The organism is Streptosporangium sp. NPDC005286, from assembly GCF_040607515.1.
Lineage (GTDB): Bacteria > Actinomycetota > Actinomycetes > Streptosporangiales > Streptosporangiaceae > Streptosporangium.
The window spans coordinates 1-51,564 of sequence record NZ_JBEXGU010000055.1; the positions used below are offsets into that span (position 1 = coordinate 1).

Below are 51,564 nucleotides of genomic sequence, written 5' to 3' on the forward strand. Positions count from 1 at the left end.
CGGGCGATGCCCGCGGGAGCCGTTGGAGGTGTTCCGTCTCAGGCCCTGACGGGCCCGCGCCAGGTCCGGGTCAGGGGCAGACCTGGAGCAGTCCGGATCAGACCGAGATCCGGCCGGCGCCGGCGCCGCCGGTCACGATCGACTTGACGCTGGAGGCGGTGTCGAGCGAGTAGGAGTAGGGGATGGAGGCGACGCTGCCGCCCGCGTCCCCGGCACCGGAGTTGACGAAGTGGTTGTTGCGGGCGACCAGGTTGGCGGCGGGAGAGGAGCCCTCGCCGCGGTGGTAGGGGTCGGGGGTGTTCTCGAAGTAGTTGCCCTCGACCAGGACGCCGGCGTTCTTCGTGGACGCCACGCCGTACCCGCCGCCGCTGCCGACGTTGCCGTAGTAGTTGTTGTAGACGTGCACCGGGTTGCCGAAGCGGACCCGCGGGTGGCGCTGGTTGGTGCCGTCGAACCAGTTGTGGTGATAGGTGACGCGCAGCTTGCCGGTGTCCTCACTGGCGTTGCCGTCGTCATGGCCGAGCAGCATGGTCTTGTCGTGGCTGGAGACCCGGTTCCAGGAGATCGTGACGTAGTCGCTGGCGCGCTTGACGTCCACGGCTCCGTCGTAGCCGTTGCTGAAGGAGTTGTGGTCGATCCAGACCCGGGTGGAGTACTGGACCTGGATGCCGTCGTCGTTCCAGTTGCGGAAGGTCAGGTTGCGGACGATGACGTTGGACGCCTCGGAGATGTTGAAACCGCAGCCGGAGATGACGGCGCCGGAGTTGCCGAGGATCGTCTTGTTGGAGGTGACCTTGAGCATCCCGGAGCAGGAGATCGTGCCCGACACCCGGATGACCGCCGCGCCGCTCGCCGAGAGCGCGCTGGTCAGCGCGGAGGCGCTGCTGACCGTGGTCGCCGGGGTGTTGCCGCCGCCGGTGGTGCCGCCGCCCTGGGTCGCCCAGCCGACCAGGCCGGTCTGGCCGCTCGGCGGAGGCGTGGTGGGAGTGGAGGTGGGGGTGACGGTCGGCGTCGGGTTCGAGCCGCCCGCGGGGACGAGCCGCCACTGCTTGGTCGCCACCGAGTCGCAGGAGTTCTGCTGTACGAGGGCGCCGGAGGAGGTGGAGTTGTCGGCGGTGTTGAGGCACTTGCCGCCGCCTGCGTTGACCACCCGGTAGTTCGACCCCGACTCGGTCAGGTTCCAGGTCTGGGAGGACGCGCCCGAACAGCTCTCCTGCTGGACGGCCTTGCCGGCGGAGGTGCTGGCGTCCTTGACGCCCGCGCACTTGCCGCTGTGCGTGGCCTTGAGCTGGGTGCTGCCTCCGGACACGGCCCAGGTCTGCCCGGCGCCGCCGCAGCCGCTCTGGGTGAGCTGGACGCCGTCGGACGAGCTGCCGCCCGGAACGGTCAGGCAGAGGCCACTGCCGTCGTTCACCAGTGTGTAGTTTCCCGCGGCGGGAGCGGCGGCCGCGGCGGCGGAGACGCCCGCCACCGTTCCCGACAGGGCGAGGGCCGTGGCGGCGATGACCGCACCGGCCGTTTTCCTGTTGAATCTGTACAGCACAGTTGAGCTCCTTGCTGGTCCGGCAGGCCGGTGCGGCCTGCGTTTCGGAGTCCCCCCAGCGAGCACTCGCCGTTCACATATGCGATCCGCGGACATGTGAGCGAACAATCCACAAGCTAGGTAAGCGCTTTCCCGCTGTCAACCCGCCGGTGAAACTTTCATGACTGCTGCTGTTGCCGTGCCGTTCGTCATCACGTTCCGTGACCGGCGGCGGCGTGCCGGGCGGAGGAGATGACGGCGTCCGAATCGGGAGTCGAAGAGACTTGGAACGGAATCCGGCGCTAGCGCGGTTCCCGCTGGTCGTGTAGCCGCTTGTGTCGGGGCCCTTGAAGTCCGGCACGCCGTTCTCGCGGACACCGAGCCGGGCCGACCGGGATCCTCGCCACAGAAGACGGCCTGGCCCGTGGGCGCGGAACCGCTCCGGGGTGTCGGCCGGTGGGCTTCAGAGCCTCCTGTCCGAGGAGTCGGCATCCCCGACGGCTTCAGGGTGCACAGGGCCTCAGGATTGTCCGCATGTCGCGGGGCAGAACCTGACCTCCGGGTAGCGCGATGACGGCTTGTCCAGGAGGGGCTGCCGCCGCGACCTCAGGTGCTGGTCGAGGAAGGCCGCCACGTACGTGCGGGTGAGCTCGGCGGCGCGCGCCGCAGGCAGGACGCCGGCGGTGGGCGTGATGCCGAGGGCGCCGGCCATCAGCGGGGCGTCGGTGAAGGACTGGTGTTCCGAGCCCGTCAGCACGAGCCAGCGCTTCCACCCGGTCAGCAGCTTCCAGTCGCGCTCCCACGAAGTGTCGCGACCGCCGGGGACGTGCTGCGGCGAACCCAGGAACATGAACGGCCGGGAGAACCCGCTCTTGGGGATGCGGGCGTAGGTGGTGCCGTCCATGTCGATCCCGGCCCGCACCCGGGAGTCCTTCAGCATGGCCGCCATGGCGCCGGCCCCGCCCATCGACTGGCCTGCCATCGCGATTTTGGAGCGGTCGATCAGGCTGGCGCCGTCCCACTTCGATGGGAGCTGGTCGAGGACGAAGGAGACGTCGGCCGCCCGGCCCTGGACCACCCCGGTGCCGAAGCCCGGGTCCGTGTCGCTGTCGCAGGCGAGGCATTCGGCGACCCGCCCGCCGGGGAAGGTGGTGGCGTAGTTCTCGTAGGTGTGGTCGATGCCGGCCACGACGTACCCTCGGCTGGCCAGGTCCTCGGCCAGGGACGTGAGAGTGATCATCGGATTGGTGAAGCCGGGGGAGATCACCACCAGCGGCAGGTTCCGGCCCGCGGGTTCGGCGTCTTTGATGGCGTTGGTTCGCGTCTTGCTGAGCGTGTCGTTCGGCACGCCCCCGATCCCCAAGCGCCTCAGGGTGAGCTCCGACTCCTTCGGCGTCATGTACGGCGCCCGCTGCCCGTCTCGCTGCTCGGTCGGATACCACAAGGTGACCTTGAGCTCCCTGGCGTCGACGTCGAGGTTCCAGGGATCGGGGCGGGAGGCGTCTTTCAGATACAGGGCGGTGGTGCCGACCAGATGGGCGCCTGTGGGGGCGGGCAGGGTGGCGGGGCCGGTCGGCGTGGCCGACGGGGCAGCGGACCGGGGCGGCGTGGGCGCGGAGCAGGCGGACGTGGCCAGGACGACCAGTCCCGCGGCGACTGCCAGGATCTGTCTCATCGAGAGGTCCCTTCACTTGTTCAGCAAGGTCAGGGCCTTGGCCAGCGCGGGGTCGCGTCCAGCGGCCGCGTCCTTCGGGGTCAGGGGCACGTGGTGGTCGGGCGGCACGCCGATCCGGTCGATCACCTCGCGGTTGGGCCCGAGGTGGTGCCTGGCGGGGAAGCTCAGGCTGGTGTTGTTGCCGAGCAGGTACGGCTGCGCCGGGCCGGAGATGACGCCGGCGGTTCTGGTGCCGACCAGCCGGCCGAGGCGCAGGTCCTTGACCGCGGAGCTGAAGTGCTCACACGCCGAGGCGCAACTGCGGTCGGTGAGCACCATCAGCGGCAGGTTGAGCAGCTCGACGGTGTTGTCGGTCCACAAGGTCTCGCACTTGGCGTCCACGGTGCACAGGTAGGCGGTGGCCTTTCCATGGGTGAACGCGCTCACCAGCCGGGTCGCCTCCGTGGGGCTGCCGCCGCCGTTGCCGCGCAGGTCCAGCACGACGCCGGTGAGCGTCCGGCCGGTGCGCAGCCTGGAGATCGCCTTGAAGACCCTGTTCGCGGAGTCGGGAGCGAACCCGCGCAACCGTACATAGGCGATGCTGTCGTCCAGCAGCTTCGACTGCACCACTTGCAGGGCGGCCAGATCTCGCTGATAGAGGCCGGGCTTGAGCGTCATGCTCCAGTGGCGGCCGGTGCTCTGTCGTAGCAGCCGCAGCCGCACCGGGCGCGCGTCGGGGTACTCGGGGTAGAGGACGGCGATCGCGGGGGTGGCCTTGCCGTCGACGAAGGGCGCCGATCCGTTGATCGATTCGATGACGTCGCCCGGGCGCAGTCCGGCGGCCCGCGCCGCGCCGCCCTGCACGGTGGTGACGAACAGCGGAGGGAGGGCGACGCCGGGGTTGCCGCCCACCTGCGGACCGTTGACGTTCGCCTGGAAACCCAGGCCGTAGCCGTCACCGTCGTAGTAGTCCGGCGGCCGTTTGACGTCGTGTGCCCAGCGGGCGTGGTTGTCGCCGAGGGCGGCCACGATGGCCTCAAGGGTGCCGACGGCCAGCTTGTCGCGCAGGTCGGGAACCCGATCGGTGATCTTGCGGTAGACGGCTTCGAAAGCGGTCCAGTCGGCTTTCCGGTCACCCGTCAGCGCCGGCATGCCCGCCTCGGGCAGGTCGCGCCCGTTGCGGTTGAGCTCCTGCGCCAGGGCGACGAATCCGGCGGTCAGCAACGAGCGGGCGTCCAGCGTGGCGCCGCTGTAGTAGTTGCCGAGGATGCAGAAGTACGCCTGCTCGATGACGTCGATCGTGGTGGCCGTCTCCGCCCCTGGAGCTCCCCGGGGTGCTGCGCAGACCGTACCGGCTGCCGTGCTCGCCTCGCTGCGCGGCGGCGCCGGCGCCGTGCAGGCCGCTGCGAGGAGGAGTGCGAGCCCGGCTGCCGCGGTCCTGATGACGGTCATGACAGGCGCCTGCGGATCCACCAGAAGCAGAACCAGGTGAGGCCGAGGGTGAGCAGGGCGTAGATTCCGGTCTCGGTCCACTGGAAGGGCCAGAAGCGCTCAAGGGGCTGGTAGGTCGCCTGCTGCCGGTAGCCGAGCCGGTTGATCTCGACTATGCAGCCGTCCCCGCCGCCCGCCGACGGTGCGCAGGGGCCCGACGTGGTGGAGACCGGGACGGCGCCTTCGCCGCCGGTGCCGAGCGTACGTCCGGACGGATCGACCAGGCTGGCGGACAGGACCCAGGCGCCCGCGTGGCCGGGAACGGCCGACCTCAGTTGAATATCCACATATCCGCCTCGGTCCCGATTTATACCGATGCCGTCCACGTTCGTCTTGCCGAGCTCGAAGGTCGAGGTGATCGGGGGCATCAGGTGGGGCCGGACCAGCAGCGGCATGGCGAGTTGGAACGCGGCGAAGACGGCCAGAGTGAGGGCCATGGCGGGCAGCGTGCGGCGCACCAGCATGCCCACGGTCACGCCAAGGACGAAGGTGAAGGCCGCATACCCCATCGGGGCGATGCCGCGCGCGCCGAACACCAGGGGAGCCATCAGGGCCAGGTTCTCAGCGGCTGATTTGTCCAGAGGGTCGGACCACCAGGTCACCATGAGGCCGCACAGGCCGGCGACGGCCACGGCGGTCAAGCCCATGAGCCCGAGCTTGACCGCCAGCCAGCGGCTGCGGGTGATGCTCTGGTTCCACACCATCAGGTGCGTGCCCGCCTCCAGCTCGCGGGTGATCAACGGTGCTCCCCAGAAGAGCCCGGCGAGGGCGGGCAGGAGCAGCACGACGAGAGTCAGGGCCATGAACGAGGTCTCATGCCCGCCGAAGAAGTGGTCGTAGAAGCGGTCGCAGGTGTTGTCCTGGGTGCAGGCCGCGATCCCGGCGGAGTAGTCGGAGACCAAGCCGGGGCCGGTCAGGGCCAGGGCGGTGGCGAGGATGACGAGCAGGGCGGCCATCGTCGCGGCCGAGCCGCGGAACTGGCGCCAGGTCAGCCAGATCATCGCTGCACCTCCAGGGCGACTCGCCGGTCCGTGGTGCGCTTGTCCATGTAGGCCAGGACGAGGTCTTCTAGGCTGAGCCGGCTGACCGTCCAGGCGGGATCGTGGATCGGGGCGTCGGTACGGACCACGAACGTGCTCTGCCGCTCGGTGTGACGCGCGGAGATCACGTGCTGGTCGGCGGGCAGCCGGTCAGGGGCGCGGCGCGGGCCGGTGAGCCGGTGATGCGTGGCCAGCAGCTTGTCGACCTCCCCGGCCATCTGCACGCGCGAGTCGACGAGCACGATCAGGAAGTCGCAGACCCGTTCCAGGTCGGAGACCAGGTGGGAGGAGAGCACCACGCTGAACTCATGCTCGACGGTGGCCTCCATCAGCCCCTGCAGGAACTCGCGGCGGGCCAGCGGGTCGAGCGAGGCCACGGGCTCATCCAGGATCAGCAGCTCGGGCCGCTTGGCCAGACCCAGGGTGAGGGCGAGCTGAGCACGCTGGCCGCCCGACAGCTTGCCTACCCGCTGGGCGGGATCGAGACCGAGTTGCGCGATCCGGTCCCGCGCCATAATGGCATCCCAGCGGGGGTTGAGCCGCGCTCCCAGCCGCAGGTGATCGGCGACGGTCAGCCCGGCGTAGACGGGGGTGTCCTGGGCGACGAACCCGACCCTGGCCAACTGCGCCGGGCCACTGGCGGGACGGCCGCCGAGCACGGTGATGCCGCCCGCCGTCGGTTCGAGCTGGCCGCTGGCCAGCTTCAGCAGCGTGGTCTTGCCGGCTCCGTTGGGGCCCACCAACCCGATGACGTGGCCCGCCGGGATGTCGATGGTGCACTCGCGCAGCGCCCAGCGCCTGCCGTATTTCCTGCCCAGTCCCTGGGCCTGTAGGACAGCGTTCACGCTATGTCCTCCTGAGCGGTGGTCCGAAAGGTGGTCATAAAGAGGGCCTCGATGCTTTCCTCGTCGAGGCCGGCCCGGCGGGCCTTGGCCAGCCAGCGCTGCAGTTCCAGGCGCAGCGGGCCGTGCGCGGCCAGCGAGGTGTCGGCGAGCGTCGCCGTCACGAACGTCCCCACCCCTGGCCGGGCGGCGACCAGGCCCTCGTGCTCGAGTTCCCGGTAGGCCTTGAGCACGGTGTTGGCGTTGATCGCCAGTTGCGCCACGGCCTCCTTGACGGTCGGCAGCCGGTCGCCTTCGCGCAGCAGGCCCAGCCGTAGCGCATGCCGTACTTGCTGGACCAGCTGCAGGTACGGCGAAACACCCGACCTGCCGTCCAGATGGAACTCGATCACTGGCTGCTCCATTTATCTAGCTTCCTAGGACTTTAGACTTCTACATGTTAAAGGATCATAAGGATCGTTGTCCCGGTATCGCCCGGCAGCCGAAGCGGCCCATCGCTCCTCGGCTTGACCGCAGCCCTACGCCGGGGGCAGATCTTTCCCCTGCCTCGCCGAACGACCGCTGCGGCAAATGCCGGATTCACTGCGGCAAGCTCATGATCGCGGCCGTGCTGACCTGTACCGCCTTCCTCGGTGGCCGAGGTCGAGGTGTACGCGCTTACCGCGGCAGAGCAGAAGGCTGGAAATGATGAGCGCGGGCACCGCCGACGTGATCCCCCTCGGCCAGGATCGCTCCGAGGCGTACGACGACGCGGTCGAGGCCTATCCGCGCTCAGCCGGGATCGGCGAGGCACCCAAGCGGATCTATCGCATCTCCTTGACGACGTGGGCCTGGCTCGCCTGCGCGGCGGCCGGCGACGTGGCCGGCCGCCGCGAGGCGGGATGCTTCTCTGGCCGCGGCGTCGTCACCGGTCATCGCGGGGGCGGGGGCCTAGTCGACCTCGGCGCTCCCGTTGACGCGGAGCTTGCGGCGGGCACGCTCGTAGAAGCTCGTGGTGCCGAGCCGGACCACCCACGCGGCGGCGCGCATCGCGGTGACGGTGAGCTCGTCCCCCGGCGACAGGTGCGCACCCACCGCGCCGTCCACCTCCAGGGCCAGCCGGCCGCTCGCCGGCAGCAGGCCGAGCACGACCCGCTCGTCCGCCGACAGCACGAGGGCCCGGTTGAACGACGAGTGCGCCGCGGCCGGGACCACGAGGAAGCCCTCGACCGTCGGCGACACGATGGGGCCGCCCGCGGAGAAGCTGTAGGCGGTCGACCCGGTGGGGGTCGCGACGATCACCGCGTCGGCCGCGTAACGCACGAAGGGATGCCCCTCCACGGTGATCGACATCGCGGACAGCCCGTGGCCCGGTATCCGCACCAGGGCGATGTCGTTGAACGCGGTCACCGAGGTGCCGTCGGGCAGGGTGGCCCGCACCGCCATCCGGGGTTCGACCGTGTAGGCGTTGTCGTCGATGGCCGACAGCGCGAAGGGCAGCTCGTCGACGTCGATCTCGGCGAGGAACCCCAGCTTGCCGAGGTTGACGCCGAGGATCGGAGTCCGCCGCCCCGAGATGAGCCGCATGGTGCGCAGCATCGTGCCGTCGCCGCCGAGGCTGACGAGCAGGTCGGCGCGGTCGACCAGGGTGGCGCCGTCGACGGACACCGCGCTGCAGTCGATGCGCCCGACCTCGTCGGGCAGCCCGAGCACCGTGACGCTGCGGGCGCGGGCCCACTCCACGATCGTGTCGATGGCCACCTTCGAATCGCGCTGCGGGTGCAGAACCAGTCCCACGGTCTTGACCATCCCCATGGCTCACACTGTACGGCGATTCGCCGTCGGTCCCGCGCGGTGAAACCCCGGCGCGCTGCCACCCGCCCGCGGCCCGGTGCTCGCCGGGGCCCGGCGGGAACGGGGGGTGTTCCAAACTGAACACACAGTGAAATGCCAGGAAAGATGGGTAGCCTGCCTGGGCATGAAGTGGCAGCGTAAGGCCAACGACGCCCTTGTCAGGCTTACCGGATTCCAGCTTAACCGGGTAGGAAAAGTCGGCTCGTCGGCGGATGCGGGGGCCCCGGCCGCGGAGGAGCCGTTCGGTCCGCCCGCCGACCCGAAAGTCGACCGGCTGCTGGTGGCGCCGGTCTTCGTCCTCTCGCCGGTGAGGTCCGGCTCCACGCTCCTGCGGGCGATGCTCAACGCCCACTCCATGCTGCACGCCCCGCACGAGCCGCACGTGCGGAGGCTGAGGGTGGAGTTCGGCACCTCGCTGGCGGAGCGGGCGATGAAGGCGCTCGGCCACAACCGGGCCGACCTGGAACACCTGCTGTGGGATCGGGTGCTCCACCGCGAGCTGGTCAGGAGCGGCAAGACGTTCTTCGTGGACAAGACACCGGCCAATGCCTTCGCCTACCGGCGCGTCGCCGCGTGCTGGCCGGACGCCAGATTCGTCTTCCTGCTGCGCCACCCGGCGTCCATCGCCAGGTCGTGGTACGAGGCGGGGGCGGGCAGGCGGACGCCGGAGGAGGCGGCACTCGACGCCCTGCGTTACATGAAGGCGGTGCAGCGGGCACGGGGGGCACTCAGCGGGTGCACCGTGCGTTACGAGGACCTGACCGCCGACCCCGAGGCCGAGGCGCGCCGCGTCTGCGACTTTCTGGGAGTTCCCTGGGAGCCGGAGATGCTGGCCTACGGCGAGCAGACCGTGCTGGAGAAGGGGCTCGGCGACTGGAAGGACAAGATCCGGTCGGGACGGGTGCAGCCCGGGCGCGACCTGCCGGGTCCGGAGGAGATACCCGACCCGCTCCGGCCGATGTGCGAGAGCTGGGGATATCTGCCGCCTGCCACGGAGCCCACATGACGGCGCCGGAGACCACGAGGATCCGCTACCTGCTGCTGCACGCGTACGGCATGGGCGGGACGATCCGCACGGTGATCAACCAGGCGAACGCGATGGTCGCGGCCGGCCATGAGGTCGAGATCGTCAGCGTGGTACGGCGGAAGGAGAGACCCCAGTTCGAGATCGACCCGCGCATCCGTCTCCTGACGCTGTCGGACCAGCGTGAGGGCAGGCCCGTCGACTCCATGGGGCGGCGGGTGTGGCGGTGGATCCGAGGCAGGATCGTGCCCGCCGGCGAGTTCGCGGCCTCCTACTTCACCGAACGCGTGGAGCGGGCCGTCATCGACTACGTCTCCGCGCTCACCGACGGCGTCCTGGTGACCACCCGCCCCGCCCTGAACCTCATCTCGGCCCGCCGTGCTCCCGCGAGCGTCGTCAAGGTCGGGCAGGAGCACATGAACCTGGCCACCCACTCCGAGGCGGTCCGCTCGGAGATCGGCCGCCATTACGGCAGGCTGGACGCGGTGGTCGTGCTCACCGAGACCGACAGGAGGGAGTACCAGGCGCTCCTGCCCGCCACGCGCGTCGAGCGCGTCCCCAACGCGGTCGGCTCCGTGCGCCGGACACCCTCCAGGAAAGACGACAGGCTCGTGATCGCGGCCGGGCGGCTGGTCGGGCAGAAGGGCTTCGATCTGCTGATTCCCGCGTTCCGGCAGGTTGTGGACCGTCACCCGGACTGGCGGCTGCGCATCTACGGCACCGGCAAGAAGAAGGGGCAGTTGCGCGCGCTCCTGAAGGAGTACCGGCTGGGGGACAACGTCACCCTGATGGGACGGACCGATCGTCTCGACGAGGAACTGGCCAGGGCCTCCTTCTACGTCCTCAGCTCGCGGTTCGAGGGGTTGCCGATGGTGATGATCGAGGCGATGACCCACGGGCTGCCCGTGGTGGCCTTCGACTGCCCGACCGGCCCGGCCGACGTGCTCACCCCCGAGGTCGACGGGCTGCTCGTCCCTCCCCGCGACATCGACGCGTTGGCGGCGGCGATGGTCCGGCTCATCGAGGACAGGGAGCTGCGGCGGCGGATGGGAGCGGCCGCGGCCGTCGCCGCGCACGACTACACCCCCGAAGCGGTCATACCGCTCTGGGAGAAACTGTTCGCCGAACTGCTGGACCGAGGACCGAAACAGTCAGGCTGACCTGATCCGCTGGCTTCCCTCGCTTCTCGTGAATTTAGCGAAAAATCCATTCTTTAGTGCCTGCCGGCGCCCTGCTGCGAGGGTGCCTGCGGGATGAAGGCGACCTCCGTGCCGCGGACCCTGCCGATCGTGGGTGCTTCCTGGCCTTTTCCCTGTTCTGTCGGTGAATGACGGGTGCATGGCTGAGATGAGAAATATCAGCCGACCTGGCGGGCAGGGGGAATCGAGGCGGATCCGCAGCCTGCCGGGACTCCGGTACGGGCCTGGGTGGCGTCGAGAATAAGACATTCAATATTTTTCGGGCATTTGACGATGGAGTCTTTGTTTATTGTTGGCTCGATCGTATTCAATGCTTGACAATATATTTAAGGGCAACCCAAAATTGAGGCGTCCATGATGGCGGGTCGAATTCGGATCCGCGCATCGGGAGGTCAGTATTCTGCCGTTTCTGTCGCGGTTGACTGACGTTTCCTCCTGGTTGATTCATGTCTTCGCTTCCCCTGTTGGTACGAGCACGGATCGGTGGTGTGTGTTGTGACGGAGTTCGAGGCTGGCCGGTCGCAGCTGAGTCTGAGTACGGACGCCGCGCGTAACCTGGCGACGACGACCAAGTCGACTCCCCAGATGCAGGAGATCACCTCGCGGTGGCTGCTGCGGATGCTTCCCTGGACGCAGGTGTCGGGCGGCACCTACCGCGTCAACCGGAGGCTGACCTACACGATCGGCGACGGGCGGGTGAGCTTCACCAATGCCGGATCGCAGGTGGCGGTCATCCCCGCCGAGCTGTGCGAGCTGCCCCTGCTGCGCGGGTTCGACGACTCCGACACCCTCGACGCGCTGGCGGGCCGGTTCGTCCAGCGGGAGTTCCGGGCCGGCGACGTGCTCGCGGAGTCGGGGCAGCCGGCCGACGAGGTGGTGCTCATCGCGCACGGCAAGGTCAACAAGGTCGGCACCGGGCCGTACGGCGACGAGATCGTGCTGACGGTGCTGGCCGCGGGTGACCACTTCGGCGACGAGACGCTGGTCGGCACGGACGGCGAGTGGTCGTTCACCGCGAGGGCGGTCACCAGCGGCACGGCGATGGTCCTGCCCCGGCACGCGTTCCTGGAGCTGGCCGAGCGTTCCGAGGAGCTCCAGGCCCATCTGCGGCGGCGGGAGACCGCCACCAGCGGGCCGCAGAACAAGTACGGCGAGGCCGCCGTCGAGGTGGCCGCCGGGCATGCGGGAGAGGCCGACCTGCCGGGCACGTTCGTCGACTACGAGCTCAGCCCGCGCGAGTACCAGCTGAGCGTCGCGCAGACGGTCCTGCGGGTGCACAGCCGGGTGGCCGACCTCTACAACGACCCGATGGACCAGGTCGAGCAGCAGCTCCGGCTGACGATCGAGGTGCTGCGCGAGCGGCAGGAGCACGAGCTGATCAACAACCGCGAGTTCGGGCTGCTGCACAACGCCGACCTCAAGCAGCGGATTCACACCCGCAGCGGGCCGCCCACCCCCGACGACCTCGACGAGCTGCTCAGCCGCCGCCGGAGCACGAGCTTCTTCCTGGCACACCCGCATGCCATCGCCGCCTTCGGCCGCGAGTGCAACGCGCGCGGGCTCTACCCGCAGGGCGTCGACGTCGGCGGTAGCGGGGTGCCCGCCTGGCGTGGCGTCCCCATCTTCTCCTGCAGCAAGATCCCCATCACCGGCACCCGCACCACGTCGATCCTGGCCCTGCGCGTCGGCGAGGACAACCAGGGCGTCATCGGCTTGCACCAGACCGGCATCCCCGACGAGTACCAGCCCAGCCTGTCGGTCCGGTTCATGGGCATCAGCGAGAAGGCGATCATCTCCTACCTGGTCAGCGCCTACTACTCCGCGGCCGTCCTGGTGCCCGACGCGCTCGGCATCCTGGAAGACGTCGAGATCGGCCACTGAGGCCGGAGTCTCCGGTCCTGACGGACGCGTTTCCCGCGGGCCCGCCCGGGCCCGGCACCTCGGCCGTGCTGGCCGCATCGCTTCTTGGAACGGCCGAGTTAGGAAGAGCAAGGATGACGACCACTGAGATGAGGACGGACGGGCGGTCCGCGGACGAGGTGCTGATCTGGAGCCGGAACATGGTCGAGGCGACCCTGCGTCCGGCGATCGACAGGCTGTCGGCCCCGATGAGGCGCATCGCCGGTTATCACTTCGGCTGGTGGGACGAGCAGGGCCGGCCGTCCGCGACCGGTGGGGGCAAGGCGCTCCGTCCCGCGCTGGCCCTGCTGTCGGCCGAGGCCGTCGGGGGTGCCGCGGCCCTGGCGCTTCGACCGGCGGCGGCGGTCGAGCTGGTGCACGACTTCTCTCTGTTGCACGACGACGTGATGGACGGTGACCGGACCCGCCGCCACCGTCCCACGGCCTGGGCCGTCTTCGGTGTCAGCCCGGCCATCCTGGCCGGTGACGCGCTGCTGACGCTGGCCTTCGACGTGCTCGCGACCGGCGGGCATGCGATCACGGCCGAGGCGACCCGGGTCTTCGGCACCGCGGTTCAGGAACTGCTTGAGGGCCAGAGCGCGGACGTCGCGTTCGAGGAACGTCACGACGTCGGGCCGGCCGAGTGCCTGGGCATGGCGGCCGGCAAGACCGGCGCCCTGCTGGGGTGCGCCTGCGGGCTCGGCGCCCTGTTCGGGGGTGGCGGTCCAGAGCAGGTCGAGCACTTCACCGCCTTCGGCAGGGACCTGGGGCTGGCGTTCCAGCTCGTCGACGACCTGCTTGGCATCTGGGGAGATCCCGAGGTGACAGGCAAGCCGGCCCACTCGGATCTGCGTAGCCGGAAGAAGTCCATCCCGGTCGTCGCCGCCCTGACCTCGGGCACCCCTGCCGGACATGAGCTGGCCGGTCTCTACCACCGGGAGCGGCCGCTCTCCGGCACCGACCTGATCCGCGCGGCCGAGCTCGTCGAGGCCGCGGGTGGGCGGGCCTGGACCCAGCTGGAGGCCGATGAGCTGCTCGCGCGGGCCCTGCGTCATCTGGGGGCCGCGGGCGCGCTGCCCCGGCCCGCCGCCGAGCTGGCCGCACTCGCCCGTCTCGTCACCCGCCGCGACCGCTGATCGGAACCGTCACAGGTTCATGTCACCTGCCGTGACCGTGGGCCGGAGCCGTTCCACGGTTCCGGCACGGTCGTGGCCGCCGGTCGGTGCCGCTACCGGGCGGCTCCCCTCCGGTCGTCGTGCCCGCTCACCTGCCCAGGAGGTGGGGGGATCAACCGGTGACACCACTCACAGACCACGGGCCGGGCCATCACCGTCAGGAGACGACGGCGGAGGCCCGGGTCGCCCCGGGCCTCCGCGTCGGCTGCCGTCAGGCGGGGCTACCGGCGGTAGTAGTTGTACACGCGTACCCGGTCGGACCAGCTCCTGCTCTCGGAGAGGTCGTCGGTCCCGTCGAAGATCGCGCGGTACTCACCGCTCTTGGTGGCGCGGGCCTTGGCGCGGAACGTGCCCTTCCAGCCGGTGTCGGCGGAGGTCACGAACTTCCAGGCACTGGAGCCGCGCTTGCGGAAGTAGATCTCCACCTCCTCGCCCCGCACGTCCTTCCAGCGGTGGTCGTTGACCTGGAGGCGACCGGTGAAGTAGACCCAGCGGCCCTTGCGGACGGACTCGGGACTGGCGGAGAACTGGTAGACGCGGGTCTCGGCCTTCTCCTTCTTCTCGTGCTTGACGGAGAAGTTGACCTCGTCGGTGACCTTCTTGCCGTCCTTGTCGTACGCGTCGGCGATGGCGACCCAGCGGCCCTCGAAGTCGGAGGCGTCGAAGCTGGTCGTGAAACGCCACAGGTCGCCCTGGTGGAAGATCCGGGGCTCGCGCGCGTCCTGGGTGCGCAGCTGGTCGGAGACCGGCTTGAGGCGCAGTTCGACGCGCTCGGCCTCGGTGGTGCGGACCTCGATGGTGACCCTCGTGTCGTCGTCACCCTGCACGACGACCGGATTGGGGTTGACGCTGTCGATGCGCACACTGAGGGCGGCTCGCTCCGCGTAGGCCGTTCCGGCGGACATGAGCAGCGAGCCGCTCACGGCTGCGGACAGCAGGCCGATGGCGATTCGTTTCATCAAGATTATTTCCTTTTCTCCCCGTTGGCGGAGGCGGTCGGGAGTGACCGTCTCCTCCCCATAAGACGGCTCAGAAGTAAGTGATGTTGCCCAAAGCCCCAAAAAAAGTAGCTTTAAGTCTCCGTAAGGTAATGTTTCTCTGCGGGAATGGGCAGGTCAATGGCCGGTCGCCGCCGTCAGAAAAGTTTTTTCCACAAAAAGAGATATGTCCGATTTGCCGGGAATAAGGGCCGGGGTGGCGCGCGGTGCCCGCTCGGGGTGGCCTGACACTAAATCGGACATATCGGACATGACGTCGCGGCCGCCGAGGGCGGATAACGTTTACGCATGAGTGCCACCATCGTCGCCAAGGATCTGGCCGCCGGACACGGCGACCGAGCGCTTTTCACCGGGCTCGACCTGGTGGTCGCCCCGGGCGACGTCGTCGGCCTGGTCGGGGTGAACGGCGCGGGGAAGTCCACCCTGATGCGGATCCTCGCCGGGCTGCTGCCTCCCGAGCACGGCTCCGTACGGCTCAGCCCGCCCTCGGCGTCGGTCGGCTACCTGCCGCAGGAGCGCGAGCGCCGGGCGGACGAGACGGTCGCGGACTTCCTGGCCCGCCGCACCGGGGTGGCCGCCGCGCAGCGCGCGCTGGACGCCGCGACCCAGGGGCTGGTCGAGGGCCGTCCGGGGGCCGACGACGAGTACGCCGCGGGTCTGGAGCGCTGGCTGGCCCTGGGCGGTGCCGACCTGGAGGACCGCGCGGGGGAGGTGGTCGCCGAACTCGGCCTCGCCGTGGAGCTCGACCGGCCGATGACGGCGCTCTCCGGGGGGCAGGCGGCGCGGGCGGGCATGGCCTCCCTGCTACTCAGCCGCTACGACGTCTTCCTGCTGGACGAGCCCACCAACGATCTCGACCTGGAGGGGCTGGAGCGGCTCGAACGCTTTGTCACCGGTCTGCGCGCTGGGACCGTCCTGGTCAGCCACGACCGCGAGTTCCTGGCCAGGACCGTGAACCGGGTCGTCGAACTCGATCTCGTCCAGCGGTTGATCCGCCTGCACGGCGGCGGCTACGAGGCGTACCTCGCCGAGCGTGAGGTCGCCCGCCGGCACGCTCGCGACGAGTATGAGGAGTACGCCGGCACCGTCGCGGCCCTCAAGCAGCGCGCCGGGATCCAGCGTGCCTGGATGGAGAAGGGCGTCAGGAACGCGCGGCGCAAGGCGACGGACAATGACAAGATCGGCCGTAACCTCCGTGCCGAGACGACCGAGAAGCAGGCCGCGAAGGCCCGCCAGACCGAGCGGATGATCGAGCGGCTGGAGGAGGTCGAGGAGCCCCGCAAGGAGTGGGAGCTCCGGATGGAGATCGCGGTCGCCCCCCGCTCCGGAGCCGTCGTCGCGACGCTGCGCGAGGCCGTGGTCCGGCGCGGCGCGTTCGCTCTCGGCCCGGTGAACCTGCAGATCGGCTGGGCCGACCGGGTGGCGGTCACCGGTGCCAACGGCTCGGGCAAGTCCACGCTGCTCGCCGCGCTCCTGGGCCGGATCCCGCTTCAGGAGGGAGGTGCCTCACTCGGTCCCGGCGTGGTCGTCGGCGAGGTGGACCAGGCACGCGGGCTGTTCCTCGGCGACGAGCCCCTGGTGGACGCCTTCGGGGCCGCCGTGCCCGACATGGCCCCCGCCGACGTCCGTACGCTGCTGGCCAAGTTCGGGCTGCGCGCCGCGCATGTGCCGCGCCCGGCCGTCACCCTGTCGCCGGGGGAGCGGACCAGGGCGGCGCTGGCGCTGCTCCAGGCGCGCGGGGTGAACCTGCTCGTGCTCGACGAGCCGACCAACCACCTGGATCTGGCCGCGATCGAACAGCTGGAGTCCGCGCTCGCCTCCTATCCCGGTACGCTGCTGCTGGTCACCCACGACCGCCGGATGCTGGACGCGGTGCACACCACCCGGCGCATCCACGTCGACGCCGGTCGGATCACCGAGAGCTGAACGGGACGGCTACCGGCACCTTGACTCTTGACGTAACTTTCGCAAGTTTACGCAAGTAATTGCTTCCCTTGCCTTATAGTTTCATCATGACGCGACGGCTTGCAGAAGTGGCCAAGAAGGTCGGGATGAGCGAGGCGACGGTCAGCCGCGTGCTCAACGGGAAGCCCGGGGTGTCCGAGGCGACCCGCGAGGCCGTTCTCACCGCGCTCGACGTGCTCGGCTACGAGCGGCCGACCCAGCTGCGGGGTGACAGGGCGAGGCTGGTCGGGCTCGTCCTCCCCGAGCTGCAGAATCCCATCTTCCCCGCTTTCGCCGAGGTGGTCGGCGGGGCGCTGGCCCAGCAGGGGTTCACCTCCGTGTTGTGCACCCGCACGCTGGGCGGCGTCTCCGAGGCGGAGTACGTCGACCTGCTGCTCCAGCAGCAGGTGTCGGGTGTGGTGTTCGCCGGAGGCCTGTTCGCCCAGGCGGACGCCTCGCACGAGCACTACGAGCTGCTGCGGGAGCGGCGCCTGCCGACCGTGCTGGTGAACGCCGCCGTCGCGCATCTCGCCTTCCCGCAGGTCTCCTGCGACGACGTGGCCGCCGCCGAGATGGCGCTGGGCCATCTGCGGTCGCTGGGCCACGAGCGGATCGGCATGGTGCTCGGCCCCCCCGATCACGTGCCCTCGCGGCGCAAGCTGGACGCGGCGGGGCTCGACCCGGAGTTCGTGGAGCACACCATGTTCTCCCTGGAAGGCGGGCACGCGGCGACCGCGCGGCTGATCCGCAAGGGCGTGACCGGCGTCATCTGCGCCAGCGACGTGATGGCCCTGGGGGCGATCAGGGCGGCCCGCAGGGCGGGGCTCTCCGTGCCCGGAGACGTCTCGGTGATCGGCTATGACGACTCCGCGCTGATGAACTGCACGGACCCGCCGCTGACGACGCTGCGCCAGCCGATCGACGCGATGGGGCGCGCGGTCGTCGACCTCCTCGCGGCCCAGATCGACAAGGCGCTGGTCCCGGCCGACGAGCTGCTGTTCGAGCCCGAACTGGTGGTCAGGGCCTCGACCGGCCCGGTGAAACGCTGAGGGAACTCGCTGTTTCCACAGTCGTTTGTCGCTAACTTCCTTATTTGCGTTAGAGCATTGCGGAAACATGCTTTAAAACAGGGATTTAGTGTTCAAGAATTCCTGAAATTTGCAGCTCAGGTGTTGGCCTCCACCGCCGGTCAGTCCATCGGCGGGCGATGTGCTCACTCTGGGACGTCGTGGGGCTTGTCCGGCACTTTGGTCGTTACTGAGCCATCTACGGGCCGCCCTTTTACCGTTTTGGTCACGCTGCGTAGTTACTGATCTCTTAAGGTGATCGCAGCGGGTGTGGAAGATCCATTACTTGCTCATCCCCCCGAAGACTCCGTCATTCGGAAGGAAGAGACCTTGCGTAAGAGATTCGCCGCACTCACCTCGGCGGGGGCGGGCGCCTTGCTGTTCATCCTGGCGGCGCCGGCGGTGGCGGCCCCCAGCGCCGACACCATCGTCACGTTCACCGTGACGGCGGGAAGCCTGGACATCACCGCGCCGGCCGGTCCGACCAACATCGGCTCCGCCGCTCCTGCCGGCACGGTCACCGGGCAGATCGGCCCGGTGTCGGTCTCCGACACCCGCGGCGGGGCCACCTCGCTCTGGACCGCGTCGGTGTTCGCGACGGACTTCACCGTCGACGACCTGACCGTTCCCTTCGCCGCGGTGCAGTACTGGTCCGGCCCGGCGACCGCCACCACCGGCGGCGGCACCTTCACCCCCGGCCAGCTCACGGCAGGCGACGCCGTCACGCTGACCGGTACGACGGAGACCGCCGTGACGGCCTTCGGCCACACGGGGGGCACCGGCGGTAGTACGGCCACCTGGAACCCCACGTTGATCGTCAACGTCCCCATCACGGCCGAGCTGGGCGCCTACAGCGGGACGGTGACACATCAGGTGGCGTAACCGGCTCGCTGGAGCGTTCATACCGACGCTGCTGGCCGCGCTGTTCTCCGGCGCGGCCGGCGCGAGCCCGGTCACCACCGACCCCCGGGGCACGATCGGCATCCGCCTCCTTGAGGCGCCGGTCAGCCACCGCAACGACCCGCGCGCGCTCTCCTACATCGTCGACCATCTCCATCCGGGCACCACCATCCAGCGAAAACTGGAGGTTTCCAACACCTCCAAGAGGACCCAGCACATCCGCCTGTATCCGGCCAGTGCCGACATCGTGCGGAACACTTTCAGCGCGCCGCCGGGACAGGTCCAGAACGAGCTGGCGAGCTGGATATCACTCGACCACCCCTCGATCGACGTGGCACCGGGCGGCAAGGAGGTCGCGCAGGTAAAGATCGCAGTGCCGCCCGCCGCCTCGCGCGGCGAGCGGTACGGCGTCGTCTGGGCGGAGAGCGTGGCCGAACCCGACGTCACCAACCCCGTGCGCGTCATCAATCGTGTCGGGATCCGCGTCTACCTCGACGTCGGGAACGGTGGCGACCCGCCTTCGGACTTCCGGGTCGAGAACCTGACCCCCAAGCGCGGCACGGACGGCAGCCCGCAGGTGGCGGCACTGGTCCGTAACACCGGTGAGCGGACGCTGGACATGAGCGGGACGCTGGCGCTGTCGGACGGACCGAGTGGCCTGCAGACCGGGCCCTTCCCCGCCGACCTGGGAGTCACGCTGCTTCCGGGGGCCGCCGCTCCGGTGATCGTGACCCTGGACCCGCAGGTGCCGGCAGGGCCCTGGAAGGCGAAGCTGACCCTGATGAGCGGCATGGTGAAACGGGCGGTCACCGCCACCATCACCTTCCCCGCGACGGGCACGGGCCCGCCTGTCACGCCCGACCAGGACTACCTGCCCATGGCGGGGCTGATCGCGGGACTGGTCGTGCTGCCCGCGACGGCACTCGGATTCATGGTGCGCCGCAGGCGCCGGGCCGCCTCCCCGGTGAGCTGACGCTCTCACCGGGGAGGGCGGCTCCGGCCGTCGGTCACTTCGAGACGTAGAGGACCTTCCAGGTGCCCTCGTACAGGCAGTTCAGCGAGGGCTTGGAAGCCTTGGCCTCCGAGCAGACCTTCAGCTCGACCTCGTAGAGGTCGCGCTGGGTGAACGAGAACGACTTCGGAGTGCCGTACGAGCAGTCGACGACACTGTGGTGCTTGAACGGCAGGTTCCCGTCCGCGGTCCGGTAGGTGAGGCGGAAGACCGCCCAGCCGCAGGAGGGCCCCTTGGTCAGGTCGTAGACCTTGCCGGAGATCCGGCCCGTCGCGGCGGCCGGGATGTCGGCGTGGTCCTCGCCGGTGACCGTCAGCGAGCCGTGTGTCTTGGCCTTCCGGCCGGGAGCGTACCGGACGCCCCACTGGATGGTGCCCTGGGTGGCGCTCTGCGCGGCCGTCGTGTCCTCGGTGGGGCCGGTCGAGGCCTGGGCGGCCACTGGGGCGATCGATATGAGAGCGGCGGCGAGGGCGAGTGCTGTCAGGGAACGGGTGATCGTCATGGGAGGGGTTCCTTTCCGGCTGCGATGCCCACAGTCTGAATTGGGCTGCTTTCAATCGGGTTGACCGCCATCTGCAAACGAGTATCAGCCGCCTATCAGGGGGAAGGGGAACCGGCAGGAGGTAGGCACATGGAAGCGCTGGGAATCGACATCGGCGGGTCGGGAATCAAGGGTGCGCCGGTGGACGTCACCACGGGACGGCTGACGCGAGAGCGGTTGCGCATTCCCACACCGAAGCCCGCCAAGCCCAGAGCGGTGGCCGAAGTGGTGGTGCGGATCGTCCGGCACTTCGACTGGGACGGGCCGGTGGGTGTGACCTTTCCTGGAGTCGTGATCGACGGGGTCGCCGGCTCGGCCGCCAACGTGGACAAGGACTGGATCGGCACGAACGTGCGAGAGCTGTTCTCCGCGGAGACCGGCCTGCCGACGACGGTGCTCAACGACGCCGACGCGGCAGGCCTGGCCGAGGTGGGGGCAGGGGCGGCCAAGGGCAGATCGGGGGTGGTCATGCTGCTGACCTTCGGCACCGGGATCGGCAGTGCCCTGCTCATGGACGGCCGTCTGGTGCCCAACACCGAGCTCGGCCACCTGGAGATCAGGGGCAAGGAGGCGGAGAAGCATGCCTCCGCCCACGCGCGGGAGGCACACGACCTCGGCTGGGACGAGTGGGCCGACCGGGTGACCGAGTATCTCGAACACCTTGAGGTGCTTTTCTCTCCCTCGCTGTTCGTCATCGGCGGAGGGATCAGCAAGAAGGCCGACAGGTTCCTGCCCCGGATCAAGATACGTACCCCGATCGTCCCCGCGGCTCTCCAGAACGAGGCGGGCATCGTGGGCGCGGCCATGGCGGCCTTGCGAAAGCAGCAGAACCGGCCCGCCTAGCCGGCCGCGGTGACGCTGCTGTCAGAACGCGGGACTGTGCCGGCCGCTGAGCGCCGCTGCCGCCGACGCCTGCTGAGCGGGGCCGGTCACGCTGTTTCGGCGCTGAGGGTCTGTGCCACGGGCCGGCGGGCCGCCAGGCGTGCGGGCAGGGCGGTGAGTGCCGCCGTCGCCAGGAGAGTCGCGAGTGCGGCGCCGAGCAGCCAGGAGGAGGGGGGTTCCGCCGCATTCCTGGCGGCGAAGAGCGAGAGCAGGCCGATGCCCAGAGGGATGCCGATGATGGCGCCGGCCAGCGCGGGCAGGAGCTGGGCGGTGGACAGTCCCGCGGTGATCTGCCCTGGGGTGGCGCCGAGCGTACGTGCGATGGCCATGTTCGCCCGGGCCTCCATGGCAGTGGTCCAGGTGAGCGTGATGGTGTTCACGACGGCGAGTGCGATCAGCAGGATGGTGACGGCGAGCATCAGCCGGCGGTCGTGCTCGCCGCGCAGGTTGGGCAGGACGGAGGAGCCATCCAGGCCGTAGCCCCTCTCCTGCTGGGCGTAGAGGGTCAGCAGGGCGACGATCGCGATCACCGTGGTGGCGGTGGAGCACGCCTGCAGCACGGCGCGGCCCGGCCGGCGGGCGGTCAGCCGCAGCCCGAGCAGCAGCGGCGTGGGCAGCAGCGCGGACAGCGCGGTGAGCCAGGGTCGGTGACGGGGCTGGTGCGCGGTGACGGTCAGCGCCGTGACGGTCGCCGTACGACTGGCCCGCAGCGCGTGGGACGCAGCGTGGACAGCACCGCCACCGCCACGGCGAGGACGGTCGCCGCCGCGACGGTGGCGGCGGTCACCCCGACCGCGTCGCCGATCCGGCTGGCGGTGGGGCTGGCGATGGCGGGCACGGCCAGGCGGGCGATCACCAGCCCCAGCGTGTCGCCGACCAGCGCCAGCGCCAGGTACTCGGTGAGCAGGACGGCGGCGATCAGACCCGGGGCGGCGCCGACGGCCTTGAGCAGCCCGGCCCGGCGCGTCTGCTCGACGGCGCGTCCCGCGGCCAGCGCCGCCACTCCGGTGATGGCCAGGAAACTGAGCAGCCAGCTGCCGACGACCAGGATCGGCTGGCTGTCCTTGAGGATGACCATGTCCTGTTCGGCGGTGAACTGCCAGGAGCGGAAGTTGATCCAGATGGTGGAGTCGCGGTGTGCGTCGCGGAAGGCCTCGGTGGCGGCGGGGTCGCGCAGCTTGAGGTCCAGGGCCATGGTCACCGGGAGATCTTGGGACGATGCCAGTGTCCGGGCATCCGATCGGGTCATCCAGGCCAGGCCGCTGTAGTCGCTCCCCCCGCCGTACGGGCCGATCTGCGCCGCCCAGGGGTAGATGGAGGTGGCCGCGGTGACAGCGATCCCGACGACGGGGTACGACCGGCCGGCGATGATGACGCGGTCGCCGACGCCGACGCCCAGCGCGGTGGCGAAACCGCGTTCGAGGACCGTGCCGCCGGAGCGTACCCAACGACCCGAGGTCACCAGCGGCCGGTTGACCGCGCCGGGCGTCTCGGCGAAGCCCTGCACCACCACTGAGGACGAGGTGGAATCGCGCGTGGTCAGGTCGGCGTAGACGATGCGATAGGGGCCATGGTGGGCGACTGCTTCGGGATCGTCCGCCAGCGAGGCCAGAGCCGGGGTCACGGCCGGGCCGGAGGCGGGAGAGAGCGCCACCACGTCCGGCCCGGCGGTGGCCGCGCGGGTCTGCTCGTACAGCGCGTCGCTCACGCCGCGCAGGGACAGGCCCAACGCCAGGGTGGCGGTTGCCACGGTGACCGCGAGCAGAAGCATCGCGGCCTGGACCTTGTGCCGGCGCACGTCGGCCAGTACCAGGCGCACGACGAGCACGATGGAGCCCATGACGTTCAGCCCTCCAGCCCGATCAGGCCGCCGAGCCACCCGGTGCCGGTGCCGGCCAGCCGGGTGTCGTCGACGAACATCCCGTCGCGCATCGAGATCAGCCGGTCCGCGGTGGATGCGACCCGTTCGTCGTGCGTGACGATCACGAGGGTCTGCCCCGCGGCACGCAGATCTTCGAAGATCCTCAGCACATCGAGGGTCGCCGCGGTGTCGAGGTTGCCGGTCGGCTCGTCGGCCAGGACGACCAGCGGGTCGTTGGCCAGCGCACGGGCGATGGCGATCCGCTGACGCTGCCCACCGGACAGCTGCGACGGCAGATGCCGGGCACGGTCGGCGAGCCCGACCCGTTCCAGCAGCAGGCTCGCGCGGCGCCTGGCCTGGCGGCGCGAGCGCCCGGCCAGCAGCACGGGCAGCTCCACGTTCTCGGCCGCCGACAGCTCCTCCACCAGATGGAAGGCCTGGAAGACGAACCCCACCGACCGGCGCCGCATGCGCGCCAGAGCCCGCTCGCTCAGCGTGTCGACGCGCCGCCCGGCCAGCCACACCTCTCCATCGGTAGGCCGCTCCAGGCCACCCAGCAGGTGCAGCAGAGTGGATTTTCCGACTAGCAGAATAGGTACCACAAGGGCAAAGGGCGGCGAATCGGGAGGTACTGGCCATGACATGTCTGTTGGAGCGCGGCGCCAGGGCAACGGTGGACTACTGCCGGATCAGCTTGGACAGGTCCGGCGCAGCCGAAGGTGTGGAGTCTCAGCACGACGAGAACGAAGACGCCGCCATTGAACTGGACGTTGACATCACCCGGACCTACACCGATAACGACGTGTCCGCGTTCAGTGGCGTAGAGCGGCCCGAGTACAACCGTCTGATCTCCGACATGAAGGCCGGGCTAATCGGTCTTGTCATCATCTGGCACGCCAACAGGTTGCACCGCACGAGTGAGGAGGTGAACCCCTTCATCAAGCTCGCACGTAAGCACGGTGTCCGCCTGTACTCCACGACCAAAGGCGGTTTCTACAACCTGGAGAAGGCATCAGGCCGCAAGGAACTACGAGACGACACCAGCGCAGCCGAGTACGAGAGCGAGCACCGAGGAGAACGGGTCACCATCGCGCGCAAGCGGCAGGCCCGCCAGGGCGCCTACGGTGGCGGATTCCGCCCCTACGGATGGGGTGTGGACACCGGGCGCGTGCGAAGCGTGTGTGTCAACCCCAAGGCCCCGCCCATGGACCGCCGCTACGAAGACCGCCCGGTGTTGGACATGTCCCAGCACAACGAAGCCGAGACAGCAGAGATCCGCCGATGGGCCAGTGCCCTACTGTCTGGCGTTCCTATGGGTCAGGTCTTGCGCGATCTCGCCGAACGCAACGTGCCGACAGCGGTCCAGAGCGACGGCCGCATTCTGCGCCGGAACCGTAAGCCGGTCGAGGTCAAGGGGTGGAACTCCAACACCGTCCGAGGCATTCTCACCCACCCCCGCACGTCCGGTCACATGATCTACCAGGGCGAGATCATCCGGCGCGACGTATTGCCCCCCATCTTGCCCGAGGACATCCGCCAAGCCTTGATCACGATGTTTGCCGACCCCAAGCGCAAGACATCCCCCGGCAACGTCCCCCGCTGGTTAGGAAGCCTCATCTACCAGTGCGGGCAGTGCAACGACGGCACGACAGCCAAAGCGACCCGCAAGAACGGGCGCATGGTCTACCGGTGTGCCCTGCGGGGGGACTGTAGCCACACCATCGAGGACGTGGACGCCTACGTGCGGAAGGTCATCATTGCGCGCCTGTCTCGTGACGATCTGGCCGAGTTGCTGCCCAACCAGGGCAAGCGCCTGAGCGTCGAGGAAGTCGCCGCCCTCCGCCAAGAGATCGAAGCCCTACATCAGCGCAAGCGCGACGCATCGCGCCGATGGACACTGATGAAGATGGACGACGACGAGTTGGACGAAGTCCGGACCATCGCCGACACGCGCATAGAGGAGATCCGCGCCCAGCTACGCGACTCGACCGCAGAAAGCCCACTCGCCGAATTCCTGCTGACCGACGACGCCGCGCGCACTTGGGACGGGCTCACCCTGGGGCGCCAGCGGGAAATCTTGAAAATGCTGATCACTGTGAAGCTCATGCCCATCGGACGCGGCCGGAGCGAAAAATCCATCCCGATCACCGAGCGTGTGAAGATCGCCCCTGTTATCCCTGACATCGCTGCCTGACCCCCACACGCCAAGAGCGCCCCTACCGGATCACTCCGGCAAGGGCGCCTTTTGGTTCTAACCCCCCAGCAGCAGCGCCAACCGCTCCCGCTCCCGCTCACCCAGCGCAGGCCAGCCACTGACCATCTCGGCTATATAAGCGTCCATCCCGTCTCTCTCGTCTTCCCCCCCCGGCTCACTCAGCCGCCTACCACCTCCGTCACTGTCCGTATCCGTGACCACGTACCGTGATCACCGCTTGCTCTGCCACCCCGCCGCCGTACCCCACCCGCCCACCCAGGCGAACGGTGCTCCGCGCGACTTCCCCAGCGCGCCCACCTCGGGCAAATCGATCTCTCAGGCGCACCTACCGCCCGCCGCCCTTCCCGTCCTTCTCAGCGGTTGTGCTTGCCGCCACTGCCGCTAGATCCATGAGCCCTCAGCGCTGACTGCCACGACCAGGGATACACGGTCTTGCCCGCCAACTGCCCGTTCTCCCACGTCCACGCCGTACTGATCCGCGCCCCCTGGTTCTCATACACCGCCATAGCCTCCACCCCCGGCCTCTTCGAGGCTTGCTGCCCCCACTCGTCTAGTTGCGGCCATGAGACCAGCCATTCCTGAACAGCGCTCTCCTCCTCGAATTCCTTCGTGATCGTGTCGGTCGTGATCGTGCTGATCACATAAGGGCGCACCGGCCACGGCACTCCCGACGACGACGCCCGCTCATGCACCGCCCCCTGAACCACTGGACGCCTCCGATCGATCCGCCGGTTTCGAATCCGCCGCGTCATCCACCAGCCCACCAGCATGGCCACAAACACCACGCCCAGCGGGATCAGCAGCACCTCAACCGCGAAAACCTCACCCATCGTGATCAGCCACCATTTCCTTTCGATTCGATATCCGCCCGCTTATTCGTAGTGCGTGCGCCGACGCTCCCGCCACACCCGGCGTGCCCGCTGCTCTTCCACTAGTTCACGCGCGTCCGAGTCCGACAACCCCTGCTTCTTCCGCCACTCCCTATCACCCCACCACTCCAGCGCCCTGCGAACCGAACTGACGAGCATGACCAGCCCGCAGACGATGAACAGCCCCCAGTGGAACCAGGTGAATTTCGCTATGAACTCATCGAAATCGAAGACCACTCGCTACCTTCCTCCCTCTCGATTGACGTGCGTTCATACCTACCGGTTTAGCGCGTTCTTTTCACCCTCCGATCAGGACATCGGCATTCCCTAATGCAGCCGTCTCGGAATCGTGCGGTGGATCATTCGCCCGCGCCCGTAGCCGCTCCAGCTCCGCGCGCCAGCGCTGCCGGTTGGCCACCTCCCGCAGCAGCCCCAGCGCCAGCGACCCCGCATCCGCCTCAGCCCACGCCACTCGCCGCCACACGTACCGGTGAGCGTCCGGTGTCTCATCCAGCCCCAGCGCCGCCATCACCCACGAGCGCCGATCCCGCCTGTGATCACCCATCGACTTGCCCGACCACCGCCGCGACACCAGGACCCGCCGGCCGCCATACCCCAGCTGTTCGGCCCGGTGCGCCTTGCCCCGACACCACCCCGGCACCAGCCCCGACACAGCCCCCCTCGGCTGCACCCCGTACCGCAACCAGTTGGAGCAGCCAGGAGAGCACGGCTCAAACCGCAGCGCAGCCACCAGCCGCGCCACATGAGCCCGCCGCGCCGCACCCCCGTCCTCACCATCGACCACCGTCTCACCGAGACTCTTCGTCAGGTACTTCGTCAGGTACCTGACCCGCTGGTCAGCATCCGCCGTCCCGGCGAGCAACCCCTGTACGTCGTACTGAACGCCGAAGCGCACCACATGCAACGGCGCCGCGTCCTCATCGACGCCGAGGCGATCCAGCGCCTCATCCCACCTCGGCAGCACCTCACCCGACGCCGGATCGACGTAGCCCCCCGCACCCTCCGACCACACCGGCAGACGATCACCCTCGTACACCGCCTCATCAGCCGCAGGCCACCACACCTGGTGATACGTCGCCGCGATGATCTGCCGCAACTCCGCCCGAGGCAGCGTCCCCCGGATCGCCATGTGCAGGTGCGGGGCACCGCGTTTCTGTCCCTCCACCGAGGCGAAGTACTGCACGCTGAACCCGGCCACCCGGCGAAGGTTCTGCACGAACCGATCCACCAGCTTGGAAAAATGCAGCGCATCCCGCGTCGCCCGCCGGTAGTCGTACGTGCCCGGATCGACCGGCACCCCGCCCCGCACCCGCCCATACGACGGCAGCGTGAGTGTGATGAACATCGACGGGCGATACACCCGCCCATCCGGCGCCGCATACGTCCGCCCCACCGTCGTATCCCGCATCGTGCGCCGAGGCAGATCCGGCGCATCCTGCCGCCGCCTGGTCGAGCGCACCCGATGCCCCCGGCCCTGTCCGGCCAGCGCTTCCGCGTCGTACTGCGCCGCCCGCACTTCTGCCGCGCCGATCTCCGCCTCCACGGCCACGATCGCCGCTTCCAGCCCCGCCGTGTCGGCACCCATGCACGCGGCTACCTCCCGCTGTGCCTCCAGGTCCGCCCGCATCTCGACCAGCCACCGCTGACCCTCGCCCGCCTCACCCGGCTCAGCCACCGTGACCGGCCCGCCCGCCCCGGCCATCGGCGGCTCAGTCTCCAGATGCCAGCCCTCCCGGCACTGCGCCCGCCGCACCTGACGGTTCCGCTTCGCACACGGCGGACACTTGGCCTCCAGCCTCGCCCCGCACGGCACGTGCACCATGTCAGAGCGACCCGTGGCGATATCCACCCGCCGATGCACCAGCGGACGGATACACACCCCGTTCGTGGCCGCGATCTGCTCAGCAGCATCGAGAGCCAGGAGCCGCGCGTCCCGCAGAACACCCAGCCCCCGCCCCCGCTCAACCTCAACGGTCAAGCGCCCCACCCGTCGTAGTCGTCATACAGGTCAAGCCCGAAGCCCACGCCCTCATCGAGCGCCTCGATGCCACCGGCCAGGTACCGCGTACCGCAGGCCCGGCACTCGATCAGCGCGAGCGTCACGTCCTGCCAGAGCTGATCGCTCTCACCACACGTCGCGCACATCAGATCGGGAAGAACGACGTAGAGAGTCACACGGCCTCCCCGACCACGGAGTACGTGAGCACCATCCGCTTGATCTCCTCATCCGAGACGTAGGCCGCCCGCACCCGCACCGGGTCAGGGCCGTTCTCCAAGCGCACGTAGGCCACGCCCGCGCCGACGCTGGGGTCTGACGGATCACGGGCGATCTGGTCGGCCAACGCCCCCCGATCACGGGCACCGTCACCGAGCACCATGTCCACCTGACCCGGCTCATCCAGGCGCAACGCGATCCGGTCGGGGAACAGGTTGCGAATGGTGAGCACGTCCTTTCGCGGGTCCTGAAGTGCCGCCATGACCCCGATGCCGACCGCGCGGCCCTGCGTGGTCAGTGTCGCCAGCGCCGCCGTGATGCGCAGCTTGAGACCCTTGTCACTCTGGTAGGCCGTCAGGAACGCGATCTCATCGACGATCACCAGGACGAACGGGTCACGGGTCGTCGGCTCGTGGCTACGCCTCACCCCCGCGTACCGGTCCGCCCGCTCCTGCATGACCTCAACGGCCCGCTCCAGCAGCTCCGCGCAGTCCTCCGCCGTCGCCGCGTACCGGTCAAACAGCGCCCGCCCGTAAGACAGCTCCATCCGTTTGGGGTCCAAGGCCCACAGCTCCACCCAGCCCTCACAGGCAGCGGGCAACAGCCCCCGAACCACCGACCACAGCCACGACCCCTTACCGGAACCGGTGGCGCCCGCGATCAGCACATGTGTCCCGTGCACCTTGAGCCGATACGGACGCCCCCGCTCATCCATCCCGACATCCACCGTCGCCACCTGCGGATACCGGGGGATCGGACGGGCAGGCACCACCCGCGCCAACGCATCGCGGCGCGGGACCGTCAACGTCACCCACCCCGGACGAGGTGAGGAGATCCGGCAGCCCACCGCCCCGAACCCATGCGCCAAGTTCGCCTGCGCGCTCGCGAACTCCTCATCGGACTGCCCATCCAGCATCCGGACCGTCACCCGATCACACCACCGGTCCGAGGTCACCCCCACCAGGTCAGGCAGGTAGGTACGGCCCCGCACCACCCGGCCCAGCCCCGCCACGGCCACCACCGCGCGCCAGCGACGCCGATACACCCCCACCAGGCGCAGCCAGCCCACCGCAGGCCACACCAGAACCCGCATCCCCAGCGCAGGCCACAGCCCGGCCCACGTGCTGACCACGCAGATCAGCGCCCCGACGATGACCACCGTCAGGTACCAGCCGGCCACCGCCACCGACGCCGACACCCCGCCCACCAGCGAACAGACCAGCGGGTGACGCCACACCATCCGCACCAGGCCCACAGCCAGCCGCCACACCCACACGGCGATGGTGACGATCGCAGGCGTCTTGACCACCGTCGGCGCCCACACGATCGACGTATCCGGCGTCGTCGAGACGACACTCTGAACTTCCGCCCCCGGTAATTTGCGCAGCACGAACTAAGCCACCCTCTCCGATGACTGGATGAACTCGTGAAATGGGCCATCGCCCCACAACGGCCATGCCGATACAGGGCCGCCGGAATGCTTATTCCGGCGACCCTCACCGATTACTCATTAATTGGAGCGCCGCGCCTCACGCCATCAGCACGCCTATCCGCCGCCCGACCGCAGCCAGCCCCACTATGCGCCGCTATGCGGCGTCTTTACCGCCCTTACCCGCGCCGCTACCAGGCCCAGGCAGGGTCACCCCACGCAACCCACGCGCCCGGTAGGAGTACGCGATACGAGCACGGTCACCATCACCGTTGATCCACGGCGTGACCGTCAACTCCTCGAATTCGACCGGCACGAACGGCAGCCCGGCCAGCGACGGCGGAGCCGGGGGAATCACCGGCTCAACAGGCGAAATCACCTTGATCGCGATGGACTTGGCCGCCGCCTTAAGAGTGGGGTCACCGTCCATCACCGGGACCGCCCAGATCAGGTCACCCGTCGCCTTGTCACGCTGCGGAACGGGCCTCTCACGAGTACTCGCCTCGAAATCGAGCACCGGACTTACCTCACCCACGACATAACAGCCGTGGGGGAACACCGCTTGATGGGATACAGGGATCGGACCCTGTAGTGCCAACGCATAACCCCTCTCGTCACCCCGATGAACTTGTACCCGGATAACGAATAAGCACCCCATAAGGTTCCCGAATAACCTATTTGCAGAGCATATCCTTAACGCCCTATTGGGGGCATCCATTACCCGATCTCACTTGATGCTTGACACGGCCTAGGACGATCTTTCTCCGCTTAGTGGCCCTCCACCCGGGGCGGCGCGACGCCCGGAGGGGTCCCGCGAGACGGCCGCAACGGCAGGCGGTTCTCCTCAATGACGGCCATCTGCGGCCGGGTCGTCCCATGACTTACAAGTCGTTCTCCAGTGCCGGTCTCTAGCGTCATCGTCGACCCTCGTGCCCGAAGCGGTCGAGGAGGGGACGGAGACCGGCATGGCGCAGGGGCGAGCTCAGGCGCGTGAGCGATAAGGAGAAGAGAGATCATGATGGAGTCCGAGGCAGGCCAAGCGATCGCCGTCACACGGATCACCAAGTGCTTGGAGGACGGATCGACCAGCCTCAACCTGTCCGGTCTCGAGCTGAGCACGGTGCCCGAGTCACTCGCCCAGCTCACCTACCTCAAACGGCTCGACCTGCACGGCAACCAGTTGACCGCTCTGCCGGAGTGGCTGGGGAACCTCACCGCCCTCACCGAACTCGACCTGGAGGACAACCCACTGACCGCTCTGCCCGAGTCGCTGGGGAACCTCAGCGCCCTCACCTGGCTCTACCTGGAGGACAACCAGTTGACCGCTCTGCCCGAGTGGCTGGGGAACCTCACCGCCCTCACCGAACTCCATCTCGGCGGCAACCCACTGACCGCTCTGCCCGAGTCGCTGGGGAACCTCAGCGCCCTCACCTGGCTCTACCTGCACGGCAACCAGTTGACCGCTCTGCCCGAATCGCTGGGGAACCTCACCGCCCTCACCTGCCTCTACCTGGGCCGCAACCCACTGACCGCTCTGCCCGAGTCGCTGGGGAACCTCACCGCCCTCACCGAACTCAACCTGGGCGACAACCAGTTGACCGCTCTGCCCGAATCGCTGGGGAACCTCACCGCCCTCGAATCGCTCCAGCTGGGCGGCAACCAGTTGATCGCTCTGCCGGAGTCGCTGGGGAACCTCACCGCCCTCACCTGCCTCTACCTGGGCGACAACCAGTTGATCGCTCTGCCGGAGTCGCTGGGGAACCTCACCGCCCTCACCACCCTCATTCTGGACCGTAACCGGCTGACCGCTCTGCCCGAGTCGCTGGGGAACCTCACCGCCCTCACCTGCCTCTACCTGGGCGACAACCAGTTGACCGCTCTGCCGGAGTCGCTGGGGAACCTCACCGCCCTCGAATCGCTCCAGCTGGGCGGCAACCAGTTGATCGCTCTGCCGGATTCCTTGGGGAACCTCACCGATGCCGCCCGGTTCGGCCCCAATGGTCGCTAACCGATTGCGCTCCCGTACTTCCTGCGCGCCTTAGCCAGGACATCGCCGCGTGATAGCGCTGCTCCACGACACTCAACTCCACCAATGCCATCCCGGCCCCCGAAGCGCAGACAACGCCACGAGCAGGCACAGAAGACGATCAAGGTGTCAAGCATCAAGCGAGGCCAGAGTGTCAACCATCAAGCGAGACAGGACAGACGCCATCGCGGAACATTGCCGAATTATTCTTGTAGGTATCCAGAGGCGTTCGACAGGTTGCGAGCGGAGATCGTGCCGCTTCCCCTCTCTACGATCGTCTCCCGGCCAGGCAGGCAGAACAAGACTGTTTCTTTGGTCTGTACGCTGTCAGGCTGTAACCGTGAACGCTACAGATAGTGAGGTCTGGGATCCCTTCGGCACTTTGCACAGCGCCCTATGGATCGGAGGTGGCCAATGGGCCGGCAAATCCACCGTCGCCAGGCTGCTGGCCACCCGGTACGGGCTGACCGCGTACCACTACGACTATCACGACGCGCGTGCACACAATGACCGTCGGATCGCACGCCGAGCGCGACTTGGCGAGCCCACCGCAGACCCCGACCCGGACAGCGTCTGGGTGAACACCAGCCCTCAAGAGATGGCCGGCGAGACCCTGGCTGGCTTCCCCACGCGGTTCGAGTGGGCTTTGGACGACCTGCGCGGCCTGGTATCGGGGCGACCCATCATCGCCGAAGGTTGGGGACTGCGTCCCGAACTGGTCGCCCCCATCATCGACTCACCCCGTCGAATGATCGTGATGGTGCCGAGCGAGGAATTCCGTGAGCGTCAGCTCCGCGAACTGCCCCGTGCCGCCGCCGTCGATCACGCGGTCAGCGACCCTGATCGAGCACAGCGCAACCGACTCGCCCGAGACCGCCTCGTCGCCGACGAGGCCGCCCGCTCCGCTCGCCGCCTGGGCATACGGGTCCTTGAGGTTGATGGGCTCGATGATGCGGAGGCCGTGGCAGACATCGTGGTCGACCACTTCAGCTCCTATCTGCCGCTGTCGAACGTCTACAGGCCTTGACCGCGCGGCTGATTGTTGCACTCGTGCTGAGCTCCACGGACGCCACCGATGACCCGTCTCAGGGTTGCGGTTCGCATCCGCAGGTTCTACGTTCACGTCCCGAGTGTTTCCTCTAGCGGCTCGCCGTGCGATATACGTGCAATGATCATGGATCTCATGGTGGCGAGGCATAGTCCTGCCGCAGATGGAAGGCCAAGTCTCAGCCGAAACAGTCACGAGCTGGTCCTTTCACCTCCACTCGGTCACACAGCGCCTCGTGGCGCACTACAGCAGCGAGATACAGCAACGCCGTCTAACGTGATCACCTGCCGACGACAGGTTCCGATGGTCTGGTCAGGAGCCGAAGCCGTCATCTGGGCGTCCGGGGGGAAGTCGTCAGGCACCCCACTTCGATGGGGTCGGTCGGTGACTGTTTCGGCAATGCGGTGATCGAATCGTTCTGGGACGAATGCAGACCGAACTGCTCAACCGGCAGCGGTGGAAGACCCATATCGAGCTCGCCAACGCGATCTTGGAATATCGGGCGATCTTCCATAACCGGCGGGCCGTTCTCGTGATCGCCAGAGCGTCTTAAGTGTTCTTGGCGTCCGTCGGAGCGGACGTGTTCTGCCTGCGGACGTACTCCAACAGATCATCTTCGTCGATGACCTCATCGGCGGGCGGGGTGGTGATGACGAGATGGAATCCCCAGTCGGTGTAGCGCGTGTCGCTCCGCTTGACCAGCGGCTCTTTCCCCACTCCCGCGGTGTCGGTGGTGACCAGGCGCTCGGGCAGACCGTCACGGCCGGTCCAGAGTTGCCAGGAGACCTTCCCCTTGCTCTTCTTGCCGATGGGCTTCCCCGAGGTCCAAGCGATGGGGGCGCTCTTGGAAATCCTGCGCAGTTCTTGGTAGCTCATGGTGCCTCGGTAGAGGAAACCGCCGGAGACGGCCTTGCTCGCTGAGCGCTTCAGTACGGCCTTCATCATGGACAGGTCGTACATGTCGATCGGCTGCAGGCTGGCGTCCCGGGCCATGTCCCGGTTCATGCGTCCCCTGTGCTCGTTCGGGAACCGGACCCACTTCTTGCCATCCGGAACGGGCCCGGGGTACCGGGTGGCGTCGTCGTACACGTTTTTACCGACGCGGATCACCCGGTAGGGGTCCGATTTCTTGGACGGGAGCCCCTTGCCTTTCGGCCGGGAGAGATCCCACCAGGTGAAATCCGCAGCCACCGGACCTGACGGGGCCAACTGGAGATGACCGCTGATCCGGATCCCACTCCCGGAGACCGTCGACTTCTTGCCGTAGAAGAAGCGGTTGGTCTCGGAAATCCGAACGCCAAGCTCATTTCGGAACTGCTGCTTGAGCGCACGTGCCGGATCAGGAGCGCCTGCCTGCGCGGCGGCGGGACTCATGGCAGCCGACACGGACGCGATCAGTACGGCGACCGCCAGGGCAGCCAATCGTCTCATGGGGCACTTGTCCTTGTTTTTGGGTTTTTGGGGCATTCAACGGAAAAGTGAAGCTCAGCTGAGATGATAACGGGCGCATTCCATCGGAGACCTTGCCTGCTTCGGCGTTCGGCCTTGTGCTTTTCTGCGTGGCGGGCGGCAACACCGAGCACACGTGCGATGAAGCGGGAGCGATGCCTGAAACCCTGGCACTACGCTCGATCTTCCTAACGGAAGTGCTGACACCCCCTGGACAGGGATGGACACTCACAGAAAACGATCAAGGGCCTGTGAGCAGGTCTTGGGGATGCCGGTGGACACCGACGGACGATCTCGAACTGGCTACGGAACAGAAGGTGAGGGCTGTGCGGGCCTGGCCCTTCGTTCTGCTATCTCCGACTACGGTTGCTGTCTGCCCGAGTCTCGCGGCAGTCCTAATGGGCCAGGCGCCGCCCGACCCGCCGGATGGCAAGCCCGAGAATGGCCGCGATCACGATCGCACCGGACATGAGAGGCACCCAGTCGCCCAACCGGACGTAGAGCGTTTCTTCCCTGGAGAGCGGTACGTCGACGATGAAGGTGCCGCGATACTCGGGCGGGACCCATATCAACGGCCTGCCTCGCGCGTCGAATGCCGCCGAGGTCCCGTCGAGCTCCACCAGCACCGCTGGGCGGCCGGACTCCACCGCTCGTACGGCCTCGAAGCCGGCCTGCTGTGAATGTGCCCAGCTGCCGTGGAATGTGGTGAGCGAGCCTTGCACGATGGTGACATCGGCGCCCATGCGCGCGAGGTCACGCCGCATGTCGGGGAAGGTCGACTCGTAGGAGATCAGTGGGCCGACCTTCAGGCCGGAGACGTTCAGCGTCGTCAGCTTGTCGCCGGGGGATCGGTCCTGTTTGGGGGCCCCGGTGTAATCGGCTATCCAGCCGAGCAGCGGTCGCAGCGGTATGTACTCGCCGAAGGGCGCCAGCCGCTGCTTGGCGTACGTGGCCACGAGCCCTTTGCCGGTGTACTGGTAGGTCGATTTGGTGATCTGCCCGGACGGGCCGCGAGCGTCCACGTTGACCAGCAGGTCGCTGCCTGTCGCGGCAGCGGCCTCACGCAACTGGCGATCAACGTCGGGCCGCTGCTTGGGGTCGAGTCCGACGCTGCTCTGGCCCCACACGATGACGTCGTGGTCGAGTCCCGCGAGTTCGTGGGTGAGCCGCAGATGGACGGCGAGGCGCTTCTGCGGGCCGTAGACGATACCGGGCTGCACACCCGCCACGCGCATGCTGCCGGTCACCACCGGCTCCGGCCGTAATATCCCGTAGCCGACCGCGGCCGCGGCCAGAACGACGGCGACTCCCCCGCCGACCAGCCGGGTACGGAGCATGGCGCCGGGGATCAGCAGGGCGGTGATTCCGATGTTGACCGCGACCAGCAGGAAGCTCAGCAGCCACACCCCGCCGAGGGCGGCGACGGCGAGTACCGGCCCTACCGTCCACTGGCTGAGGCCGAGGAGCCCCCACGTCCCGCCCAGGTGCTTCCAGGAGCGCAGCGCTTCGACGGTCAGCCACACCGAGGGCAGTACGAGCATCGCCACCAGCACTCTGGCGAGCGAGGGCCGCCGCAGTAGCCCGTAGGCGGCAAGCCCGAAGGGCACCCAGACCAGGCCGACTATTCCAGCCGCCACCACCGAGAAGACCCCCAGGTAGGGGAGCACCCAGTGGTGCAGCGTCACAAAGAAGCCGCCCGCCGCCAACCAACTGCGCCATGCCGCCTCCCGAAAAGATCCTGCGCGGGCCAGGAGCAACAGGAGAGGAACGAGCCCCACCCACGCCCACCACCACGCGTTGACGGCCGGAAACGCCAGAGCCAGGCAGGCGCCGATCAGGAGGGCGAGGAGACGGAGCCCCCAGCGGACCAGCACGGCGAGCATGCCATCGAGCTACCCACGCGGACACCGGCGAACCCATCGGCGACCCCGGTAAGGCGAACGGCGACGCTGTAGGCGGCCGTGGCCGCGAGCAGGGCCAGTGCACCCGCGGCAGCGCCTCGGGCCAGTGCCGCAGGACGGATCTCTCTTGCGCGGGTTACCAGCCACCCCATGGCGACCGCCAACCCCGCCCAAGCTCAGCCGGAGTCGAGCAGCACGCTCATGATCTCCGCGATTGACCACCCGCTGGTGGTGTAGGCACGGCTTCCAAGGTCGGCGTAGCTGTGGGAGAGGGCGTTCACGAGGGAGGTTGCCGCGCCGAGTCCCGCTCCGACCGCCAGGGCGCTCACCAGGATCTCTGCGGGACGGGTCGCACGCGAGCGGTCCTGCCAGCGACTGCCATGCCGCTGATCGTTGGTCACGACGTCTTCCTATCGTAAAGATCATGATTTGTGCGGCGGATGTTCCATGCGATCCAGGGATCAGCCGCGTTTGGCGATTGGTGACATGTCCGTTGACGGCCCCCCAACACCGTCACTAAATCTCATCGACATCACCGCCCCGAAGCCCCCGCAACCGGCGCTCAAACGTTGCTGCTTCTCGCGGTCACAGTCAACAACCTTTGCCGACGGGGGACAGGCCAGTCGACTGCGGCATGGTCTCTCCCCCGATCCGGTAGCGGCCGGTCCTGGGGCCTGCCGATTCCAGCAGCGCAGGCGGGGTCAGCATGAGCCAGTCGACGACTGTGTCCGCAACGGCCCGATCCCGGAATTCTGTTCTCATTGGTCGACGTAATCGATGTAGACGCTGTCCGTCTCCGGATCGAGGTAGAACGCTCCGGGGTCTCCTTCGCTCGTCACCTCAAGGTCGAAGGATCCGCTCCGGACCCACCGGGCGCCCGCGGGCATGAACTCGGCGAGCGGCTTCGGAGGCGAACTCGGCGTCTCGGGCTCGAAATCCCACTGTGGCGTTCCCACGATGGCGGCGACGGCGCCTGCTCTCAACTGGGCGATTCCCACCAGTCGAACGTCGCTGGGGCCCGGAGGGGACAGCCTGGAATCGCCGCCCAAGACGATGCCGAGCCAGTGCGCGCCAGACAACCGGCCGAGCGCGGCGAAGCGGCGTTCCAGCGGCTCCAGGTCCGTGCGGACCCGGTCGTCATCCGCGCGTTGCGCAGTCGATGCACACGCCGCGAGCACCGCCACCGCACCGAGCAGGAGCACCCCCCGGCGTCCGAGATCCGCCAGGCCGCCCATGACGCCGCGCTCCTCAGGATTTCCGCGCCCAAGGCGTGATCGCATCGGCCGGCTCATGGCCACCCCCTGTAAATGATCATCTAGTCAGCCCCGCAAGTGTTCTTCCTGGAGAGGAACAGCAGGATCGTCGCGGCGACGTAGAGGAGCCAGACCATGATCGCCAGCCAGGCGGCCAGGTGCGAGTACCAGCCCAGGACTTCATCGGCCCGGAAAGCCGACGTAAACCACAAGAAGAAACAGAGCAGCGTGTACGGTACGAGGCCCACCGCCATGGCGGCCCGCGTGCCCGGCGTCCCGCCTCGTCGCCATGCCAGAGCCGCCAGCGCCAGCGTGATCGCCCCGACTATGGCGTAGGAGTACAGAAGCGTCTGGGCCTTGTCCAGCGCGAACTCGGTGTAGAAGCTCACCCCGTCACCGCCCTTCTCCTGTCTCTCCAGCTCCGCCGCAAGGCCGGGCAGAAGAGCGAGGCTGACTCCCACGACCACCAGCTCGCACAGGCAAGCCGCCAGCAGGCACACGGAAGCACGTCCCGGAACCTTCAACCCCGCCCTCCCCCATCGCCGCCTTCTCTTGGGACCATGGCGGAACCTGCTTGCGAGGCGCTTGTGGATCACAAGGAAATCCCGCCGAACCTTGATCGCGAACACGTCTCGAAACCAGGGCTTCGGCGTAGTGAGACCCGTTTGCTTGATCGGGGTTACGGCTCACGCTCGGAGAGTGGGTGTGAACCGTACGAGCGCGATCTAGAGGATTACTCCTCGGTGGGAACCAGACCCCTCCAACAGGCGGCCCACTCGGACGGGTCACCCAGCTTGACGTTGGTGCCTACCAACGTGATGTGGCCGGTGACGTAGGGAGGTCAGCCGGGTACCTGGATTCTTTCGGCCTTCTGGCGGCGACTGGAGCGGGCGCTACCGGCGGCTGGGGCATGAGCGGAGTTCGTACGTGATCTGCTCACGGGTCTCGTCCGGCAGTCCCTTGTACGTGGCCAGTCGCGTCAGAGCCGCACGGCTCTCGGGCCCGGCCTTGGTGCGGCGGAGTGCCCACACGGCCTTCTCGGCGGCCATCCCCCGCTGCACGTACAGCTCCGCGAGGTCCACGAGCCAGGGCGTGAGCGCCTTTTCGTCATCGACCATGAGGCCGCACCAGTGCAGGGTCTGCTCGGCGATCCAGGCGATGATGCGCCGGGTCCAAATCTCCTCGAAGTCCGTGGTGTCGATGCCCTGGCGGGCGCACTCGGCCTTGGCATCGGCCATGCGCTCGGCGGTGACGTGCCGGGCGTAGGGCATACGTTCGCGCAGAATGGCCCGGATCCCGGTCCACTCGGGGTACGCGTCGTCCTCGCAATCCCAGACGATCGGCTCCTCTGGTGGCTCGGGCGAGGCGAGCACGGCCCGGGACAGGCATGCTTTGAGCACGGCCTGCGCGTAGGTCAGATTCTTCTCGCTCTCCTCTGTTTCCGGTGGCCAGATGAAGCCTGAGCCCCAGGAGAACGGGTAGGCCCGGACCACGTCCGGCAGCAGCGGTGTTTCGTCCGAGATCATGTGACTCCCAGGTATCGCATCGCGCCCTTGGGTCCTGCGTCCTGCCGGAGCCGGGAGCGGCCTGCTCCCCGGCAGGTGAAGTCAGCAGCATGGAGCATCTTGATCGCGAATGGAAGGGTGCCAGAGCCTGAAGGCCACTGGCCACCTGTTATTTCTTGGCGTCGCAATTGGAGATTTCCTACCTCTGAGCCCTTTCATCCTGAGGCCACGTCCGGGGAGGTGGCCAAGGCCGGAGCACTGGCCCGCATTCAGGTAGCGGCCACCACGGCATCGATGGCGTACCTGTGACCATGCAGCCAGGCATCGCGGAGGAGCTCGATCGCCCGCACACAGATCTCCTCGGTCACCGGCTCGACCTTCAGCCGGGACAGATGCCATGCCGCATGATCCATCAGCCACGATGACCTCGACACCACACGTTCGAAACAGACCCTAGTGCGGTGACCACATACGTTCGCCGGGTCGGCGACACGCCGGGCTGGGCTCCTGCCACGCCTGGGTGCTCGCTCACCCGCTGGAGCGTAAGCCGGCCGGCTGCTTGGCCCGTAACCCGAGCCCGTATCCGCAGCGAACGTCGGCAACGCCGGTGCCCACCACGAGCAGCCTGACCAACCCGGTGAACCTGAGTGGTCAACGCATTAGTCTGATTCCGGGACGACTCGGACGGAGGCGCGGACGCAGATGAGCGAGACCGATCCGCACATCCACGTCGAGCAGAAGGTGATGCAGGCCGGTGCCGCCTTTCGCAATGTGATCGTGTCGTCGTTGGGGCTCGTGCCCGACGCACCGAGTGTCGTCACCACCGGTTGCGGACTCCAGGCGCCCTATGCGATGACCTCTCCTCGTCCGGAAAGCGTCACCTGCCTCGTCTGCCGGGAACACGCTCACCGGGAGCACCTGCGCTTCGCCGAGCAGGTGGAGCGCCTGAGCCGGATGCCTGGCGCGCCCGTCACCGGCGACCAGGCGGCCAAGGCCGCGCAATGGGCCCGGGATCTCGCGGAGAGGTTCTCCAAAGTGCGGTGACCACGCGATAGCCAGGGCGGGTGTCACCGACGCGGACGCCATGATGATCAGCGCCCGGCGCCCCCTGATCGAGCCGTGTTCGCCTCGTCGTACCAGGCGTTGCAGCACCTGGCCTTCGGCATCGGTTGATCACCGGGCTCAGCCATGCGCTCCTCCAGCTGCCGGTACTGATCAAGCCGGTACCGGCAGTGGGGCAGGTCATCGAGCAGCGCAGGTCATACGGATTGCCACGACCCGGCGAACCCAAGTGGTCACCGCACTGGCTTGACGTAGGTGCCTGCGAGCATCATCTGGCCCATGGTGTCGATCTCTCCGGATCCGTGACGTCACCCGTGCGGGGATCCTGCGGTGTCCACAACGATGTGCCCGGACGATGGCTGGTACCGCTAGGTTCCGTACTCATGTCCGCCACAGGAACTTTGACCCGCATACTCACCGGTCACGATGATCGAGTGGTGTTGTCGGTGGCGGTGACCCCCGACGGCCGCCAAGTGATCAGCGGCGGTGGCGACGGAACGGCACGCGTGTGGAGCCTGACCACCGAGTAGGCAGGAGATCCTCATCATGGGACTTCCCTGTTTTCCCGGCCGACTCTCCAAGATGGCCGGTCCGGACCATTCGGATGGGTCACCTGGCTTGACGTTGGCGCCGCAGTAACCGACGGAACGCTTAGCATCCCTACATGTCCCCTCGCATAGTGATCATCGTGTTGGCGGCCATGCTCGCTACCGGAGCCTCGTTGCCTCCTCGCCCCGTCCGTGGGGATGTCAACGGGGACGGCGGGGCTGACCTGGTGGTAGGTGGCGCCGGTCTGCTCACGATTCAGCCTCTGAAGGGCAGAGCGGCGGTCCGGAACCAGCACGCGACCGCGCTGTCGACGGGCGACTTCGACAAAGACGGCCTCGCAGACGTGGCGGTCGGCGCCGGCGGCACGGTCACCATCTTGTACGGCCGGCGCGCGGACGGCCATGTCGGCCGGAGCAGCCGGTTCACCCCCGGCCAGGGCGGTGTTCCCCGGCTCGGCACCGGCCACGGCTTCGGCAACGCGCTGACCACCTCTGACTTCAACCGGGACGGTTACGCCGACCTCGCCGTCGGTGCGCCGGAGACCACACTGAACACCGCGGCAGTGCGCGGCGGCGCCGCCGTCGTCCTGTACGGCTCCCGCAGCGGTCTCAGCTCATCCGGGGCACTGCGGCTCAGCGAGGACACGCCGGGAGTGGTCGGCTTCAGCCAGCACAGCCGTCTGTTCGGCGCCGGGCTGGCGGCCGGAGATGTGACCGGCGACGGCTACAGCGACCTGGTGGTCACTGCGCCGTCTGGGCGGCCGGGATACGACATCGGCGGGGCCATCCACGTGTTCAAAGGGTCCGCCAGAGGCGTGACGATCACTGGAAACACCATGGTGACCAGCGGAAATGCGGACGGCCGCGTTATGGATGTGCAGGCGTGCGCGGGTGGCGTCGAGGGTGCCGACAACAAGGCGAACACCGCCAGGTGCACGCGCGAGCCGTTCGGCTGGTCAGTCCGGGTCGGCCGCTTCCACGGCGGCAAGTATGCCGACGTGATCGCCGGGATCGGCACCGGCAGGCTTCTCGTCCTACGAGGCGGCCCCGTGGGCGTCGACAAGCGCCGGTTGAAGACACTGGCTCTGCCCGGCATCGCCGGGACCAGCGACCCGGCCAATGACTACGCCGGCTCGCTCGCGGCCGGCGACGTCGACAAGGACGGTTACACCGACCTCGTCGCGGGGGCTCGCGGCAGGGGCGAGGTCGCCGTCCTGTACGGCTCCGCCGCCGGGCCGCGCCGGCCTGACTGGATCGGGAAAGGCGGGGCCAACGTGGCGCTGCTCGACGTGGACGGTGACACCGTCCCGGAACTCGCCACCACCGGCGAAGACTCCACCCGGGTTTTCTGGATCAAGAACGGCCGGGTTGCCAGGACCATCGCCCTTCCCCTGCAAGGCAGGCTGATCGCACGCTGACCAGAGCCGATACCCGAACTGCCGAAGCAGTCCTCAGCTCGCCGCTTGCCTCACGAGTGCGCTGATCCTCGCCTCGTCGTCGGCGGTCAACTCCGTCAGCGCGAAGGCGGTCGGCCACACGGTGCCGTCGTCGAGGTTCGCCGGGTCGTTGAAGCCGAGGGTCGCGTACCTCGCCTTGAACTTCTCCGCGCTTTGGAAGAAGCAGACGACCTTGCCGTCCTTGGCGTAGGCGGGCATCCCGTACCAGAGTTTCGGCGACAGGGCCGGCGCGTCGGCTTTGATGATGGCATGGAGCCGCTCGGCGATGAATCGGTCCGCTTCCGCCATCCCGGCGATCTTCGCGAGCACGTCGCGCTCCCCGTCGGCTTTGGCCGCGCGCGAGCCGCGGCGCGCGGCCGTCTTCAGCTCCTGGGCGTGCTCCTTCATCGCCGCTCGTTCTTCGTCGGTGAACCCGTCGAACTTCTTGTCAGCTGCGGCGGTGCTCTTGGTGGCCTTGCGCGTTTCGTTCATGGTGGGAATCTCCTTGTCGGAAAATCTTGGTAGGGACGACCGCCGTGGCGGCTTCGCTGAGAGGGTTCGCGGCGATGAGGCGAGCGGTCCCGGGCCACGGGTTCGAGCACGCCGCCCGGGACCGCGCACCGCTCACCCCCATGCGCCGGCGATCTGCCGGGTGGTGGCGTTGAGCCGGTTGAACAGGTTGGTGACGCCGATCATCAGAACGATCGCGGCCAACTGCTTCTCGTCGAAATAGGTGGCGGCCCTGTCCCAGACCTCGTCGCTCACGGCTTCGGCACGGTCGGCCAGCCGTGTTGCGGCCTCGGCCAGCGCGAGCGCCGCCCGCTCCTCCTCGGTGAAGTACGGGGTCTCCCGCCAGGCGACGACCGTGGCCAGCCGCTCGTCGCTCACTCCGACCTTACGAGCGGTCTTGGTGCCCCCGTCGACGCAGGAACTGCAGCCGTTGATCTGGCTGACCCGCAGATGCACCAGCTCCAGCGTCTGACCGTCCACCCCACCGGCGTGCACGGCCTTGAAGAGCTCCTGGATGGGCTGCATCGCGCCGGGCAGGATGAAGGCCGGGTTCTGCATACGGGACTGCATCTTGGTTCTCCTCTTCCGGATCGACGCCCCGTCCCTCGGGGCGTGACTCCATAACAGCCGGACCGGCTTGCCATGACGATGGCGGTGGGACACCGTGGGACAGTTGAAACGGCTTTGGCCTGCGGCGATTCGTCCCGGTAAGTTTCTTCCGCGACGGGACAGAGAGGCAGGACACGATGGTTGTGCAGAAGGCGGACCCCCAAGACGAACTGGCCGCCCGGCTGCGCCTGCTCCAGGAGCTGTCCGGGCGCGGTGTGCGGGCCCTCGCACGGGACACGGGCCTCAGCTCGTCGTCGCTGTCGCGCTACCTCAGCGGCCAGTCGGTGCCGCCCTGGCCCGTGGTGATCGAACTTTGCCGCCTCGTCAAGCGTGACCCCCGCCCGCTGCGCCCCCTGTGGGACCGGGCAACGAACCCCCTGCCGGCGCCCCCGAAGACGAGCCGCCAGGTCCAGCCCCCGTCGCCTGCCGCCGGTGCCCCACGCCTACCCCGCAACGATCTGCCGCGCGACATGCCCGACTTCACTGGACGTGAGGCCCAGCTCGCCGCCGTCCTCGCCATGGTGGACAGCAGCCGGGTGGTCGCCATCGACGGCATGGCGGGCGTCGGCAAGACCTGTCTGGCGGTGCACGCCGCGCACCGGCTCGCCGCCGAATACCCGGACGCCCAGCTCTATCTGGATCTGCACGGGTTCACCGACGGGCGGGAACCACTCGATCCCGATCCCGCACTGCGGGCATTGCTCGCCGCACTCGACGTCCCGTCGGAAAAGATCCCGCAGGAGGGCGGTGTCGAACCGCTGGCCGCCTGCTGGCGGTCGGAACTGGCCAGCCGCCGGGCCGTCGTGGTCCTCGACAATGCCGCCGGCGCTGACCAGGTCCGCCTGCTGCTGCCCGGCGCAGGCCCCTCCGTCGCCCTGATCACCAGCCGCAACCGGCTGCTGGGCCTGGAGGAGGTGCCCCCGGTGTCGCTGGACGTGCTGACCTCGAAGGAGAGTGCGGAGCTGCTGGCCCGCGCCAGCGGCGATCCCAGCGGCCCCGACGGCCGGCTGGCCCGCGACCCGGAGTCCGCGGCCGAGGTGCTGCGGTTGTGCGGCCATCTGCCGCTGGCCCTGCGGCTGGCCGGGGCCCGGTTGCGGCACCGACCGGGCTGGACCGTAGGCATCCTCGTCGAGCGTATGGCGGAGGGCGTGAGCGAGTTCGACACCGCGTTCGCCATGTCCGTACGGCAGCTGGATCGGGCCGAGCGCCGGTTGTTCCGGTTGCTGGGCCTGCTGTCCGGGTCGTCCTTCGACGAGTACGTGGCGGCGGCACTGGCGGACGTGCCGCTGCGCAGCGCACGGGCGATGCTGGAGGACCTGCTCGACGCGCACCTCATCCAGCAGCCGTCTGCTGGTCGCTACACGCTGCACGACCTGGTGCACCAGCACGCGCGCCGAGCCGCCGCGGAGCAGGATTCCCCGGTGGAGCGGGAGCAGGCGCTGGGCCGGGTGCTCGACTATTACGTGCACGCGGCGGCCGCCGCCGACGCCGCGATGCCGCACGTGTCCGGCAGCCGCGCGGCCTCCGCAGGCCGGCCCCCGGCCGAGCTGCCGCGGTTCACCGACAAGCATGCGGCCCTCGGCTGGTTCGTCACGGAGTACACAAACCTGATGGGCGCCTTCGAGGTGGCGGTTGTCACCGGAGCCGACGCGCACGTGTGCGAGCTGCCGCGCTTCATGCGGGCGTTCTTCGCGCGGCGCTGCGGCACGACGCACCTCAACGTCCTCTTCGAGCGATCGCTGGCGGCCGCGCAGCGCCTGGGGGATCCGTGGCAACTGGCTGAGGCGCACAGCGACCTGGGCTTCGCCCGCTACAACGCGGGCCGGATGGCAGAGGCCGGCGCCGCATACGAGGCGGCGGCACCGCTGGTGTCCCAGGCCGGGGACACCCGCTCTGAGGCAGATCTGATCATGCGCCGTGGCTACCTGAGGTGGGACGAGGGCTATGTCGAGGAGCCACTCGGCCTCTTCCGGCTGGCGGGGAAACTGTACGCGGACGCCGGCTGCCCGATGGGCGCGGCCCATGCGACCGCCTACGAGGCTTGGGCGATGCTGCAGCTGGGACACCGCGAGGAGGCGGCGCGGCTGGCCCGCGAGGTGCTGGACATCGCGCACGCCGACCCCACCTGGCCGGCCGCGCTGACAGCCCGGATCACCCTTGGCATGGCCATCGCCCACGAGCAATCCGACGAGGCAGCAGAGCACCTGCACCAAGCCCTGGAACTCGCCCGCGAGGACGGCCACAAACACAACGAGGCGTGGTGTCTCAACTGCCTGGGCGTCGCCCTGCGCCAGATGGGCCGCTACGAGGAAGCGCTGGCCAGCCACCGACAGGCGTTCACACTCCTGGATGAGCTGTTCGAGGAACACTGGAAGATCCACTTCCTCAACGGCTACGGCGAGACCTGCCGACTGGCCGGCCTGCCCGACGAGGCCTTGCGCCTGCACCGTCAGGCACTCGAGCTGGCCCCGAAGGTGGGCTACCGGCACCAGGAGGCACTGGCCCACGAGGGGATCGCGGCCGTGCTCGACGAGACGGACCCGGCTGCCGCCGCCGAGCACCGCGCGGCGGGGCAGGTCATCCGGCAGGAGCTCGAACCAGGGGCCTGACGTGACTGGTCGCTCCCGCGGATCATGTCCGGTCTGCGTTTTTCAGGCGCCAGGCGCCACAGTGCCTCGCCGAAAAGGGAGGCCACCGCGTCAGTCCACGGCGCCGAACGCCATCTCCCGGTCCGGCGAGGAGAACACGCGGTAGCCCCCCGAGTGGAAGACCAGCGGCTCGCCCTCCGTCCGCCGGAAGTGCTCGACCTCTCCGACGAAGATGAGGTGGTCGCCCCCGTCGTAGGTGCTCACCGTACGGCAGGCGAAGTGGGCGAGGGTTCCGGTGAGCACCGGAGACCCACCGGGTGCCGGGTGGGTCTCCACCCCGGCGAACTTGTCCGGCAGCGGCGTGGCGAATCGCCGGGACAGGTGCTCCTGTCCGGCGGCCAGGACGTTGACCGCGAACCGCTCCGCCTCGGCGAAGGCCGGTGCGCTGGGAGCCCGCCGGGCCAGGCACCACAGGACCAGCGGCGGGTCGAGCGAGACCGAGGTGAAGGAGTTGACGGTCACACCCAGCCGGTCACCCCGCCGGGTGACGGCGGTGACCACCGCCACCCCGGTGGCGAACTGCCCGAGGGCGTCGCGCAGAGACCTCATGACCCCTTCTCACTTCCCGAACCGCGCCAGATACCCGGCCGCCCCGGCCGGATCCATGAACCAGCCCGCGTAGTCCGACGGGTCGTCGAAGCCGTTCACGAAGCGGGAGGCGACCTCGGGCAGCCGGCCCGCGGCGCCCAGAATCTCCAGCACGTGCGGCGGCGGGGGCGCGAGAAGCGCGTTCGTCCACGCGGTGACGTGCCGGGCACCCTGCCAGTAGCGCTCGAAGGCCCGCTCCATCCACGCCGCGTCGAACGGCCGCTCACCACGTTCCAGGATGTCGGACAGGTAGGAGGCCGCGCACTTGGCGGCGTTGTTGGCCCCCTGCCCGGTGATCGGGTCGTTGAGCACGACCACGTCGGCCACGCCCAGGACCGGGGCGCCGGACGGCAGCGTCGCCACGGGCCTGCGCACGACGGGGGTGAAGCGTCCCGACAGGACGCCGCCCTCGTCGGTGAGCTCGACACCGCCGCAGCGATCCGCCTCCCACGGCAGGAAGGTCTCCAGGACCCACCGGCTTCTGGCCAGGTGCTCGGCGGGGGTGCGGACGTCCGCCCAGCAGTCCATCGGTCCGCCGGGGACACCCTCGAACACCATGATCTCGCAGGGACCGGTGACGGTGAGCGCGGGAAACACGAAGTACTCGCCGACCCCGGGAATCACGTTGAAGCACACCGCGGAATGCCCCGGTCGCGGTACGAGACCGTTGACGTAGGTGAGGGCCAGGGCCCGCTGCGGGGCGCGGTACGGCGAGCGCGGCGCGTCCCGCTCGAAGAGCGAGGCGATGGGCCCCTTGCCCGCGGCGACCAGGACCAGGTCGTACCGGGCGGCGTAGTCCTCCAGGTCGTCCACGGTCGCGTCGTGGATGACGATCTCGCCGCCGAGCCGTTCCACCTCGGCCATCCACCCGGGCATCTTCAGCCGCTGGTCGACCGAGCGGGCGGGCGTGTCGAGCCGGGCGGCCCAGTGGATGGCCGGTTCGCCGTCGGGACCGGCCACCGCGAACTGGATCCCGTCGATCGGCGGGCAGTCATCCGCCCACAGGTCCAGGCCAAGGTCACGCTCGTGGCCGAGGGCGATGCCGAACATGGCCTGGCTCGACGTGACCCGGCCGCCGCGAATGTCATCGGGGGTTCGGTTGGAGACGACGGTGACGTCGTAGCCGTTCCGCAGCAGGCCGAGGGCGAGGTGCAGGCCCGCCTGACCGGCACCGACGACCAGGATTCTGCGCATGACGATGTCTCCTTTTCAACGGAAGGGGAGGAGAAGGACTGAGCGGCGCCTGATGAAAAGGTACGGCGGGCGCCGCCCCGCGGGCCATCCGCTCAGCGCGGGTTCCATCCGTCCGGCGCGGAATCCTCGTCGCACCGCGGTCCCTCGCGCTCCTCGGCTCCTGCTCTCCCGGGCTTCTGGTCCTCTGCTCTTCTGCGCCGCGGCTCTCCGCGCTCCCGGCCTTCCGTACTCCGCGCGGGACCGCGGGACCACGAGACCACGGGACCGCAGAAGGGGTGGGCGGGGCGTCAGGCGCCGCGCAGCGTCTGGGACGGCGCCCGGCCGTACCGCTCGCGGTAGAGCGCGGCGAACCGTCCCTGGTGCAGGAAACCCCACCGCGCGGCCACGCCCGTCACGGTGCACCTGGCGGGGTCGCCGGCCGCCAGGTCCTCGTGGACCCGGCCCAGTCGCACGTCCCTGAGATAGGTCATCGGGGTCAGGCCGAGATGGCGGCGGAACCCCTCCTGCAGCGACCGGCCGCTGACCGCCACGGCGCGCGCGACGTCCTCGGTCGACAGCGGCCGGTCGGCGTGGCCCTCGATGAACTCCATCGCCCGGCGCACCACCTTGGGCAGGGCGGGAGAGCGCGGGGCCGCCAGCCGCGCCCGGTAGTTGGACGGCTGCTCGGTGAGCAGGGAGGTGAGCAGCGCGTTCTCCAGGTGGGCGACGGCCAGCGGCTGCACGGCGAGCCCGTCGCCGTGCTCGGCCTCCCCGACGATCACATCGGCCAGCGCCCGCCAGGCCCGCGCCCAGCCCGCCGTCATGTCCATGCCCAGGTCGAAGACGATCGGCCGGTCGAGCCGCTCCCCCAGCATCAGCTCCAGCGCGCCCTCGACGGCCGGACGGTCGAACTTGACGATCAGCTGGGGACAGCCCGCCTCCCAGCGCATGTCGAGGTACTCCGACGGCGACGGCAGGGAGGCCAGCCGGGGCGTCGAGACGATCTCCTGCCCTCCGCACCGGATGAGGCTGCGCCCGGCCAGCGGGATCTGCACCAGGAAGAAGGACTCCAGCTCGCCCGGCTCGATGCGGACGCCGGCCCCGTAGTCCAGGTAGTTCACCCGCACGGCGCCCAGCTGGGCCGAGTTGAGCCGCGCGGCCAGCCTCGCGACACCGCCGGCGGGCTCCAGCCGGTGCGGGCAGAACACGCCGGACACCCGCTCGCGGGCCTCATCGAGGTCCGCTGTGTCGAAAAGCGGCCTGTTACGGAGAGGGATCCGCTCCTGCCCCTGTCCCATCGACGCTCCCACCTTCGGGTGCCCGGCGCACGCGGCCTACATGACGTGCCCGTCGCGCATGACGTGTCCATCGCGTGCGTACGGCGGCGCGGACCGCGCGGCCGATCCCGGCATGGTCGCAGGGCCGGGCACGGCCGACCACGTACAAATACGGATAAGCGCGCGAACGCGGGAGCCCCACGGCGGGCCGGTGTCCGGTCCCCGGACGGCGCGGTTCCCCCGGGGCGGGAGAAAGTGCTGGTAGGTGTAGTAGCTGTCCCGGCAACCGGCCCCGAGCGAGACCTTGTCCCACCGCACCAGACGTTCCCAGGCCCCTACGTTCCGGACACTGCGCCGGATACGGCGGTACAGGCCGCCCGAGCGGCTGCTGTTCGGCGGCGTCTACGGCACCGTGCTGGCCAGCGGCCTGGCGGCGGCCCTGGACCGGACCGGCACCGCCCCCGATCCGGGGTACGACGCGCTGTGGGTGCTGATCTCCGCGCTCGCGGCGGCCGTCGTCCACGGTTACGCGTACGCCGTGGCCAACCACACCGCGGCCGACCAGCCGACCGCGCACACCGTGCGCTCGGTGCTGGGCGAGTGGCCGCTGGTCGCGGCCACCCTGCCCACGCTCGGCGCGCACCTGGGCGCCTACGCGGGGTGGTGGAAGCAGTCCACCGCCGTCGATGTCGTCCTGGTGTTCAACGCGGTCACGCTGTTCGGCTGGGGGCTGTGGGCCTCGCGCGTCTCCGGCGGCTCGTGGCGGGCCGCATGCCGGGCGGGCGGCGTCTACACGCTGCTGGGCCTGCTGATCATCGTCGCGAACACCTTCGTCAAGTAGAGCCGGCGGGCGGTTTCCGGAGACGACGGGCTGCGGGGACGCCTGGGCGAGGCGATCGGGCAGCTGGCGGCGCGCGGGCAGAGCCCGTCGGGATACTTCTACGAGCTGTCCGGCACCGACATGAACTACAACTTCGAGGTCATGCTCCCGGAGATGGCCGAAACCTACCACTTGACGGGCGACCGGACGCTGGTGTCGATGGCGCGGAAGTTCACCGACTGGCTCGGCTACAACCTGGTCCGCGAGCCCGACGGCTCCGGCTACATCGTCAACGTCGCCCCGTCGACGCGTACCAGCGCCCGCTTCTACGATGAGGTGCGTCCCGACCCCGACCGCACCGCGCTCAACTCGCTGTTCGTGCCGGAGGTGCCGGAGCTGGGCGCGTTCATGAGCTCACAGGAGGACCTCGCCGCGGCGCGCGCCGCCTGGACGGCGAGCCGGGCGGACAGGCGTGGACCGGGCGCCAGCACGGCGGAGGCCGCGCCTTCGGCATCCGCTACCGCACCCCCACCTCCTCGGTGAGCACCGACGTGACCGTCACCCGCGACGCCGTACGGCGGGTGGTCACCACCGCCTCCCCCGCGACCGAGCAGATCCCGCTCATCCTGCACCCCACCGACCGGCTGACCTTCACCGACGGCACCGCCGCCCCGTACGGGGCCAACACCGCCGCGACCGGCGACGGGCTGGACCTGCGCCGCGGCGACACCGTCGTCCGGATCCGCTGGGGCGCGGCGCGCCCCGCGACCCTGAGGTTCGGCTCCTCGACCTACCTCCGCGACGCGAAGCAGCTGATCCACGTGCTGCGCATCCCGCACGACACCGGCATCGACGTCACCGTCACGCTGGACTGAGCCACCTGTCATCCGCCACCCGTCTCCGGGTGCCCCCGACCTGCGCCCGAACCCCGGTCGGGGGCACCCGGAGGCGGGCTGGCAGGATCTGTGCCGTGAACCATCGCACGCTTGGCCGCACCGGCATCCAGGTCAGCCCGCTCTGTCTCGGCACGATGATGCTCGGGGCCTGGGGAAACACCGACTACGACGAGTGCGAGCGCATCGTCGGCACCGCGCTCGACGCGGGCATCAACTTCATAGACACCGCCGACGTGTACGCGTTCGGCGAGAGCGAGACGATCCTGGGCAGGGCCATCAAGGGCCGCAGGGACGAGATCGTACTGGCGACGAAGTTCCACAACCAGATGGGCGACTCTCCCAACCGGCGTGGCAACTCCCGTCGCTGGATCATGCAGGCCGTCGAGGACAGCCTGCGCCGCCTGGACACCGACTGGATCGACCTCTACCAGGTGCACCGCCCCGATCCGCAGACCGACATCGACGAGACCCTCGGCGCCCTGTCCGACCTCGTGCGCCAGGGCAAGGTACGGGCGATCGGCACCTCCTCCTTCCCCGCCGAGGAGATCGTCGAGGCCCAGTGGGTCGCCGACCACCGGCAGCGCGAGCGGTTCTCGACCGAGCAGCCCTCGTACTCGATCCTCGCCCGGCACGCCGAGGCCGCGGTCCTGCCGGTGGCCGAGCGCCACAACCTGGGAGTGATGGTCTGGAGCCCGCTGAACGGTGGCTGGCTGACCGGCAAGTACCGCCGGGACGCGCCGCTGCCCGCCGGCTCCCGGGCCTCCAGCAACGGCGACCACTTCGACTTCAAGGTCGAGGAGATCCGCGCCCGCAAGCTCGACGTCACCGAGAAGCTGGCGGTCCTGGCCGACGAGGCGGGCATCTCGATGATCCACCTGGCCCTGGGCTTCGTGCTCTCGCACCGGGCCGTCACCTCGGCGGTGATCGGCCCGCGCACGCTCGAGCAGCTCACCAGCCAGCTCGGCGCGGACGAGGTGCGGCTCTCGCCGGAGATCCTCGACGCGATCGACGAGCTGGTCCCGCCGGGGACGAACATCAGCCCCGACGACGTCGGCTACGTGCCGCCCGCCCTGACCGACCCCGCCCTCCGCCGGCCGGGTACTGCTGCGGCCGCTCGCGGGCGCTCCGCTGGGACCGGTCTCGGTACGAGGGCTGCGGATCGCCGGAGCCGAGGTGGGTGCG

General features: G+C 68.8%; 50 protein-coding genes and 1 pseudogene. 21 read left to right on the forward strand and 30 right to left on the reverse strand.

Annotation, left to right across the window (positions count from 1 at the left end):
- Nucleotides 1–97 precede the first annotated feature (97 nt).
- From ABZU75_RS21045 to ABZU75_RS21075, 7 genes are all read right to left on the reverse strand, one after another.
- A complete protein-coding gene (locus ABZU75_RS21045) occupies nt 98–1,543 on the reverse strand; it encodes an RICIN domain-containing protein (protein ID WP_355556610.1) in 1,446 nt (481 codons plus the stop codon).
- A gap of 499 nt (nt 1,544–2,042) precedes the next feature.
- Nucleotides 2,043–3,197, reverse strand: coding sequence for an alpha/beta hydrolase (locus tag ABZU75_RS21050; RefSeq protein ID WP_355556613.1), 1,155 nt, complete (start codon nt 3,195–3,197; stop codon nt 2,043–2,045).
- Nucleotides 3,198–3,209: 12 nt separating this feature from the next.
- The gene (locus tag ABZU75_RS21055; RefSeq protein ID WP_355556616.1) at nt 3,210–4,628 is read right to left on the reverse strand and encodes a S41 family peptidase; all 1,419 of its coding nucleotides are present in this window, start codon (nt 4,626–4,628) and stop codon (nt 3,210–3,212) included.
- On the reverse strand, nt 4,625–5,668 hold the full coding sequence (locus tag ABZU75_RS21060) for an ABC transporter permease (protein ID WP_355556619.1): 1,044 nt from the start codon (nt 5,666–5,668) through the stop codon (nt 4,625–4,627). Before ABZU75_RS21060 ends, ABZU75_RS21055 begins: the two co-directional genes overlap by 4 nt.
- Entirely contained in the window at nt 5,665–6,552 is an 888-nt protein-coding gene (locus ABZU75_RS21065) for an ABC transporter ATP-binding protein (protein ID WP_355556622.1), read from the reverse strand. Before ABZU75_RS21065 ends, ABZU75_RS21060 begins: the two co-directional genes overlap by 4 nt.
- Nucleotides 6,549–6,953 carry a GntR family transcriptional regulator gene (locus ABZU75_RS21070; RefSeq protein WP_355556624.1) on the reverse strand — a complete coding sequence of 135 codons (405 nt, stop codon included), beginning with the start codon at nt 6,951–6,953 and terminating at the stop codon, nt 6,549–6,551. Before ABZU75_RS21070 ends, ABZU75_RS21065 begins: the two co-directional genes overlap by 4 nt.
- Before the next feature lie 526 nt (nt 6,954–7,479).
- Nucleotides 7,480–8,343: an NAD(+)/NADH kinase gene (locus tag ABZU75_RS21075; RefSeq protein WP_355556627.1), complete on the reverse strand. Its 864-nt coding sequence runs from the start codon at nt 8,341–8,343 to the stop codon at nt 7,480–7,482.
- A gap of 163 nt (nt 8,344–8,506) precedes the next feature.
- Here ABZU75_RS21075 and ABZU75_RS21080 point away from each other — a divergent pair, with 163 nt between their 5' ends.
- The 4 genes from ABZU75_RS21080 (at nt 8,507) to ABZU75_RS21095 (ending at nt 13,640) form a co-directional block, all read left to right on the forward strand.
- Complete coding sequence (locus tag ABZU75_RS21080; RefSeq protein ID WP_355556630.1) at nt 8,507–9,388, forward strand: sulfotransferase; 882 nt, start codon at nt 8,507–8,509, stop codon at nt 9,386–9,388.
- Nucleotides 9,385–10,566, forward strand: coding sequence for a glycosyltransferase family 4 protein (locus tag ABZU75_RS21085; RefSeq protein ID WP_355556633.1), 1,182 nt, complete (start codon nt 9,385–9,387; stop codon nt 10,564–10,566). Before ABZU75_RS21080 ends, ABZU75_RS21085 begins: the two co-directional genes overlap by 4 nt.
- A 534-nt stretch (nt 10,567–11,100) precedes the next feature.
- Complete coding sequence (locus tag ABZU75_RS21090) at nt 11,101–12,486, forward strand: family 2B encapsulin nanocompartment shell protein (RefSeq protein ID WP_350923524.1); 1,386 nt, start codon at nt 11,101–11,103, stop codon at nt 12,484–12,486.
- 113 nt (nt 12,487–12,599) lie between these two features.
- Entirely contained in the window at nt 12,600–13,640 is a 1,041-nt protein-coding gene (locus tag ABZU75_RS21095; protein ID WP_355556637.1) for a family 2 encapsulin nanocompartment cargo protein polyprenyl transferase, read from the forward strand.
- Nucleotides 13,641–13,900: 260 nt separating this feature from the next.
- Here ABZU75_RS21095 and ABZU75_RS21100 read toward each other — a convergent pair whose 3' ends face one another.
- On the reverse strand, nt 13,901–14,638 hold the full coding sequence (locus ABZU75_RS21100) for a hypothetical protein (RefSeq protein ID WP_355556640.1): 738 nt from the start codon (nt 14,636–14,638) through the stop codon (nt 13,901–13,903).
- Nucleotides 14,639–14,965: 327 nt separating this feature from the next.
- On the opposite strand from ABZU75_RS21100, the gene ABZU75_RS21105 reads away from it, so the two are divergent.
- The 4 genes from ABZU75_RS21105 to ABZU75_RS21120 all read left to right on the forward strand — a co-directional run bounded on the left by ABZU75_RS21105 (nt 14,966) and on the right by ABZU75_RS21120 (nt 19,561).
- Entirely contained in the window at nt 14,966–16,603 is a 1,638-nt protein-coding gene (locus tag ABZU75_RS21105; protein ID WP_355556643.1) for an ABC-F family ATP-binding cassette domain-containing protein, read from the forward strand.
- Nucleotides 16,604–16,689: 86 nt separating this feature from the next.
- Complete coding sequence (locus ABZU75_RS21110) at nt 16,690–17,670, forward strand: LacI family DNA-binding transcriptional regulator (RefSeq protein WP_030918816.1); 981 nt, start codon at nt 16,690–16,692, stop codon at nt 17,668–17,670.
- A 348-nt stretch (nt 17,671–18,018) separates the two neighbouring features.
- The gene (locus ABZU75_RS21115; protein WP_355556647.1) at nt 18,019–18,570 is read left to right on the forward strand and encodes a hypothetical protein; all 552 of its coding nucleotides are present in this window, start codon (nt 18,019–18,021) and stop codon (nt 18,568–18,570) included.
- A 265-nt stretch (nt 18,571–18,835) separates the two neighbouring features.
- Nucleotides 18,836–19,561, forward strand: coding sequence for a hypothetical protein (locus tag ABZU75_RS21120; protein WP_355556650.1), 726 nt, complete (start codon nt 18,836–18,838; stop codon nt 19,559–19,561).
- Between the two features lie 34 nt (nt 19,562–19,595).
- Here the strand turns inward: ABZU75_RS21120 and ABZU75_RS21125 are convergent, their stop codons facing one another.
- Complete coding sequence (locus ABZU75_RS21125) at nt 19,596–20,102, reverse strand: hypothetical protein (RefSeq protein ID WP_355556653.1); 507 nt, start codon at nt 20,100–20,102, stop codon at nt 19,596–19,598.
- Nucleotides 20,103–20,231: 129 nt separating this feature from the next.
- Here ABZU75_RS21125 and ppgK point away from each other — a divergent pair, with 129 nt between their 5' ends.
- Complete coding sequence (ppgK, locus tag ABZU75_RS21130; RefSeq protein ID WP_355556656.1) at nt 20,232–20,984, forward strand: polyphosphate--glucose phosphotransferase; 753 nt, start codon at nt 20,232–20,234, stop codon at nt 20,982–20,984.
- Between the two features lie 86 nt (nt 20,985–21,070).
- Here ppgK and ABZU75_RS21135 read toward each other — a convergent pair whose 3' ends face one another.
- The 3 genes from ABZU75_RS21135 to ABZU75_RS21145 all read right to left on the reverse strand — a co-directional run bounded on the left by ABZU75_RS21135 (nt 21,071) and on the right by ABZU75_RS21145 (nt 23,486).
- Nucleotides 21,071–21,583, reverse strand: a complete 513-nt coding sequence (locus tag ABZU75_RS21135) for an FtsX-like permease family protein (RefSeq protein WP_355556659.1) — start codon at nt 21,581–21,583, stop codon at nt 21,071–21,073.
- Nucleotides 21,584–21,696: 113 nt separating this feature from the next.
- A complete protein-coding gene (locus ABZU75_RS21140) occupies nt 21,697–22,863 on the reverse strand; it encodes an ABC transporter permease (protein ID WP_355556662.1) in 1,167 nt (388 codons plus the stop codon).
- A gap of 5 nt (nt 22,864–22,868) precedes the next feature.
- On the reverse strand, nt 22,869–23,486 hold the full coding sequence (locus ABZU75_RS21145; RefSeq protein ID WP_355556665.1) for an ABC transporter ATP-binding protein: 618 nt from the start codon (nt 23,484–23,486) through the stop codon (nt 22,869–22,871).
- A gap of 35 nt (nt 23,487–23,521) precedes the next feature.
- On the opposite strand from ABZU75_RS21145, the gene ABZU75_RS21150 reads away from it, so the two are divergent.
- Complete coding sequence (locus tag ABZU75_RS21150; RefSeq protein ID WP_355556668.1) at nt 23,522–25,078, forward strand: recombinase family protein; 1,557 nt, start codon at nt 23,522–23,524, stop codon at nt 25,076–25,078.
- A gap of 374 nt (nt 25,079–25,452) precedes the next feature.
- On the opposite strand, the gene ABZU75_RS21155 is transcribed toward ABZU75_RS21150, so the two are convergent.
- The 6 genes from ABZU75_RS21155 to ABZU75_RS21180 all read right to left on the reverse strand — a co-directional run bounded on the left by ABZU75_RS21155 (nt 25,453) and on the right by ABZU75_RS21180 (nt 30,150).
- The gene (locus ABZU75_RS21155; RefSeq protein WP_355556670.1) at nt 25,453–25,929 is read right to left on the reverse strand and encodes a hypothetical protein; all 477 of its coding nucleotides are present in this window, start codon (nt 25,927–25,929) and stop codon (nt 25,453–25,455) included.
- A gap of 42 nt (nt 25,930–25,971) precedes the next feature.
- A complete protein-coding gene (locus ABZU75_RS21160; protein WP_355556672.1) occupies nt 25,972–26,205 on the reverse strand; it encodes a hypothetical protein in 234 nt (77 codons plus the stop codon).
- Between the two features lie 61 nt (nt 26,206–26,266).
- Nucleotides 26,267–27,976: a replication initiator gene (locus tag ABZU75_RS21165; protein WP_355556674.1), complete on the reverse strand. Its 1,710-nt coding sequence runs from the start codon at nt 27,974–27,976 to the stop codon at nt 26,267–26,269.
- Nucleotides 27,964–28,164, reverse strand: a complete 201-nt coding sequence (locus ABZU75_RS21170) for a hypothetical protein (RefSeq protein ID WP_355556676.1) — start codon at nt 28,162–28,164, stop codon at nt 27,964–27,966. Before ABZU75_RS21170 ends, ABZU75_RS21165 begins: the two co-directional genes overlap by 13 nt.
- Nucleotides 28,161–29,594: an FtsK/SpoIIIE domain-containing protein gene (locus ABZU75_RS21175; protein WP_355556678.1), complete on the reverse strand. Its 1,434-nt coding sequence runs from the start codon at nt 29,592–29,594 to the stop codon at nt 28,161–28,163. The genes ABZU75_RS21170 and ABZU75_RS21175 overlap by 4 nt, the downstream gene beginning before the upstream one ends.
- 196 nt (nt 29,595–29,790) lie before the next feature.
- On the reverse strand, nt 29,791–30,150 hold the full coding sequence (locus ABZU75_RS21180) for a plasmid replication, integration and excision activator (protein ID WP_350962647.1): 360 nt from the start codon (nt 30,148–30,150) through the stop codon (nt 29,791–29,793).
- 498 nt (nt 30,151–30,648) lie between these two features.
- On the opposite strand from ABZU75_RS21180, the gene ABZU75_RS21185 reads away from it, so the two are divergent.
- From ABZU75_RS21185 to ABZU75_RS21195, 3 genes and pseudogenes are all read left to right on the forward strand, one after another.
- The gene (locus tag ABZU75_RS21185; protein WP_355556681.1) at nt 30,649–31,641 is read left to right on the forward strand and encodes a leucine-rich repeat domain-containing protein; all 993 of its coding nucleotides are present in this window, start codon (nt 30,649–30,651) and stop codon (nt 31,639–31,641) included.
- A 400-nt stretch (nt 31,642–32,041) separates the two neighbouring features.
- The gene (locus ABZU75_RS21190) at nt 32,042–32,686 is read left to right on the forward strand and encodes a hypothetical protein (protein ID WP_355556683.1); all 645 of its coding nucleotides are present in this window, start codon (nt 32,042–32,044) and stop codon (nt 32,684–32,686) included.
- 389 nt (nt 32,687–33,075) lie between these two features.
- Nucleotides 33,076–33,230: pseudogene (locus ABZU75_RS21195) on the forward strand (integrase core domain-containing protein); the annotation flags it as partial.
- Nucleotides 33,231–33,256: 26 nt separating this feature from the next.
- On the opposite strand, the gene ABZU75_RS21200 reads toward ABZU75_RS21195, so the two are convergent.
- The 7 genes from ABZU75_RS21200 to ABZU75_RS21230 all read right to left on the reverse strand — a co-directional run bounded on the left by ABZU75_RS21200 (nt 33,257) and on the right by ABZU75_RS21230 (nt 39,228).
- Complete coding sequence (locus ABZU75_RS21200; RefSeq protein WP_355556684.1) at nt 33,257–34,138, reverse strand: hypothetical protein; 882 nt, start codon at nt 34,136–34,138, stop codon at nt 33,257–33,259.
- Nucleotides 34,139–34,551: 413 nt separating this feature from the next.
- The gene (gene lnt / locus ABZU75_RS21205; protein ID WP_355556687.1) at nt 34,552–36,039 is read right to left on the reverse strand and encodes an apolipoprotein N-acyltransferase; all 1,488 of its coding nucleotides are present in this window, start codon (nt 36,037–36,039) and stop codon (nt 34,552–34,554) included.
- A gap of 194 nt (nt 36,040–36,233) precedes the next feature.
- Nucleotides 36,234–36,458 carry a hypothetical protein gene (locus ABZU75_RS21210; protein WP_355556690.1) on the reverse strand — a complete coding sequence of 75 codons (225 nt, stop codon included), beginning with the start codon at nt 36,456–36,458 and terminating at the stop codon, nt 36,234–36,236.
- Between the two features lie 357 nt (nt 36,459–36,815).
- Nucleotides 36,816–37,292, reverse strand: a complete 477-nt coding sequence (locus ABZU75_RS21215) for a hypothetical protein (RefSeq protein ID WP_355556693.1) — start codon at nt 37,290–37,292, stop codon at nt 36,816–36,818.
- A gap of 80 nt (nt 37,293–37,372) precedes the next feature.
- Nucleotides 37,373–37,939, reverse strand: coding sequence for a hypothetical protein (locus ABZU75_RS21220; protein WP_355556696.1), 567 nt, complete (start codon nt 37,937–37,939; stop codon nt 37,373–37,375).
- A gap of 264 nt (nt 37,940–38,203) precedes the next feature.
- The gene (locus tag ABZU75_RS21225; protein ID WP_355556699.1) at nt 38,204–38,836 is read right to left on the reverse strand and encodes a hypothetical protein; all 633 of its coding nucleotides are present in this window, start codon (nt 38,834–38,836) and stop codon (nt 38,204–38,206) included.
- A 248-nt stretch (nt 38,837–39,084) separates the two neighbouring features.
- On the reverse strand, nt 39,085–39,228 hold the full coding sequence (locus tag ABZU75_RS21230) for a hypothetical protein (protein ID WP_355556702.1): 144 nt from the start codon (nt 39,226–39,228) through the stop codon (nt 39,085–39,087).
- Nucleotides 39,229–39,517: 289 nt separating this feature from the next.
- Here ABZU75_RS21230 and ABZU75_RS21235 point away from each other — a divergent pair, with 289 nt between their 5' ends.
- The 3 genes from ABZU75_RS21235 to ABZU75_RS21245 all read left to right on the forward strand — a co-directional run bounded on the left by ABZU75_RS21235 (nt 39,518) and on the right by ABZU75_RS21245 (nt 41,843).
- A complete protein-coding gene (locus ABZU75_RS21235; protein ID WP_355556705.1) occupies nt 39,518–39,859 on the forward strand; it encodes a hypothetical protein in 342 nt (113 codons plus the stop codon).
- 419 nt (nt 39,860–40,278) lie between these two features.
- Entirely contained in the window at nt 40,279–40,407 is a 129-nt protein-coding gene (locus ABZU75_RS21240; RefSeq protein ID WP_355556708.1) for a WD40 repeat domain-containing protein, read from the forward strand.
- A 134-nt stretch (nt 40,408–40,541) separates the two neighbouring features.
- On the forward strand, nt 40,542–41,843 hold the full coding sequence (locus ABZU75_RS21245; protein ID WP_355556711.1) for an FG-GAP and VCBS repeat-containing protein: 1,302 nt from the start codon (nt 40,542–40,544) through the stop codon (nt 41,841–41,843).
- A gap of 33 nt (nt 41,844–41,876) precedes the next feature.
- Here ABZU75_RS21245 and ABZU75_RS21250 read toward each other — a convergent pair whose 3' ends face one another.
- Together ABZU75_RS21250 and ABZU75_RS21255 are read right to left on the reverse strand one after the other, a co-directional pair.
- Nucleotides 41,877–42,353 (reverse strand): DUF1801 domain-containing protein, encoded by a 477-nt coding sequence (locus ABZU75_RS21250; protein ID WP_355556714.1) that lies wholly within the window; start codon nt 42,351–42,353, stop codon nt 41,877–41,879.
- A gap of 132 nt (nt 42,354–42,485) precedes the next feature.
- Entirely contained in the window at nt 42,486–42,941 is a 456-nt protein-coding gene (locus ABZU75_RS21255) for a carboxymuconolactone decarboxylase family protein (protein ID WP_355556716.1), read from the reverse strand.
- Nucleotides 42,942–43,117: 176 nt separating this feature from the next.
- Between ABZU75_RS21255 and ABZU75_RS21260 the strand changes: the two genes are divergently transcribed.
- Complete coding sequence (locus tag ABZU75_RS21260; RefSeq protein WP_355556718.1) at nt 43,118–45,589, forward strand: tetratricopeptide repeat protein; 2,472 nt, start codon at nt 43,118–43,120, stop codon at nt 45,587–45,589.
- Between the two features lie 90 nt (nt 45,590–45,679).
- Here the strand turns inward: ABZU75_RS21260 and ABZU75_RS21265 are convergent, their stop codons facing one another.
- From ABZU75_RS21265 to ABZU75_RS21275, 3 genes are all read right to left on the reverse strand, one after another.
- Nucleotides 45,680–46,177 (reverse strand): flavin reductase family protein, encoded by a 498-nt coding sequence (locus tag ABZU75_RS21265; protein ID WP_355556721.1) that lies wholly within the window; start codon nt 46,175–46,177, stop codon nt 45,680–45,682.
- A 9-nt stretch (nt 46,178–46,186) separates the two neighbouring features.
- Nucleotides 46,187–47,410 carry a styrene monooxygenase/indole monooxygenase family protein gene (locus tag ABZU75_RS21270; protein ID WP_355556723.1) on the reverse strand — a complete coding sequence of 408 codons (1,224 nt, stop codon included), beginning with the start codon at nt 47,408–47,410 and terminating at the stop codon, nt 46,187–46,189.
- A 287-nt stretch (nt 47,411–47,697) separates the two neighbouring features.
- Nucleotides 47,698–48,687: an AraC family transcriptional regulator gene (locus tag ABZU75_RS21275; protein WP_355556725.1), complete on the reverse strand. Its 990-nt coding sequence runs from the start codon at nt 48,685–48,687 to the stop codon at nt 47,698–47,700.
- Nucleotides 48,688–48,970: 283 nt separating this feature from the next.
- Here ABZU75_RS21275 and ABZU75_RS21280 point away from each other — a divergent pair, with 283 nt between their 5' ends.
- From ABZU75_RS21280 to ABZU75_RS21295, 4 genes are all read left to right on the forward strand, one after another.
- A complete protein-coding gene (locus tag ABZU75_RS21280; protein ID WP_355556727.1) occupies nt 48,971–49,507 on the forward strand; it encodes a hypothetical protein in 537 nt (178 codons plus the stop codon).
- Nucleotides 49,508–49,627: 120 nt separating this feature from the next.
- The gene (locus ABZU75_RS21285; RefSeq protein ID WP_355556729.1) at nt 49,628–50,029 is read left to right on the forward strand and encodes a hypothetical protein; all 402 of its coding nucleotides are present in this window, start codon (nt 49,628–49,630) and stop codon (nt 50,027–50,029) included.
- Nucleotides 50,026–50,361, forward strand: a complete 336-nt coding sequence (locus tag ABZU75_RS21290) for a hypothetical protein (protein ID WP_355556731.1) — start codon at nt 50,026–50,028, stop codon at nt 50,359–50,361. The genes ABZU75_RS21285 and ABZU75_RS21290 overlap by 4 nt, the downstream gene beginning before the upstream one ends.
- A gap of 95 nt (nt 50,362–50,456) precedes the next feature.
- Nucleotides 50,457–51,564 (forward strand): aldo/keto reductase (locus ABZU75_RS21295; protein WP_355556734.1); only part of this gene is annotated, 1,108 nt, incomplete at its 3' end.

Bases quoted from the DNA above. Each gene is read 5' to 3' on its own strand.
- ABZU75_RS21050 (WP_355556613.1), bottom strand. From the start codon at position 3,197: ATGAGACAGATCCTGGCAGTCGCCGCGGGACTGGTCGTCCTGGCCACG.
- ABZU75_RS21055 (WP_355556616.1), bottom strand. From the start codon at position 4,628: ATGACCGTCATCAGGACCGCGGCAGCCGGGCTCGCACTCCTCCTCGCA.
- ABZU75_RS21060 (WP_355556619.1), bottom strand. From the start codon at position 5,668: ATGATCTGGCTGACCTGGCGCCAGTTCCGCGGCTCGGCCGCGACGATG.
- ABZU75_RS21070 (WP_355556624.1), bottom strand. From the start codon at position 6,953: ATGGAGCAGCCAGTGATCGAGTTCCATCTGGACGGCAGGTCGGGTGTT.
- ABZU75_RS21075 (WP_355556627.1), bottom strand. From the start codon at position 8,343: ATGGGGATGGTCAAGACCGTGGGACTGGTTCTGCACCCGCAGCGCGAT.
- ABZU75_RS21080 (WP_355556630.1), top strand. From the start codon at position 8,507: ATGAAGTGGCAGCGTAAGGCCAACGACGCCCTTGTCAGGCTTACCGGA.
- ABZU75_RS21085 (WP_355556633.1), top strand. From the start codon at position 9,385: ATGACGGCGCCGGAGACCACGAGGATCCGCTACCTGCTGCTGCACGCG.
- ABZU75_RS21095 (WP_355556637.1), top strand. From the start codon at position 12,600: ATGACGACCACTGAGATGAGGACGGACGGGCGGTCCGCGGACGAGGTG.
- ABZU75_RS21100 (WP_355556640.1), bottom strand. From the start codon at position 14,638: ATGAAACGAATCGCCATCGGCCTGCTGTCCGCAGCCGTGAGCGGCTCG.
- ABZU75_RS21105 (WP_355556643.1), top strand. From the start codon at position 14,966: ATGAGTGCCACCATCGTCGCCAAGGATCTGGCCGCCGGACACGGCGAC.
- ABZU75_RS21110 (WP_030918816.1), top strand. From the start codon at position 16,690: ATGACGCGACGGCTTGCAGAAGTGGCCAAGAAGGTCGGGATGAGCGAG.
- ABZU75_RS21125 (WP_355556653.1), bottom strand. From the start codon at position 20,102: ATGACGATCACCCGTTCCCTGACAGCACTCGCCCTCGCCGCCGCTCTC.
- ppgK (WP_355556656.1), top strand. From the start codon at position 20,232: ATGGAAGCGCTGGGAATCGACATCGGCGGGTCGGGAATCAAGGGTGCG.
- ABZU75_RS21140 (WP_355556662.1), bottom strand. From the start codon at position 22,863: ATGGGCTCCATCGTGCTCGTCGTGCGCCTGGTACTGGCCGACGTGCGC.
- ABZU75_RS21150 (WP_355556668.1), top strand. From the start codon at position 23,522: ATGACATGTCTGTTGGAGCGCGGCGCCAGGGCAACGGTGGACTACTGC.
- ABZU75_RS21155 (WP_355556670.1), bottom strand. From the start codon at position 25,929: ATGGGTGAGGTTTTCGCGGTTGAGGTGCTGCTGATCCCGCTGGGCGTG.
- ABZU75_RS21185 (WP_355556681.1), top strand. From the start codon at position 30,649: ATGATGGAGTCCGAGGCAGGCCAAGCGATCGCCGTCACACGGATCACC.
- ABZU75_RS21200 (WP_355556684.1), bottom strand. From the start codon at position 34,138: ATGAGACGATTGGCTGCCCTGGCGGTCGCCGTACTGATCGCGTCCGTG.
- lnt (WP_355556687.1), bottom strand. From the start codon at position 36,039: ATGCTCGCCGTGCTGGTCCGCTGGGGGCTCCGTCTCCTCGCCCTCCTG.
- ABZU75_RS21215 (WP_355556693.1), bottom strand. From the start codon at position 37,292: ATGGGCGGCCTGGCGGATCTCGGACGCCGGGGGGTGCTCCTGCTCGGT.
- ABZU75_RS21225 (WP_355556699.1), bottom strand. From the start codon at position 38,836: ATGATCTCGGACGAAACACCGCTGCTGCCGGACGTGGTCCGGGCCTAC.
- ABZU75_RS21230 (WP_355556702.1), bottom strand. From the start codon at position 39,228: ATGGATCATGCGGCATGGCATCTGTCCCGGCTGAAGGTCGAGCCGGTG.
- ABZU75_RS21235 (WP_355556705.1), top strand. From the start codon at position 39,518: ATGAGCGAGACCGATCCGCACATCCACGTCGAGCAGAAGGTGATGCAG.
- ABZU75_RS21245 (WP_355556711.1), top strand. From the start codon at position 40,542: ATGTCCCCTCGCATAGTGATCATCGTGTTGGCGGCCATGCTCGCTACC.
- ABZU75_RS21250 (WP_355556714.1), bottom strand. From the start codon at position 42,353: ATGAACGAAACGCGCAAGGCCACCAAGAGCACCGCCGCAGCTGACAAG.
- ABZU75_RS21255 (WP_355556716.1), bottom strand. From the start codon at position 42,941: ATGCAGTCCCGTATGCAGAACCCGGCCTTCATCCTGCCCGGCGCGATG.
- ABZU75_RS21260 (WP_355556718.1), top strand. From the start codon at position 43,118: ATGGTTGTGCAGAAGGCGGACCCCCAAGACGAACTGGCCGCCCGGCTG.
- ABZU75_RS21265 (WP_355556721.1), bottom strand. From the start codon at position 46,177: ATGAGGTCTCTGCGCGACGCCCTCGGGCAGTTCGCCACCGGGGTGGCG.
- ABZU75_RS21270 (WP_355556723.1), bottom strand. From the start codon at position 47,410: ATGCGCAGAATCCTGGTCGTCGGTGCCGGTCAGGCGGGCCTGCACCTC.
- ABZU75_RS21275 (WP_355556725.1), bottom strand. From the start codon at position 48,687: ATGGGACAGGGGCAGGAGCGGATCCCTCTCCGTAACAGGCCGCTTTTC.
- ABZU75_RS21285 (WP_355556729.1), top strand. From the start codon at position 49,628: ATGAACTACAACTTCGAGGTCATGCTCCCGGAGATGGCCGAAACCTAC.